The organism is Kribbella sp. NPDC056345, from assembly GCF_042262745.1.
In the GTDB taxonomy this organism is placed as follows: domain Bacteria; phylum Actinomycetota; class Actinomycetes; order Propionibacteriales; family Kribbellaceae; genus Kribbella.
In genome coordinates this window covers 1-55298 of record NZ_JBHJQQ010000002.1, presented here as the reverse complement: position 1 = coordinate 55298, position 55298 = coordinate 1, and the positions used below count along the sequence as shown (strand labels likewise).

Here is a 55298-nt window from a genome sequence, read left to right as displayed (position 1 = left end):
GTCCGGCAGGCCCACCTTGTACGCCGTCTGACCGGTGGCGAGGTCGTAGCCGATCAACTCGTTCGGCATCGAACGGACCAGGTACTTGCCGGTCCACCAGCGCGCCGTCAGACGGTCGCTGCCCTCCTTCGGAATGTAGTTCGACGCGAACCGCTCCTGCAGCACGTACTGGAGTTCGCGGTCGACATCGAGTCTCGAACCACCGAACAGCCCGAGCGGGATCCGGAAGTAGTACAGCCCGCCTCCGACGACGCCGATCAGAGCGACGACCAGCACCAGCGCGAGCGCGACGAGGCCGCCCTTCTTCCTCGGCTTCCGATGATTGGGCCCGAGCTGCGGCGGCCACGGCGGCTGCTGGCCAGGAGCGGGGTGCTGGGACCACTGTCCCGCCGGCGGCCCGTACGGCGTGGGCTGCGGTCCGTACCCAGGCGGTTGCCCATACGGACCGGGCGGAGGAGGCGGTTGAATGGAGGACACACACGGAAGTGAACCGCCGCACAGCGGCCATCTGCTGCGCGCGGAAAGCAACCAGAAAGCGGGCCGAAAGCAGCTTCTCAGATGCCGGTCACATGCCCAGCAGTTGCCGCACCTCGATCGCCTCGGGTGACCCGTAGGCCTCGAACATGTTCAGCGCTTCCCGCAGATGCTCGCGCCCCGCCCCGCCCTCACCCAGAAGCCGAAGCGCCCGAGCCTGTCCCAGGAAATGTCCCGTCCGCCGATGGATCGCCAGCGCCTCCTGCCCACGCCCAACCGCATCCCCTGGCCGCGCCAACGCCAACTCGACCCGCCCCAGCGTGACCACCGCGCCAGCCAGCTGAACCGGCGCCCACCGCCAACCGCGAGCGGCCTCGACCGCGTTGACGGCATGGACTTCGGCGTCCGCCGGCCTACCCGCCGCCAGTTCGGCCTCGGCCAGCCCGCGGATTGCCGGAATGCGGTATTGCGGCAAACGTCCCACGTCGGCGAACTCGATGGCGCGCTCGAACTCCGCGCGCGCCAGGTCGACCTCGCCGCGCAGGAGCCGGCTGCGGCCGAGGTAGTAATGAGCATCGCTGCAAGCCCACGGCTGATCCATGTGCTGCGCATAGCGGACGGCCGCCGACGCCTCGTCGAAAGCTTCGAGGTGGCGTCCTGTGTCGCAGTACCAGGCACACCGACAGATGCGAAACTTGTGTGCGTTGATCCAACGGCCGACGCGTGTGACCGCCTCGTCGGCTTGTTCGATCAGTTCGTCGATGCCGTCCAGGCGTCCGAGCATGGCGCGTACCCTGATCAGCCAGGGCAACGCGAGCGCGTTAAGCCGGTAGTTGTCACGGCCCGCGAGGTCGGCGATCTGTCCGAACCACTGCTCAGCCCGGCCAAGATCCCCACGCAGGGTGGCGATCATCCCGAGGTTGCTCAACGTCCTTGCGTGTCCTTCCTCTTCAGCATCTTCGATGTCGAGTGCGCGGACGAGGTACTGCTCAGCGACATCGAAAACACCTCTGCCCTGGCACACGATCGCGGCCAGGTTGAGGCAGTACACGAGCAGGGGTGGGTGATTCACCTGCTCGGCATGCTGCAGCGCTTCCTCGAGCAAGTCGGTGTTCACGGGAAGATCGAACTGGTACCGCAGCGCAAGGAGCTCGGCGAGCAGGTTCGCGAGTGCGTGCTGGTCACCCGCGGTCCTGGCGGCAGCTATGCCGCTGTCCGCCATCGTGTGGATGTCGACGATGTAGCCCTGCTCGGCCATCGGAAGCAGCGCCCCGGCTGCGAGGTGCCACGTCCAGTGCAGGTGCTCCTCGTGGTCCGCGGCTGCGCGGACGGCAGCAGCGATGTTGCGCATCTCGGCGCGCAACCAGTGGTTCGCGTCCTGCGGATCGTCGAACGCGATCGCTGGGGTTGCGTCAGGCATGGCGGGCGCCGGCGGCAGACGACGGATCCTGGCGACCATCGAGGCCGCCGCGAGCTTGGTTTGGTAGTACCAGGCGTAGAGGCGCTCCAGAGCTTCGTCGCGGGCTTCTGGGGAGTCCTCGGATTCGGCTCGGTGGCGGCTGTCGTCGCGGAGGAGGTCGTGGAAGCGGTAGCGACCGGGGGCATGCTCCTCGAGGAGATGTGCCGCGGTGAGTTTGCGGATGGCGTGGCGCGCGGCGGATGGCGTCGTACCGTTGAGGGCCGCGACCGCGTCGACGGTGAAGTCGAGGCCGGGGACGAGACCGAGGCGGCGGAACAGCTGGCGAGTTGCGGGATCAAGGCGCTGGTAAGAGAGGTCGAAGGCGGCGATGACGGCTGAGTGTTCGTCGTCGGGCAAGGCGAGTGCGGCCGCGCCGCGTTCCTCGAGCTCGGTCAGGTAGTCGGCCAGGGTGCGGTGGGGTTCGTCGGCGAGTTGGGCGGCGGCGATGCGCAGCGCCAGGGGGAGGCCGGCGCAGGCTTGGATGAGGGCGGCTGCGCCGTCTGCCTCGGCGGCCAGGCGGTCCGCGCCGACCAGGCGGGTGAGCAGCGCATAGGCATCCTCCGACGGGAGTTCGCCGACGCCGATCCGGTGGGCGCCTTCACTGGCGATCAGGCCGGTCAGCTTGTTCCGGCTCGTCACCACGGTCAGGCAACCAGATGTTGCCGGAAGCAACGGACGGACCTGGTCGGCGGACGCCGCGTTGTCGAGCAGCACCAGCAGTTTGCGCCCGCTCAGCACGGAGCGGTACTCCGCGGTCGCGTCCGCCACCGACTCCCACGCCTGCTTCGAGTCGGCACCGAGCCCGCGAAGCAGTTGCCCGAGTGCGGTCATCGGATCGAGCGCCGGTCCGGTCGCATGGCCGCACAGGTCGATGTAGAGCTGGCCGTCGCCGAATCGATCAGCCACCTGATGGGCGTACTGCAGAGCCAGACCGGTCTTGCCGATCCCGGCCATCCCGGTCAGCAGCACCAGGCCATCGGCCTCGTCGAGCTCGTCGAGCTCGTCCTCACGCCCGAAGAACGCGCCGGGCGGCGGCGGTAGTTGACTGGGCCGCACGGCCGCAACTGCCGGAGCCCGTACGGCGGCCTGATCGAGCGACGGATCCTCGTTCTGGATCGCCTCGCCCAGCCTCCGCAGCTCCCGCCCCGGTTCAGCCCGCAGCTCGCGAGCCAGCCGCTGCCGCGCCGTGCGGTACGCGACCTCCGCTCGTGTCCGCCGTCCGGACCGGTACAGCGCAAGCATGTGCTGACCGATCAGTCGCTCCCGCAACGGATACTCCGCGACCAGTTCGGTCAGCTCGGGCACGATCTCCCGCGCCCGGCCGCGCGCCAGTTCGGCGTCGAACAGTTCCTCGTACGCGACCAGGCGCGTCTCCGCCAACCGCTGCGCTGCCGACGCGACCACCTCGGTGTCAGCGATACCGGCGTACGGCGCACCCCGCCACAACGCCAGGGCCTCACGAAGGATCGCAACAGCCTGCTCGAGGTCACCCGACCCCGCCGTACGACGTCCTTCGTCGTGCAAGCGGCCGAACTCGTCGGCGTCCAGCTCATCCGGGCGGACGCACAGCTGGTAGCCACCGGAGATGCTGACCAGCCGGTCCGGGCTGTCGAGAACCAGGCGCAATCGATGTATGTGCACCTGCAGGCTGTTGCCCGGACGTTGCGGTGCCGAAGCACCCCACAGGGCTTCAACCAGCACCTCCGTCGGCACCGGACGACCCGCTCGCACCAGCAGGACAGCCAGCAGCTTGCGCCGCAGTTCCGAGATCGGCCCGACCACCTGCCCGTCCTGGACGACTTGTACCGGCCCCAGCACCTGAAAGCGCATCCCGAACCCCCTGCCCCCAATCATCGGGCACGAGTGGTCCACTTTCGAGCGCTGTGTCCTACTGCTTGTCCGGACGCGAGGCGATCAGCAGAGCAATCCCGTCAAGAATCCGGCCCAACCCGAAGGCCAGGATGTGATCGGCGTCGAGGGCGGCCTGGAAATGTTCGCCGACCGACGTGCCGACGCGGCCGGCGACGGGGAAGGCGACGCTGGAGCCGGACATGACGTGGGTGAGGGTGGGCGAGATCTGCCGCCACCACTCCTCGTCGGACAGGCCGGAGTCGCGTTGAGTGCGGAGCTGCTCGGCGCCTGCTCGGGCGGTGCCGCCGACGTGGGTCAGGATGAGAGAAAGCGCGGAGTCCATCTCGACGTCGGTCAGGCCGAGACCGTCGAGCGGGCGTAGCTCCGCCTCGTACTTGAGGGTGATGTTCGGGCCCAGTGCCGTCCGCATCGTGTGGACCTCGTGGATCCACGGATGCCGGACCAGTACGTCGAAGTTCCGGTGCGCGATGAACTCCAGGGCCGCACGCCAATCGGACTGACGGGCAGGTTCGTCGACGTCGGCGTACAGGTCGCCGTACACGTGGTCGAACATCAGGTCCGTGAGCTCGGCCTTGCCGGGCACGTGCGTGTACAGCGACATCGTGCCGGCCTTGAGCCGCTCGGCCACGACCCGCATCGACACCGCGTCGAGACCCTCCGCGTCGGCCACCTCGATGGCGGCGTCGACGATCGCGCGCACGGTCAGACCGGAGCGGCCGGGTTTGGTGTGACTACCCCACAACAGCGCCAGACTGCGCGCCGGATCGGCGGCCGCCACTTTTTTTCCAGCCAACGGAACAAACTCCCAGCGCTCGTCGTTGCACCGATCGTACCCGAGTCGTACGGTGTACGGTACACTCTACGATTCAACACCGAACGAGAGGCGGGAAGTGACGAAGCAACAGGTGATCGAGGCTGCCGATGTGCGGAAGAACTATCGCGGCGGCACCGAGGGGGCAGGCCTGAACGGCTTCGATCTCGAAGTCACCGCCGGAACCGTGACGGGCCTGCTCGGCCCCAACGGCGCCGGCAAGACCACCGCGGTGCGGATCCTGTCCACACTGCTGCAACTGGATTCCGGTACGGCGTCCGTCGCCGGGTACGACGTTCGCCGCCAGGGGGCCGAGGTCCGGCGCCGGATCGGGCTCGTCGGGCAGTACGCGGCGATCGACGAGGTACTGACCGGCCGGCAGAACCTGGTCATGTTCGGCCGGCTCAACCATCTCGGCCATGCGAAGGCGGTACGGCGGGCCGACGAACTGCTCGACCAGTTCAGCCTGACCGCGGCGGCCGGGCAGTCCGTCGGGAAGTACTCCGGCGGGATGCGCCGCCGTCTCGATCTGGCAGCCAGCCTGATCGTGGCACCAGCCGTCCTGTTCGTCGACGAACCGACCACGGGCCTGGACCCGGCCGGCCGGCTCGAGGTGTGGACGGCCATCCGGCAACTCGTCGACAACGGCACGACCGTGCTGCTCACCACGCAGTACCTGGAGGAGGCGGATCAGCTGGCGAACCGGATCTCGATGTTGAAGGACGGCAAGGTGGTCGCGGAAGGTACGCCGGACCAGCTGAAGACTCAGCTCGGTTCGGACTGGCTCGACCTGGTCCTCGTCGACCCCGCGCAGGTCGAGCAGGTACGGCGCCTGGCCGAACCGCTCGCGGACGGCGAGATCCGGGTCGAGGGCACCCGGATCAGCGTTCCGGTGAAGGACCGCACCCGAGCCCTCACCGTGATGGCGAACTCGTTGCATGAGGCAAGAATCGAACCGGAGGACATCACGTTACGCAGACCGACATTGGACGAAGTGTTCCTGCACCTGACCGGAGCATCGGTATGAACGCCCTCGGCTGGGCCATCGCGGATGGCTGGACGATCACCCGCCGGACGTTGACGCACTGGCGGATGCAGCCCGGGCTGATGATCTTCTCCTGGTTCTTCCCGGTGCTGATGCTGCTGGTGTTCGGCAGCCTGCTCGGGGGCGCGATCGAGATGCCCGAGGGCCAGGCGTACTACGAACTCCTGGTGCCGGGGATCTTCGCGCTGACCATGCTGTTCGGGCTCGAAGGCACGATGACCGCGGTCACCCAGGACAAGGACAAGGGCGTGACGGACCGGTTCCGCTCGCTCCCGATGAGCTCCGCCGCGGTCGTCCTCGGCCGCTGTATGGCGGACATGCTCGACACCCTGGTCGCACTCGCCGTACTGGTCGCCACCGGGCTCGCGCTCGGCTGGCGCTGGCACGAGGGCCTGCCGTCGGCGCTGGCAGCCTTCGGCCTCCTCCTGCTGCTGCGATTCGCCTTGCTGTGGGTAGGAATCTTCATCGGCCTGTCGGCGAAGAACGCGGAGAGCCTGACCGTCGTCCAGGTCCTGATCTGGCCGATCGGCTTCCTGTCCAGCACCTTCGTCGCCACCTCCACGATGCCGGACTGGCTGGGCACCATCGCCCAATGGAGTCCGCTCTCCGCCACCGCCACCGCATCCCGAACCCTCTTCGGCAACCCCGACGCCTCGACCACCACCACCTGGATCGGCAGCCACTCCGTCCTGATGGCAGTCATCGCACCCCTAGTCCTGACCGCGATCTTCCTACCGCTCTCCGCCCACCGCTACCGCACCCTGTCCCGCTAGAAGGTGCGGCTACCTTTGCGGAGGTAGCCGCACCCGCTGACCGGGCTCTGGCGGCAGCCACTCAGCCGCCAGAGCCCGTTGCCGATCCACATCCGCAAGCGCCGCTGCCTTGTTCCGGTAGCGGACCTTCTCGAAGCGCCCCCTGTGCCAGATGTGCAGCGTCCATCCGAGCCGGAAGACGAGCAGGTGGGTGAGCCGGTTCAGTACGAAGACGACCGGAAGCGTCAGCACGGCAAACGGAGCGGCCAGGGTCATCTCGCCCGCGATTTCGTACGGCCAGTCCGCACAACCGGAGCGGCGTACCTCGATCTGCACATCCCCCATCCGGTCAGCCTACGAGTTGGCCGCCGTTGATCTCGATGATCTGGCCGGTGACGTAGGAGGACATGCGGTCGGAGGCGAGGTAGAGGACGCTCCCGACGCATTCGTGCGGGGTGCCGGTCCGGCCCAGCGGGATCGTGCTGACCATCGTCTGCATCTGGTCCGAGCCGGTATGACGGTCGTGGAAGGGGGTGCTGATGACACCTGGGGAGATGGCGTTGACGCGGATGTTGTCCGGAGCGAGCTCCTTGGCGAGGCCTCGGGTGAAGGTGCTGACGGCACCCTTGCTGGTCGCGTAGACGACCGAACCACCGGCGCCGCCGGTCCGGGCCGCGATCGAGGTGACGTTGACGATCGACCCACCGCCCTGCGCGCGGAACACCGGAACCACCCGGCGGCTGAGCGCGAACACCGAGGTCAGGTTCACCTCCAGGATCCGCTGGAACTCCTCGTCCGGTACGTCGACGATCGGCGACCGGTTCACCAGATCACCGGCGTTGTTCACCAGTACGTCGATCCGCCCGTGCTTGGCGAGAACCGCGTCCACCAGCGCCCCCGCCGACGCCGGATCCGCGAGATCGGCCTGGTGCAGAGACGCCGTACCACCGGCCGTCTGAACCGCGGCCACGGTATGCCGCGCCCCATCCTCGTTCCGGTGGTAGTGCACCGCAACGGTGGCCCCCGTCTCGGCGAACCCCACGGCAACCGCCGCCCCGATCCCGCTGCTGGCCCCCGTCACCACCACAACCTGGTCCGTGAAATCCAGATATCCCATCCCTCCATCCTGCCAAACCCCACGACCATGGTTGGTGGGTGCACAAGGTGGAGGTACGGCGCGCCGGAGGATGTTTCGGGGAAGTAACGCGGCGGTAGATTCGATGGATGGGATACGCGCTGGGGCGGCTCGATCTTCGGCGGTGGCGGACGGCAGATGCGCTCCGTCTGGTTCAGGCGCACTCCGATCCCGACATGGTCTATCAGGGCGGGATCGTGGACCGGGCGACCGCGCTGGACTGGATCGGCCGGGTGGCCGACCTCGACAACGGTCATGTGTACGCCGTGGCCGACGCCGACGACCACCCGGTGGGTTGTGTGGGCGTGACCAACATCGACCGCCACCAGGTCGGCTGGACCTGGTACTGGACGCTCGCCGAGATCCGCGGCCAGGGCGTCGCCCGGGATGCCCTGCGTGCGCTCGCCGACTGGGCCCACCACGACGCCGGCCTGTACCGGCTCGAGCTCGGCCACCGCCTCGGCAACCCGGCCTCCTGCGGTGTCGCGGGCAGCGCCGGCTTCCTCGCCGAGGGCGTCGAGCGGCACCGCCTCGCCTACGACGGCACCCGGTACGACGTCGAGCGGCACGCCCGCCTGGCCTCGGATCCCCTGACCCCGCCGAGCCGCCCGGTCACGATCAGCGTTTAGAGCTGGTACGACCGCCAACGCTCGTCGACGACGTACCCGAGGGCCTCGTTCGCGCCCAGGCTGCCGTCGTTGATCGCGGCCCCGCCGGTGCTGAACCGGGTGATGCCGACATCCAGGAAGGCGAGGATCGACGCGGCCTTCACCGCCTGCCCGACCCCACGACGCCGGTACGGCGCGAGCACGGACGTGAACCGGGTGTCGCCCGAGCCCTCGTGCCGGCGGATCACCGTGGCACCCACCAGCCGTGATCGGTCGAACGCCCCGAAGACCCGGTGTTCCGGCCACAGCGCCCGGATGTCGGCGAGTTCACCGACGACGCGATGGGTGGCCGGCGTGAAAGGGTAGTCCGACTCGTTGGCCTTCTCCAGCTTGTGCAGCGCCTCGGCCGACTCGGCGCCGAGCTCACGCAGCGTCAGCCCGGAGGCGGTCGCCCGGCTGACCGCGGTCTCCAGCAGATCCCGGTCGGGGTCGACCAGGTGCGCGGCCCAGGACTCACCCACGACCCGGTACCCGGCTGCCTCCAGCTCGGTGCAGCGCGGGTCGGTGTCCTGGACTATCTGAGTGTCGGGCACAGCTCGATTGTGTGGTGCCCGACCCCAGACCTCAACCCTCGAGTTTGCGTAGCAGCGGCAGAACGTCCTCGGTGAACTGGGTCAGGAACCGCTCCTGGTCATGCCCCGGACCGTGGACGACGAAGTGGTTGAACCCCGCCTCCAGGTACGGCAGGAACTGCTTCACGACCTCTTCCGGGTCCGATGCGACGATCCAGCGCTTCGCGACCTGCTCGATCGGCAGCTCGTCGGCCAGCCGCTCCATCTCGGTCGCACTCGTCACGCTGTGCTTCTGCTCCGGCGTCAGCGACAACGGCGCCCAGAACCGGGTGTTCTCCAGCGCCAGGGCCGGGTCGCGGTCGTAGGAGACCTTCACCTCGAGCATCCGGTCGATGTCCTCGAACTTCTTCCCGGCCGCCTCGGCACCTTCCTTGACCGCCGGAATCAGCTTCTCGGTGTACAGCTCCATGCCCTTACCCGAGGTGGCGATGAACCCGTCACCCGCGCGACCGGCGTACTTGGCGACCAGCGGTCCACCGGCGGCGACGTACACCTTCAAAGGCACCTCGGGACGGTCGTAGATGAACGCGTCGACGGTCTTGTAGTACGGACCCTCGGAGCTGACACCCTCCTTCGTCCACAGGTCGCGGATCAGCTGAACGGCCTCCCGCAACCGCGCGTACCGCTCCTTGAACTCGGGCCACTCCCGACCGGACACGGCGATCTCGTTCAGCGCCTCACCCGTCCCGACGCCGAGCATCACGCGGCCCGGGTACAGCACACCCATCGTGGCGAACGCCTGCGCGATCACCGCCGGGTTGTACCGGAAGGTCGGCGTCAGCACCGACGTACCGAGCAGCACCCGGTTCGTCCGCTCGCCCACCGCCGCCAGCCAAGCCAGCGCGAACGGCGCATGCCCGCCCTCGTGCCGCCACGGCAGGAAGTGGTCCGACACCGTGACGCTGTCGAGCCCGAGCTCCTCGGCCCGAACGGCGTACTCCACCAGATCCCGCGGCCCGAACTGCTCCGCCGACGCCTTGTACCCGACCCGAATGCTCACCCTTGACTCCCAACAGTTTTTAGCCGACCCCGACACCAACCACGTCCAGGTCCGACTTTATGCCGCCGCGGGGCGGTGCTTGACCCGGCACCGCGGGATCGGCCAGGATTGAGCCCGGCGCGGCCCGCGCCTCACCTCCGTTGACCGGCTCCGGCCCGGTCTCGTCGCAGGGGGCAAAGGGACTTCTGGTCTCGGGCCGCTCGTCCTGGTCAACTGCTGCGGACGGGATCGCCGGAGGATCGAGTCTGCGCATGCGGAAGGCCAGATGACAGCGCACAGGAACCTCAAACGGCGGGTTCGCGCCCGCGCCGCCAAGACGGGCGAGTCCTACACGTCTGCCCTCCGGCACTTCCGCCCGACTCCCAGCGGAGAAGACATGTCGGAGAAATCCCTACGCATCGCCGTCGCCCAGTCGACGGTGGACCGAGACCCAGGTAACCCGGAGCTGCTGCGCGCCAGCGGCGCCGAGGTCCGTTCACTGCTGAGGCAGGCGGCCGCAGCCGGCGCCCGCCTGGTGCACTTCACCGAAGGCGCCTTCAGCTTCCCCAGCAAGTTCGTCATGTCCTCGCTCGGACCGGACGAGGTCGGTCCGAGCGACTGGACCAAGGCCGACTGGACAGTTCTGCAGGAAGAGCTGGACAGCGTCGTGGCGCTGTCCGGCGAGTTGGGCGTCTGGACCGTCATCCCGTCGATCCACCCACTCCCCGACGCCCGGCCGCACAACAGCATGTACGTCGTCTCCGGCCAGGGAAAGGTGGTGGCCCGGTACGACGAACGCGCGTTGTCGACGACCAAGGTCACCTGGATGTACACGCCGGGCACGCGGCCGGTGACCTTCGACCTGGAAGGGTTTCGGTTCGGTCTGGCAGCCGGGCTCGACGTGATGTTCCCGGAGTTCTTCACCGAGTACGACCAGCTCGGCGCCGATGCCGTCCTGGTCTCGTACTCCACGTCCGGGGTCACGCACCACGAGCACATCGCAGTCCAGGCCGCCGGCTGTGCGGTCAACAACACGGCCTGGATCAGTCTCTCGGTCCCGGTCAACGCCGAGGGCGGTCTCAACTCGGGTGTGGTCGACCCGCAGGGTGCATGGGTGGCTCGGACGGCCGCCGACGACGTACCGGGGATCGCGGTCGCCGAGCTGCAGCACAAGGACTGGTCCAAGGTCGGCCGGGCCTTCCGGCAGCGGACCCGCGAGCGCATCGGATCCTGACCCTCACACCTTCGGGTGCTGACGCGTTCCATGGGCATGAACAGGCACATGATCGTCAGCACCCGGCTGGGTGAGCTCACGCTGGTCGCCTCGGACAACGCGCTGGCCGGTGTCTACTTCCCCCATCACTGGGTGAAGCCGATGCCGCTCGGCGAGCGGGTCACCTCCGACCCAGTGCTGTCCGAGGCGTCCCGCCAGCTCGACGAGTACCTGAGCGGCGAGCGCACCTCCTTCGACCTCCCGACCACCCTCACCGGCGACGACTTCCAGCAGCGCGTCTGGTCCCGCCTCAACGACATCCCGTACGGCGCCACCACGACGTACGGCGAGATTGCGGCCGAAGTCGGTGATCACGCCCAGCGCGTCGGCAAGGTGGTCGGCCAGAACCCGCTGTCGATCGTCATCCCGTGCCACCGGGTCGTCGGCAAGAACGGTTCGCTGACCGGCTACGCGGGCGGGCTCAAGCGCAAGCAGCTCCTCCTCGATCTGGAGGAGCCGGCCGAGGTCAGGCTGTTCTGAGCCCGAGCCGTTGAGACAGGGCCTCGGCGTCGAACGGCGAGCGGACCTTCACGTCGTTGTCGAAGTAGACGTAGACATCACGCCGATGCCGAGGCGGCCGGTCCGGCGACACCGTCTTGCCGCCGGTCGGCGTGCGACCCTGATGCCAGGTCCGCGCGCGAGCAGCCCAATGGTCGAGCCCTGCCGAGTCGTACCCGCTGACGTAGAGCTCGTCGGCCCCGTGCAGCCGCACGTAAACGAAGTCCGCGGTCACGTCATCGAGCATCGGCCATTTGCCCGCGGTGTCCGCGCACACCAGCGCGATGTCGTGCTCACGCAACAGGTCGATGAACTCGGCCTTCTCGAAACTGTCGTGCCGGACCTCCAACGCATACCGGATCGGCTGCTCGGTCCGCGCCTCCAGGAACACCCGATCCTGCATCCGGTCCTCGTGCTGCTTGGCGATCTCCACCGCCGCCACGGTTGTCCGCGGCAACGATTCGAAGAACGCTGCCAGCCGGGGCCCGTCGTACCGGAAGTTTCCCGGCAGCTGCCACAGCACCGGACCGAGTTTGTTGCCCAACGCAAGCAGTCCGGAGGCGAAGAAGTTGGCCAGCGGCGCGCCGGTGTCCGCGAGCCGCTTCATGTGCGTGATGAACCGCGGGCCCTTGACCGCGAAGACGAAGTCGTCCGGCGTCTCGTGGTACCAGCGCTGGTACGACGACGGTCGCTGGAGCGAGTAGAACGAGCCGTTCAGCTCGACCGAGTTGAGCCGCCGCGACACGTACTCCAGCTCGGCCCGCTGCGGCAGACCCTCGGGGTAGTAGACCGAGCGCCAGGGCTTGTATCGCCAGCCGGAAATGCCCACGCGATAGACCACAACTCTGATTATCTATCCCGATGCAGGTCGATCGTGGGAGCTATCCCGACGCGCGCACGCCGTGGGACCACGCGGCGTGGCGCCGCGAGGCGATGGGCTGGCTGGTGGAGCAACTCGACCGGTTCGAGATCCGGGAGACCGGGGCGATGCGGGTGCGGGTGCGCCCGTGGTCGGTGATCGTGCGGGTCGAGGCAGCGGAACCCGTGTGGTTCAAGGCGAATCCGCCTGGCAGCGCCTTCGAGCCCGCGCTCACCCGGCGGCTCGCCGAACTCGTCCCGGAGCATGTGCTCACGCCGTACGCCGTCGATGTCGAGCGCGGGTGGTCCCTGCTCCCGCACGGTGGGCAGGTGCTGAAGGAGGTTGAGCGGGAGCCGCGGCACTGGGAGGAACTGCTCAGCCAGTACGCCGAATTCCAGCGCGCGCTGGTTGACCGGGTCGGCGAGTTCGACCAGCTCGGCGTACCGAACGGGCGGCTCGCGGTCCTGCCGGAGATTTTCGACCAGCTTGCCGATGAGGGGCTCCGCAAGCTGCGCCCGGAACTGGTCGACTGGTGTGCCGAACTCGCGTCGTACGGCATCCCCGACACGCTCGACCACGCCGATCTGCACGAGAACCAGATCTTCTACGGTTCCCGGTACACGTTCTTCGACTGGGGCGACGCAGCCGTCTCGCACCCGTTCTGCAGCCTGACCGTCCCGCTCGACCGCGTCGCAGACCAGCTCGGCCCTGACCACGTCCCCCGCCTCCGCGACGCCTACCTCGAACACTGGCCCGGCGACGGCCCCACCCTGCGCCGCGCCGCCGACCTCGCCTGCCGCCTCGGCACCTTCGGCCGCGCCACCTCCTGGCAACGTCTGTTCCCCGGCAACACCTCCATCGGCGACGCCGGCATCGCCGAGGCCCTCGATCGCCTACGGTAATCACATGGCGTTGTTCCCGAAGAGTGGCAAGGTCGAGTCGTTCCTGACGATCGTGGTCGGTGGCGGGTCCGCGTTCGGCCTCGTCGTGCTGACGTCGCGGTCGTGGAAGGCGTGCAACGTGGACGTCGCCGGGCCGATGCCCAACGGCCTGACCCTGCTGTTCCTGGGCCTCCCGCTGGCCCTGATCGTCAACCTGATCCTCTTCACCATCGCCTACCGCTACGCCGGCAAGACCCTGTTCATGGGCCTGGTCGCCGCCGCCATCGCGATCACCATCGCCGACCTGGCCCTCTACTCCTGGCAAGGTACCCCTGCCGCCTCCCCCGGCACCTGCCCCGGCAACGTCCCGCCCTTCTGGCCGGTCTGGATCCCGACCTGACAGCGGCTTGAAAGGGCCTTGCCGTTCGCTGGACACCAACCAACCTGCGAGGTGACCCATGATCCGGCTCTACATGTCGATGTCCCTGGACGGTTTCATCACCGGCCCGGACGACCGCCCGGGCCAGGAACTCGGCCGGCACGGCTTCCGCCTGTTCAACTGGCTGGACGACCGGTTGGAGCCCGGCATCAACGGCGAGGTGTACGGCGAGGCGATGGCGACCGGCGCGATCATCGCGGGACGCAGGACCTTCGAGCTGGCCGGCCGCTGGGGCGGTGACCACCACAACGGCGTACCGATCAACATCCTCACCCACCACATCGACCCGGACGACGTACCGCCGGGCACCGCGAAGTTCTACACCGACGTGGCAGCGTGCGCAGCTGACGCTCGCGCAGCCGCAGGCGACCGCGACGTCATGGTCCACGGCGCCGGTGCCGCCACAGCGCTCCTGGCCGCGGGTGAACTCGACGAGCTGGAGCTACACGTCGTTCCGGTCCTGCTGGGCTCCGGACGCCCACTCTTCGACTTCGACAACACCCCCGTCGAGCTGGAACTGCTCCGCCGCCTAGAAGGCCGTGGCGTCACCCACCACCGCTACCGCGTCCTCAGTAGCTGAGCGCCGCCCCCACAACCGCACAGGTCGTGGGACCTCCGAATGCCGCCGCAGCCTCAGCTGTGGCCTGCTGGGGGTCGAGCAGCGGACCCACGTGAGTGACGACGAGGTGCTTGGCCCCGGTACGGCGAGCTAGCGCGCCCGCCTGCACCGGAGTGTGGTGAACCGGGGTCGGCTGCGGGTCGTTGGCCTCACACAGCAGCAGGTCAGCCCTGGCTGCCACCTCATCCAGAGCGTCGCACGGCGCGCAGTCCCCTGAGTAGGCGAGCACATGCCCGCCGGACTCGGCCCGGAGCGCGTAAGCGTCACACCCGTGCTCCACAGCCCGGCTAATCAGTCGCAGGTCGCCCAGCTCAACCACATGCCCGTCTGACAGCGGCCGGAGGTCCAGTACGTCGGTCAGTCCGCCGAAGAACCCGACCAGACGCTCCTCCAGTGCAGCAGGCGCGTACACCGGCAACGGCGCTCGGGCGGGGAGTTCGCCGTACGACAAGGCGTAGTACGCGTTCAGCAAATCACCCATGTGGTCGAGGTGCAGGTGCGACAGCCACACGGCGTCCAGTGCCGACAACGTGGTGTGCCGGAGCAGCTCGGCGAGTGACCCCGGACCGGCGTCCACCCAGACCTCAGCGCCGCCGGCACGCAGCAGGTAGCCCGAACACGGGCGGTCCGGCTGCGGGTACGGTGCGGCGACGCCAAGGACTGTCAGTGAGCTCAGAGCTTGGCTCCGATGAGCTGGTAGATGTCGTCGTGCGCGCCGGGCAGATCGTCGTGACCGAAGTCGGGGTAGGCGCGGAGCTCCTTGGTCGAGGTGATCCGGTTGTACGCGGCGAACTGGGTCGAGGGCGGGCAGACCTGGTCCTCGAGGCCGACGAAGAGGGTGACCTCGGCGCGGATCCGCGGGGCGAGGTGCTGGACGTCGATGTACCCGAGGGTGGTGAACACCTCGTCCTGCCGCAAGTGCCGCGGGTCCCGCTTCTTGAACCAGGTGACGATCTCGTCGTACGGGCCCGTGTCCAGGTTCAGGTCCCAGGTGCGCTGGTAGTCGCACAGGAACGGGAACACGCTGGCGACGTACTTGATGCCCGGCGTCAGCGCGGCCGCGACCAGGCTGAGGCCGCCGCCCTGGCTCCAGCCGGTCGTCGCGATCCGGGTCTCGTCGACCTCGGGGAGCGCGCCGATGATGTCCGCGAGCCGCCTGGTGTCCAGGAAGACGTGCTTGTAGAGCAGCCCGTCCGGTCCGGCGTCCAGACCGTGCACGAGGTGGTTGTGCAGGTTGAAGTCGTTCCCGGTCTGGGAGACCGTCCGGAACCCGACCTGCTCCCGGACGTCCAGCGCGGCCACGGTGTACCCGCGCGCGGCATACGCCAGCAGGTCGACCCACTTCGGCTGCTCACCGCCGTACCCGTGGAACACCAGTACGGCGGGGCCGGTCGGCTCGTTCGGCCGGATCACCTTGGCGTGAACGCGGTAGCCGCCGGTGCCGGTGAAGTACAGGTGCTGGGCCGTTGCCGTGCTCAACGGAAAGTCGGTGGCGTCGGCGAACTCGGTCTCCGGGTCCGTCCCGTCCAGCTCGAGCAGCGCCTTCTCCCAGAACTGGTCGAAGTCGGCCGGCCGCGGATTCGTGCCCTGGTAGGTCAGCAGTTCGTCGTACGACAGCTCGAAGGACAGCACAGACGCTCCTCAGGTCTTGGGTCGTCCTTATTCTGCGGGAGGTTCGGTGTCCGGGGCAGTGCCGTCCCAGATGGTGTAACCGTGGGCTGCGTTCAGCTTGTCGCGCAGCGTGGTCTCCAGCACCGGCACGTGCTTGGGCGCCAGCCACGCCAGCGGCAGCAGGACGGTGTCGTCCGGTCGCTTGGTCCGCAGCGCGAGTGCCGCACCGTGCGTCGTCTCGACCCGGCCGACCTCGGTGACATCGGTCCACACCGTCTTCACACCGCGTACGTCGATCGCGTCGTCCCGCAGCCGCAGTACGACGGGCGGCCGGGCCACGATCCACAGCCCGGCCAGCGCGACCAGACCGCCGAGCACCAGGAACACCCCGATCACGGCTCCGGGCGCTGCGAGGGCCCAGGTGATCGCGGCCACCCCGAGCAGGATCAGGCCGGTCGCCAGTACTCCGAGGAATCGCCCTGCCCGCATCCGGTACGTCGTACGCATCCGGCCATGATCCCATCGGTTCAGAACGGGTCTACATCCGAGGTGGACGCGTTCCCGCCGATCACCGGTGACAGCGTGACCGTCCAGTCGAACTTGCCGTCGAAGCGGTCGTCGTACTTGGAGAAGGAGCAGCCCTCGGTGAACTGCCGGCTGACGCCGTCCCAGGCGCTGCCGGACTTGAAGAACACCCAGTAGCTGCCGCGGATACCGCGCAGGGTGGCGTCGGAGTTGTGCCGGACGTAGATCGAGACCTGCGGCTGCCGCGGCACGCTGTTCGCGACGACGACCACGACATCGGCCGAACCGTTGTTCTTGATCTGCAGCGTCCCGGCACCGCGGGGCCCGGACCGCTGGATGATCTGGCCGTTCGTGCCGCGGCCGGTCATCTGCGGCGGCGGCTTCAGCGCCGGCGGCGTCATCCGGAGGCCGAAGTTGATGCCCCTGCCGAGGCTCTTGTTGACCGCCTGCGACAGCTCGACGATCGACGTACGGATGCCGGTCTTCGCCTCGTACAGCCGGACTGCGCTCGCCTTCGGCAACCCGCAGCCGGTCTTGGTCTCACCGGACTTGGCCAGGTTCGTCGTCACGCTCTGGGCGTACCCGTCGAAGGCGCGGAGGGCCTCGGAGTGTCCGGTGCGGGCTGTCTGCGGGGGCTGGAGCTTGCCCAGGTCCTGCCGCTGGCGGGCGATCGCGGCCGCGAGCTGCGCCCGGGCCTGGTCGAAGGCAGCCAGCGTCGGCGCGTTCATCACCCGCTGCACCCCGCGGACGAGGTTCGTCTCGGAGGTGGCCAGTGCCTTCTTGTAGCCCACCGGACTCAGCGTCGTCTGCGTCGGCGTGGTCGACGACGGCGGTGGCGTCGGTGCCGGCGCCGGGGTGGTCGGTTGATCTGTCGGGGCGCTGATCGTCGTCGAAGGCAGCGGCTTGCTGCTCTCCGGTTCGCTACTGCACCCAGCCACGACCAACGCCGTACCGACCGCTACTGCCAACCATCGCCGCATCTGTCCGCCCCCAGCTTCTTCGGTGCGTGCATCCTTCCCCAAAGAAGCTGAGCCAGTCCAGATTGACCTGTTCTTGTCAGTTCGTCCCGGTCTGGGTCGGGTCGTAGGCGCAGGCGTCGTTCAGGTCCTGGGCCGCACCCGGTGTCGAGGTCGTCTTCACCGGCTTCTTCGTCGTCCCGGTGGTCGGCTTCTTGGTGGCGGTCGTCGACGGGGTCGAGGCGATCGGCTTGGTCTTCGGCGCGATCGCCTTCGCGACGAGCTCCTGCATGGCCGAGTAGTCCGGGTTCTTGCCGGTCGGGAAGTTCTTCCGCTTGTCGAGGTCCACGTTCGAGACCTTCGCCGACTTGACCTTCAGACCGAGCTCGATGAACGCCGGCAGGATCTCCTGCGGGATGTCGGTCCGCAGCAGGTCCTTGCTGGCCGAGGCGATCTGCTGGTACTTCGTCACGAGGGTGGCCGGGTTCACGCTGTTCACCAGCGCGTGGATCGTGCAGCGCTGCCGCTCCTGCCGCGACGGGTCGCTCAGGCCGTAGCGGCCGCGGGCGAACCAGAGCGCGTGGTAACCGTCGAGCTTCTGGTTCGGGCCGGGCTGGATGTAGCCGGACGGCTTCTTCTCGCCACGGGTCCCCGGGCCGGCGCCGTAGTCGCCACCGATCGGCACCTTGTAGTTGACGTTGACCGTGATGCCACCGATCGCGTCGATGATCTTGCGGAACCCGGCCAGGTTGATCTGCATGTAGTAGTCGATGTCGAGCCCGAGCGCGGCCCCCGCGGCCAGCTTGACCACGTCCGCGCCCATGTTGTCGGTCGCGCCGAGAATGCCCTGATGCTTCTTCGGGACGTTGTCGTACATCGAGTCCAGGTAGTACTCCGGCTGCTCGACGTTGCCGAGGCTCGGATCCCAGTAGCCGTCCGGATACTCCTTGTGCAGCGGGGAGTCCTCCGGGAACGGCATCCGCATCCAGTTCCGGCTGAGGGAGATCAGGGCGGTGTCACCGGTCTTGGTGTCGATACTGGCCACCATCACCGTGTCGGTCCGGACGCCCTTCCGGTCGGCGCCGTCGTCCGCACCGAGGAGCAGCAGGTTGAGCCGCGGGGTCTTCGCCCACGGGTCCTCCTTGTCCACCTTCGGCCGGGTCGCGCTCTTGGAGTTGCCCTCGGACTGGAAGACGCTGCCGACCAGGTCGCGCTGCGCCATCACCGTCTGCGCCGCCACCGTCGTCGGGACGGCGATCGCGAAGCACAGCAGGCCGACGAACATCGAGCCGGCCAGCCGGCCTGTGTACGTCATGCTCACCGGCCGGAGCAGCTTGTGCGAGGCCACCACGACCCAGATCCACAGCACCCCGAGCACCACCACTGCCGCGGTCGCGATCAGCAGCTGGCGCGGGGAGACGAGCAGCTCGAGAACCGAGTTCCGCTGGGTCAGGCCGACGTACGCGGCGACCAGCAGCAGCCCCACGGCGAGCGTCAGGACGAACGCCCCGAGCTTCGTCCGGCCGCCTTTGATCAGGCCGAGACCCGGAACCAGTGCGCTGAGCAGGGTGAGACCGATGGCCTTGGAGGTCGTCCGAGCGCGCTGCGAGCGGTGCTTGGACCGGCTGGCGCGAGGCGCGGACCTCCGTCCGGCGGCACGAGTACTCCGCGACATGGCTCCGTTTCCCTGATCGACGATGTGGCGACCCACCGTGGAACGCTTGAAGCGTTCCACGATACCTATGACGCCCACGTCCGCCGTTCGGTTGACGTGTGCTGGCGACCCCCGTCGGTGCACGCCAGGTTACACACGGGTCAGCCGACACTCCCAAACCGCCGCCCCCGACCCACTTTGCCGCCAGACCTACTGAGCAGATAGTCTTGGTCGTCGTCGGCTCGCTCAGAACCTTGAGCGAGTACGTCGGAGGAGGCGTCGCCTAGTCCGGTCGATGGCGCCCGCCTGCTAAGCGGGTTGAGGGTAATCCCCTCTCGCGAGTTCAAATCTCGCCGCCTCCGCGCCTGCAGCGCCCTTGCCCACGAAAGCGTGGACGGGGGCGCTTCGGCATTTTCCGGGGGGGGTGCACCCCCCGGCCCCCGCCCGGCGAGCTTCACCCCCGCCCCCCGCCGCAGCCACCTCAGCCATGGAACCCGGGCCTCTCGATCACAACCCACGGCCGGAGCGGCGGGGACCAAAGGCAACCGGGTCGGCCGCATTCGTGACGGCAACAACCAAGACCGGTTGGCCTCTCGAAGGATGTCTGCCTCGGCGCAACGCTCAGCGGTTCGGCGCCGACGGCAACCGACTACCCCTCGAGCAGACGTTTGGCTTCGGCCAGGCGTTCGGCGGCTCGGGGAGTGACGGGCTCAGTGGCCACGATCAGGTGGTCCACACCAAGCTCCTGATACGCCCCGAACACCTCGGCCAGCTCCGGCACAGTACCGGCGAAGGCAGTCGGATCACCCTCGTTCGGAGTCTGCTCCGGGTCGCGGACGACAAGGCCGACGGTAGCTGCGACCGGCTTGCCGACCTCCGCGGTGACGGCACGGAACCCTTCGAGACGCTCAACCGCCTTCTCGCCAGGAGCGCCGTACCAGGCCATGTTCCAGGCGTCGGCCCACTCGGCGGTGAGCCGGAGCATCCGCGGCCGCGAGCCGGCGACCAGGATCGGGATCCGGCGCGCCGGTGCCGGGGTGAGATTAGCGTTGACTGTTTTGTAATACGTGCCGTCGAAGCTGACCGTCTCGCCGCGCACCATCCGCGCCACGATCTCGAGCCACTCCTCGAACCGCCCGAACCGATGATCCGTCGGCAACCCGAACGCCTCGTACTCCGGATCGTGCCACCCCGCGCCCACCCCGAGAGTGAGCCGCCCACCTGACACCTCGTCCAGCGTCGCGGCCATCTTCGCGGTCAGCCCCGGGTCCCGGAACGTCGAGCAGAGCACCATGTTCCCGAGCTCGACCCGCTCGGTCACCGCCGCGACCGCACTCAGCAACGTCCACGACTCATGCATCCCATGCACAGCCCCGTCCGCTGCCCGGTAGAAGAAGTGGTCCGCGATCCACACCGAATCCAGCCCGCTGGACTCAGCCGTCAGAGCCATCGCCTTGACGTCGTCCCACCGCGGCATCCCACCGGTCGGCCCGTCGGACCCACCCACTGGCAACATCAACCCGATCTTCATCCCGCCAACCTACGCACCCACTGCCCCCCAAGCGACCGGGTTTGCGTACAGAAGAACTGTTAGTACGTCACCCACCGACAGCATCCGAGCGCCGCCCCACGCCTGAGACACCCCCTGGGCCGCCGCCTACTACCCGTCCGTCTGTACAAACAGCGCGGCGCCCTGGTCATGGTGGGACCAGGGCGCCGCGTGCTTCCCGCTGCCGGCTTCCGACTCGGCAGCGGAGTCTCAGCCCAGCCGGGCCTTGAGGTGGTCGAGCTCGACCTTCAGCTCGGCCGGAACGGTGTCACCGAGCTTGGCGAACCACTCCTCGATCAGCGGGATCTCGGCCTTCCACTCCTCGGCGTCGACGTTCAGCGCGATCTGCAGCTCCTTCTCGCTGAGCTCCAGCCCGCTGACATCCAGCCCGTCGGCCGTCGGCACGTACCCGACCGGCGTCTCGACCGCGTCGGCCTGGCCCTCGATCCGCTCGATCATCCACTTCAGCACGCGGCCGTTCTCACCGAACCCCGGCCAGACGAACTTGCCGTTCTCGTCCTTGCGGAACCAGTTCACGTAGAAGATCTTCGGCAGCTTGCTCGCGTCGTTCTCCTTGCCGACGGTCAGCCAGTGGTCGAAGTACTGGCCCGCGTCGTACCCGAGGAACGGCAGCATCGCCATCGGGTCCCGCCGTACGACGCCCACCTGGCCGACGGCCGCCGCGGTCGTCTCCGAGGACAGCGTGGCGCCCATGAACACCCCGTGCGCCCAGTCGCGCGACTCGGTCACCAGCGGCACCGTCGTCGCCCGGCGACCACCGAAGATGATGGCCGAGATCGGTACGCCGTTCGGGTCGTCGTACTCGTCGGCGAGGATCGGGCACTGCTCGATCGGGGTGCAGAACCGGCTGTTCGGGTGGCTGGACAGCTCGCCCGAGGCCGGCGTCCACTCGCGGCCCTTCCAGTCGGTCAGGTGGTCCGGCGGGGTCGGCGAGTAGCCCTCCCACCAGACGTCACCGTCGTCGGTCAGGGCGACGTTCGTGAAGACCGAGTTGCCCTTCTCGATCGTGCGCATCGCGTTCGGGTTCGTCTTCCACCCGGTACCGGGGGCGACGCCGAACAGACCGAACTCCGGGTTGACGGCGTACAGGCGCCCGTCCTTGCCGAACCGCATCCAGGCGATGTCGTCGCCGAGCGTCTCGACCTCCCAGCCCTCGAGCGTCGGGTCGAGCATCGCCAGGTTGGTCTTGCCGCACGCGCTCGGGAACGCGGCCGCGATGTAGTGGACCTTCTTCTCCGGCGAGATCAGTTTCAGGATCAGCATGTGCTCGGCCAGCCAGCCCTCGTCGCGCGCCATCGCGCTGGCGATCCGCAGCGAGTAGCACTTCTTGCCGAGCAGCGAGTTGCCGCCGTACCCGGAGCCGTAGGACCAGATCGTCCGCTCCTCAGGGAACTGGACGATGTACTTCTCGTCGTTGCACGGCCACGGGACGTCCTTCTGCCCGGGGGCAAGCGGGGCGCCGACAGAGTGCAGGCAGGGCACGTACTTCGCGTCGGTGCCCATCTTCGCCAGTACGTCGGACCCGGTCCGGGCCATGATCCGCATCGAGCCGACGACGTACGCCGAGTCGGTGATCTCGACCCCGAACATCGGCTGCTCGGCGGTCAACGGGCCCATGCAGAACGGAACGACGTACATCGTGCGGCCGCGCATCGAGCCGCGGTACAGGTCCGTCATCAGGACCTTCATCTCGGCCGGGTCCATCCAGTTGTTGGTCGGACCGGCGTCCTTCTCGTCCACGGAGCAGATGAACGTGCGCTGCTCGACGCGGGCAACGTCACTGGGGTCGGTGCGGACCCAGAACGAGTTCGGCTTCTTCGCCTCGTTGAGGCGGACCATCGTGCCGGCGTCGATCAGCCCCTGGGTCAGTACGCCGTACTCCTCGTCGGAGCCGGTGACCCAGTGGATCGCGTCCGGCTGCGTCAGCTCGGCGACCTCGGCCACCCATGCCAGCAGGCCCGCGTGCTTCGTCGGTGCGCCGGACAGGTCGTACGCCGTGGTGGTCGTGGCGGACGCGGTCCCGGTCGGCGCGTTCTCGGTGAGATCGGCGGTGTGGGTCGGGCTGGCGGTGGTCGTCATCGGCGGCTCATTCCCTCTCAGCTGTCGGTCCGGCTGCTGCTCCGGCTCCTCGACGCTGAGGAAACGGGTACGGCACCGGCCGCCGGGGTCTCCAGCGGTTCGATCCAGCGGACTGGCGGTGTGATCTGTCGCATACCAGTGATTGCAGTGGACGCATACCAGTGTGCAAGTGGTACTAACGGTACGCGACGGAAACGGGTGCTGTGAACCCGTCGAACGTGAACCCGGTCACAAAGTTTTTCCGACAACCGCTTTCCGGCCGACCTTGTGAAAATGAGAACGGCCCGCGTCGGGACGCGGGCCGTTCGGTGAAGATTTTTCGATGAATCAGCTGGTCTGCCGCCAGATGTCGTTCAGGATCCGCTGGACGTCAGGCTCCTCGCCGGGCTTGCCGGTGACCGTCACCCCGACGATCCACCACTGACCACCGCTCTGGAACGCGCGCGTCATCGTCAGCACGTACGGCTTGTCCTGAGTCGTCAACCAGGTCCGCCCATCCTTCGCGACCGACGGCACCGGCACCTGGAAGACCTTCGTCCACTCCTGATCGAACGCCGCCCGGCCTTTGACGCAGTCCGCCAGGTTCGAGCAGGCGCTCAGCGCGACCCGCAGGTCCGGCGGGACCTTCCGCCCGGTCGACTGCTCGTCGGTCTGGATCCGCCGATACGCGATCGTCGACGACTCGCCCAGGAACGACACCGCCGGCGGCCGCGGCCACCCGAGCGCAAACGGCAAGTCCGCATTGGTGACCACCTGTACGTCGGCACCCGCGGGGTACGTCGCTCCCACCAGCCCGGCACTGCCATCCGGCCGCTTGTACGGCGCGGTGGTGATCTTCGGCAGGCCGGGCAGCAACACCGTCGAGGGGAGTGCCGCCGGACTGACCGCCGCCGGCGGCGGCGCCGCGTCGGGCGCCTCCTTCACCGCACTGCCGACCGTCGCCCCGGCCGAATACACCAGGGTGAACACGATCAGCACAACAACCACGGCGACTGCATAAACCCAGCCACCCAGCCGGTCCACCACCCCGGCCACTGCCGCACCGTTGCCTCCGGACCCAGCCACGGCGGGGCCAGGCGCCCCGGGGGCAGGCACGCCGGGGGCAGCCTGCCCACCTGGTCCGGCCGGATCCGGCCCACCGACGTACGAGGGGAAGCCCGGTCCGGCAGTCGGCGCGATCCCGCCGTACTGGCTGAGCAGTGAGCGCACCGCCTGCAGCGACGCGTCGTCGTTCCCGACAATCCCGTCGAGCGGATCAACCAGCCGCTCCGCACCCGTCTGCCCGGGAACGAGCTGCGTGATCGCATACGGCCGCGCGGCACTGAAGTTCGCCGCCCACAACGGCGTCTCCGCCTGCCCCGGCTCGAGCGCTGCCTGCCGCCCGGCCTGCACCAGCCGCTCCTGCACCACCTGCTCCCGCGCGCCCGCCTCGGTCAGTACGAGCGCGACAACCTCCATCCCCGTGAAGGCCCGTCCGCGCCACACCTCCGCCAGCGGATGCGCGAGCAGCAACTGCTCGAACCGGTACCCGGCAATCTCCGGCGCGTTCACTTCGTCTCCCAGATCGCCCGGTCCGCCAACACAGTCGCCGCCTGCCGCGCTGTCTCCGCCTGCACCGGACTGGCCGTGTACTCCACCAGTACGACGACATCCGCCCGCTGCACGAGCACCCGCGTCGTGAACGACTCACCCGCCAGCCCGACCGCCGTCTGATCACCCTTCGTCGGATAAGGCCGGTCCGGCACCGCATCGAACGGCGACCGGTCGAACGCCTTCTTCGCCATCGCCGCCGGCGTGAACGGCGCCTCACCGGCCCCGGCCAGCTTCCCGCCGTACGGCGTGATCGTCACCTTCACCGAAGCCGCCGAGAACGTACTGGCCTGCTGCCGCCCGACCACCGCCGAACACGTCACCGCACCCGACCCCGACTGCGCCAACCGCCCACTCGATGCCTTGGGCAACAGCACCGACACGTCCCCGAGCCGCGCACACAAGTCCGCGGCCAGCTTCCGCGCCGGCACCACATCCTCGTCCTGCACCGGCTGCCCCAACGCAAACCCGACGCCGCCCCCCACCACCGCAGCCACCCCGGCCGCGATCGCCGTACCCCGAACCACCCGACTAGCCATACCCGAGACCTTAGTCAGTCCCAGGGCCGCAACCCCCCTCAGTCGAGCAGCTTCTGCACCGACCCACCCGACTCACTCAACTTCGTCCCCAGCCCCTTCAACGCCTCCCCGACATCCGCCAGAATCCCCGACAGATCCTGCAGGTTCCCGGCCAGGCTCTCGATCTCCGTCGCCACCCCGCCGATCTGCCCACTCCCGTCGTTCAGCTTCTTGGCCGCCGCATCCCCGATCCCCGGGATCTTGTCCAGCTCACCCGCCAGCCCTGCCAGCATCCCCGCCGCATCATGCAACCGGTCCTTGGCCGTATGCATCGTCGTAGCACTCCCACTGAGCGCCCGCCGAGCCCCACCCTCCCCGTCGTCCCCCACCAAGGCCCCCGCAGCCTTCCCAGCCTGCTCCCCCGCCTCAGCCAGCCCAGACCCGATCGTCTTCAGCAACTCAGGCAACTTCCCGATAAACCCCACCGCCCCATCCGGCAGCCCCCGCACCAACTCCAGCACCTTCTGGAAGTCGTCCGAGTTCTCCATCACGAACCCGACCGCCTTCTTCACATCCCCCAGATCCCGCCCACCCAACAGCTCCTCAATGCCCATCCCCGGATGCTAAGTCCCCACCCCCGACCCCGATTGGCATCCACACACCCTCTCCCTGTATCGTTACTCGACGTTGCCCGGCGCTCGTAGCTCAACGGATAGAGCATCTGACTACGGATCAGAAGGTTGGGGGTTCGAATCCCTCCGAGCGCGCCAGCAAAACCCCAGGTCACCAGATAGATGACCTGGGGTTTTCGCCTTTTCAGGGGCCGATCTTGCTAACGCCTTGCTAACGCGGTGCCAGCGCTGACGGGTCCGGGCCGTCTTCCTCGTCCGCCTGGTTCTCTTCGATCTGGGCCGCCGCGGCGGCGAACACGTCGGCGATTCCGGCGGCGCGACGACGGATCACATGGGCGTAGACCCGGAGCGTCACCGAGGGGGTCCGCGTGCCCCAGCCGGTCGGCGCCACCAGGAGCAAGGTGGCGTGAACGTGCCTCAGATCGTGAAGCCGGGCATGCGGCAGCGGGAACTCGGGGGCCTCCGCGTTGTCGGCGGGCTCGTTGTAGGCCTTGATTGACTTCGCGATGAGCTGGCTGAGGGTGTCGGGGGAGATAGGCAGCCCGAACCCAGTGGTGAAGACGTGCCCGGTGTCGACCCACGAGTCTCCGGCAACACGCAAGTCCTCCAGTCGGCGGCGACGGTGGGCCTTGAGGATCTCGACGGTTCCGGCGTCAAGGCGCGCCTCCGGCGGGGGCCTCACGACTCCGGGATGACGGATCCGAATCGGCCGGCACTGTGGTCGGGGGTGCGTCTTAGCTTTGCGAGGCGGGCGCAGATGCGGCCCACCAGCTCACCCGTTGCGTACGAAGCCCAACTCGTTGCCGTCTGGGTCGGCGATTGTGAACTTGCGCGTTCCGTAGGGCGTATCAAACAGCGGCTCGACGACCACGGCCAGCTCGCGCACCTCGTGCCAGAGGGTGTCCGGGTCATCAACGGTGAAGTTGAACCGCCCGCCTCGGCCTTCGGCCTCCATCACTGCGAACGTCGCACCACCTTGTGTCTTGAAGTGCGCGTAGTTCGGCGCCTCCGGCGGCCAGTACGCCTCGACCTCGAAACCTAGAACCGTTGTGTACCACTCGACGGCAGCGTTCAGGTTAGCCACGTTCGCGCGGACATGCTCAAGCCTCGTCCCAACCATGCTCCGAGCCTGCCACAGATCGAACCTTGGGGCTTCACCAGAGAATTGCTAACGGGCTTGCTAACAGCAGCCTCGGATTGGACCGGACGACCCTGGACATTTCGTCCGATCGACGCCTGCGTTCAGGCGCGCGGTGGTCAGCGATGGACGGTCTGAACTCGACTACGGATCAGAAGGTTGGGGGTTCGAATCCCTTCGAGCGCGCAAGAATGACCCAGTCAGAAGCTAACTGACCTGGGGATTTGCAGGTCCGGAGCCGGACTTTGCTGACGCTCTGGCCAACTCGGCACCAGGGCTGCGGCGGTCGGACCCTCGTCCGGATCTTCGTTGCTCCCAACGAGTTGAACCGGCGGGCTCGGCCTTCATCCGGGTGACAGCATCAGGCCATGTCCGCCAAGCGCGACTTGTCCCGCCGCTATCTTCGCGACATGGCGTTGTTCACCGAGGAAGAGACAGCCGCGCAGAAGCGAGTGGTCGAGTCCTATGTGAAATCGCATGGGCGACCTCCAGCCCAGGCTCAGGTGTTCGCCATCCTGGGGTGGGACTTCCAAGCCTTCAAGCGGGACTTCGAAGGCGCGAACAGTGATCCCGATCCACTGAAGTGGAGCTGGCGCCACCGAAGGCTCCGTTAGCCTGCCGACTCGTTCATGTGCGGGGCGTAGTAGCTGCTCGCAGCGGACCAGGTCGTCGGCATGTGCTGTGCAGACCCTCCGGCACCTAGCTGTTGGCTGAGGTTGCTGGTGTGGCGCCGGCGAGTGCGGCCCTAGTGGCGGAGCGCCCGGGGCGGCCGTTCTTGAGTAAGGGGATGAGAGGGGCGATGGTGATCACGGTCGCGATCGCGATCGTCAGCCCGAGCGGGATGGACAAGGTGTAGTCGCAGACGACCGCGACGCCGTACCCGATCGGCCAGCCCAGGGTGGCGAGTAGCTTTTCGGGGCGAGTCCAGCGGTCGGAGGTCCACAGCAGCCAGACGCCGGCCAGCCAGCCGATCAGCAGGGCGAAAGGCCCGAAGAGGAGCAGCGCCACCGCGCCGAAGTCCCGGGGGCGAAAGCGCGGCGGGACGTCGGTCTGGACCAGGCCGTCGGTCGATGCGGCGACGATTTCGTAGGGATCACCGAGTCGCTGCAACACTGCGCGCACGTCGTCGTCCGAGGTCGCCCCGTCGGCGCGCGCCTCTGCGATGTGCGTCGTCATGTCGGCGATGAGCTCGGTACGGCGCTCCGCCGGCAACCCCTCGGCGGCCGTGGCCAGCTCATTCAAGTACGCCTCGACCAGCCGGTCAGCGTTCATTTCGCGTCTCCGTCTCTCCGTCCTGAGTGAGGACCTTGTCGACTACCTTGCGACACAAGGTATCTGTCAACACATGAGAGTGCAACCGCGATCGCAGGATCGGAGGGCACGGTCCAGATGCGGCCTCGTCAGGAGCGTGTCGGACGGCGACAATGGCTGCGTAACCTCCGAACCGGCGGGTCGGCCCTCCTGATCGGTGAGGCGGCGGCGGGACCTGGTGGCCGGGGCGACCCAACGCCGCCCGTTAGCCGGGCACGTACGTCGTCAGGTCCTGCCAGGATTCCCTGCTGTCCTGGGAATCGGTGTGCGGTCGTCGGAACAGCTGCACGTAGGTGGCAATTTCGGCGAGCGACCACCAGACGCGGAACAGTTCTAGGGCCGCGGTGCGCGGGCTGATCGGGCCGGCCTGCGCCTGGTACGCCGGCAGGACGTCGGTGGGGCCGCCCAGAACCGCGGCCAGGTCGCGTTCGCGCGGAGCGAGCCGCACGGTGTCCCAGTCGATCAGCCGCATTCGGCCATCGTTGGTGCGTAGGACGTTGGCACTGTGTGGCTCGCCGTGGGTCACCACCCATGGATCATCTGACGCCTCGATCTCGCGAACCAGCGTGTCGTAGTGCGCGAGTCTGGCGCGCAGATAGTCGAGGGCTGCGGACAGCCTCAGCCGGGTGGGCTCGGCGTACGGTCCTGACGACCAAGGACGATCGAGGTCCGCAAGTGCCGTCAGCAGTACGTCTCGGCCCGGTACGGCGAAATCCCAGCGCTGCAACGTTCTTGGTGGCGTCGCGGCGTGTAGGCGGCCGAGGATGCCGGCGATCTGCTCCCGCTCCGCTGGATCGTCCCACGCACCGTCTGAAGTGCTCCACCCTTGCAGGTAAGGAAAAACGACGAGCATCCACCCCGCTGGGACTTCCCGAACGAGGTGGCCGGTGCGGTCGGGCAACGGTGCGACAACGAACTCGCAACCGCTGTCAGCCAACTCCTTTGCCGCCTGCACCGCCGACTCGATGGTGCCTTTCATCTGCTCAGCGGTCGAACCCATCCAGCTGCCACTCGGATCGAGACGATCTGCAGTCACGAACCACCGCGGACCGTCGACTCCGGCGGCGATCCAGTGATGACTTCCAGAGCCGACCGGGGCGTAGACCACCTCGCCGACCCGAAAACCCCAATGCTCACTGAGCATTCCGGCAACCAGGTCACACGAAATCTCGCCTGGCTCGTCCCTCATGCCCGTCACCCTAACCGCAGGCCCAGGAGAAGTTCAGCCCGTTTAGTCCCTGAGACCAGCGGCGCAGCCTGACCCGCCGTCTAGCCAACGGTAGGCCGGCTCGGGTTCTTGAGCTGCCCTTCCCCACGAGTACAAACCAGGCCGCCGAGCCATTTCGCGGGTCGGCAGTCACCCAAGGCCGCTATTGGAGAGTGGTCAATGACGATACGCCAACTCGGCTTGCCCGACCAGCCCGGCATACGTCGATTGCGGTGCGCATGCGGTGTTCGGACTTGCCCGGTCGAACACGGCGGAAATGAGCTAGCGTCGGCCGCGATTCCAAAGGTCGGCGTACCCGCCGTTCTGCCGTCATTGAAGAGTGGGGGTTGATCTTGCCGTATCTGCTGACCGCCAGCCGGACCGATTATTCGCAACGCAAAGCGAACTGGAAGACCCCGGACTACCGTTCACGTACGCGGAAGTTCGGAACCCTTGAACGGCCGCTCCAATTTCCAGGGGTGATGGCACTCGTCGACGACGACGGCGACATCCGCACGATGGAATCACTGTGGAGCCCTAAAGGGATGCACGTCCATGACCACGGAATTATGGTGGCGTGCTATTCGCAACTCCGCGAATATTCTCTTGACCTGACCTCCTCGCGGGTACTGATCGACGAACCGTGGTGCAACGACCTGCACTCCCTGCGGCCGGGACCGCAGGGCGTGCTGCTGGCGGTGTCAGGCCTCGATCTCGCGGTCGAGTTCGCTCCCGCCACCGGGCAGGACCTGTGGAAATGGTGGGCGGTCGATCACGGGTACGACGCCGACGTCGAGGGGCGGCCGTGGTCACTCGACCGCGACGCCGACCATCGGCGCTGGTCCTATCCGATCGAGTTGCAGAGCCTGCACATGAACGCGATCGCCATGCTGAACGAGGACACCCTCGTCGCGACCCTGCTGCACCGCAACGAACTGGTCGAGATCGATCGGGCCAGCGGAAAGACTCGCGTCCTCCTGGACGACCTGACGCGTCCGCATGCGGTGCGCGTCCTGCCGGACGGCCGGCTGACGCTCGCCGACACCTGCCGCGGCCGCGGGCTCGTGGTCGAGGTCGGCGCCGGTGGTGCACGAGTTGTGGATCACGTGCAGATCGAGACGCCCTGGCTGCACGACGCGGTGTTCGACGGCGACGGGTGGTGGCTCGCCGACGGAGCCAACGCGCGGGTGGTACGCACGGATTCCTCCGGGGCCGTGACGTCAATCCACCAGTTCGATCCCGAGTGGTGTCTGTACGAGGTGGTGCCGCTGGCCGACGACACCCCGGTGGGAAAGGCGCTCGGTTGAATCTACTGGGACTGCTGGCGAATCTGGCCGAAGCGTCGGCCAGCAATTCGGACGAGACATATCAACTCGCGTGCGCGTGCGAACAGATCTACAGTGACTTCTGCCTGGAGGCGCCGGCAGAATTCGCTGACGACCTTCAGTTCTACCGCGTGGCCTGGAGAAGTATCTCGGCCCGCGTTGCCGACCAAGCCTATTGGCCCGACGGGGCGAATTCTGCCGCTCTCGTTGACCACATCCGCAGCTCGGCGCGGCAGCAGCTGCGGCGTTGGAAACAACCGGACAGCCTGGAATGGATCACGGAATCGCCGACTGCCTGGGCAGTCATTCCTGAGGTCTTCAGCCGCGATCTGGCCAAACTCTGCGATTACGCGCGATTCGTCGACGGCTACCTCGCGGGGCACCGTCCGGCATCCTTGCTGGTCATCGGAATCCGTACTTCCGGAAGCTACCTGGCCCCGATCTGGGCCGCGGCGGCGGAACGGTGCGGCATCCCCCAGCTGGCCATCAGCGTGCGCAGTCCGCGAGACACCACCAGGCCGGACCGGCTGGCGGATCCGGTCAGCGAATCCATCCCTGTCATGCTCCCACTGAGGCCGGACCACGACGAGGTACAGATCTTCGTCGATCGTCACGGCTCGGCGGTCGCGGCCGCTGTCCTCGACGACCTTGCCTTCAGCGGCACCTCATTCCTTGCCGTGCGTCATTATCTCGACGCTCTGAAGGTAGGACCGGCGGTCTTCGCGCAGAATTCGACACTGATCGCCACAACGCTCGCTCCCGGACCACGCAAGAGTTTCGAGCGCACTCCGGTCCTGGTCGCACCTCGCGGCGAAGACGGCCCCGGCCGGGCAGGCGTGTCGCCGACGGTGTTCTTCGAAGGCATTCTCAACGAGAGCGCGGCCCCGCAGGAATCGGTGCGGGTTCTGCGGGTCGAACGCGGACCTTCGCCATACATGCATCGGTACTACGCGGCCAGGACCACCGTCCCGCTCGACGTCATCTCACATTTCGACCCCCGCGGACGTGACCGCCATTACCTGGTCGAGGTCGAGACCGACGGGCGACGTCGCTCACTCTTCGCCAAGGTCCTCGGGTCCGGGGTCGCCTCTGCCGCTGAATTCGACCGGCTGCGTGCATACGAGGTCATCGGACGCACCTGGTTCGGTCATGCCGCCGGGTTCATGTTCGAGCCGTGGAACGACGGGCAGGCGCGCGCATTCGGCGATGCGTCGCCAACCACCGCCGAAGTGGATCAGCTCGCCCACCACGCCGCCGTCCTCTTCGGCACGAATGCCTGCGGCAAGCTCGCCACCTCGCTGTACGTCGACGATGTCCGGCGCCGGGTCATGCGGGTAGCGACGACCCTCGGCAGCTCGGTCGAGCAGACGGCAGCACAGATCGACTGGAACGGCCTGCAGGCCCGAGCCGGGGCCCGGATTCCGTTGGTGCAAGCGCCAAGGAATCAAGGGCATTGGCACTATCTCTTCGGCGACACCAAGGTGACCCGAGTCCATCTCGAGCTCGGTGAGTGGTCGTGGCGGATCGATCCGGCTGAGGATCTCGCGTCGACTGTCATCGAGCTGGGACTCGATAGTGCGCAGGCCCGTCAGTTGCTGGCCGGAGCGCTGACCGGATCCGACCGGACCGAGGCGGCGAACCGTCTCCCTCTCGGCGCGCTGTCCTATCTCGCGCGCGCCTTGAACGCCTACGCGTACTGGGAGGACCAGCTTGCGCTGATACCTCGCCGATTCCTCCGGCCGGACAAGGAAGTCGCCGCGGCGGCCGAGCTGGTTCGTCAGCGGCAGCTCATTGCCGCCTTCACGAATCTCATCGAGGACCCCGAACGGTTCTGGCCTGAGGACGTGACGACGTGACACATCGCCAGCAGGACCTGTCGTCGTACGTCGGACTCGTGAGCCGGCTCGCTCCGCGATTCGGCCGACCGGCGCCCGGCCCGGACGAGGATCTCGGCTTCGGCGGCTACGGCCTGACGCTGCCCGAGTACCTGCAGGTGCTGGACGCCGTCCTGGCCGGCAGCGGAGCCGATCCCGGATCAGGTCCGGAAGCATGGCCGGACACGATCCGGACGCTCGATCGCGTGACGAGATCACAGGCATGAAGCTCGGGATGAGCGTGGAGCTCCAGGAGGACATGACCTGGGAGCGGCTGCAGGAACTACTTGCCTGGTGCGAGCACTACGGAATCGACTCGCTGTGGTTCTCCGATCATTTGCAGTCCCTCGATGCCGGTGCGCGGAAGTCCTCGATCGACTGCCTTGTTGCGATGACCCATGCTCTCTCGGTGACGGAGAAGCTGCACGTCGGATCGCTCGTCTGTCCGGTCACGTTCCGGCCGGCCTCGGTCATCCTGAAGACCGCGGCTGCCCTGGAGGCTCTGGCTCCAGGCCGCGTGACCCTGGGCTTGGGGCTTGGCTGGAATGCCGCCGAACATGAGAGTTTCGGGATCGACTTCCCTTCCGCGCAACGGCGTGCGGACATGCTCGACGAAGTCGTTGCTGCGCTGAGGTTCGCCCAGGACGCGCGACCGGTCAGCGTGGCCGGCCGGTATGTCCGGCTGCAGGGCGCAGTCATCAGTCCGGCTGTTCGGCTCCGTCTGCTGATCGGCGGTCTCGGACGGCCCCGCCTCGCACGGCTGGTCGCCCGCGGTGCGGACGAATGGAACACGCCTGCAACCGGCCCGGCCGGCTACCGAAGACGGTCCGACGCTCTGGCGCGTCATTGCGATCGGCTGCATCGCGATCCGGCCACTGTGTTCCGGTCGATCGCAGCCAACCAGGCCATTGGGCACACGACGCAGTTGGCCGATCAGGCGCAGGCGACTCTCCTGGCCGCCACACCGGCAGAGTTTCGGCCGAGTGATTCCGACGGCTCACCACAGTGGATCACCGGCACGGTGGCACAAGCCGCCGAGCAGGTCGGCGAGTTCGCGCAGCTGGGAGTCCAGCGCGTGATTCTTCAGTGGAGACACCCACCGGACGAACAGGACGTAGCACTGGTAGGACAGCTCGCCCGGACGGTCGGCTGAGACAGATCGGCGTGCTCAGACAAGAGAGGACAGAATTGTGGAGAAAGTCCGAATTGCGCTCACGGGTGTCGGCTCCTGTGCCTCCAGCCTGGTTCAACTCGTGGAGAGTGCGGCCTCGCCAGGGGTACAACCCGGTGTCGGCCGCCCCCGAATCGCCGGCATCGGAATCGACGACGTGACGTTCGTAGCGGCTTTCGACGTGGACGAACGCAAGGTCGGCGCTGATCTGGCGAAAGCCGTCCAGACCGGCAACGCCGCCACCACATTCCTGGACATCGGTCATCAGAACGTCACGGTGTCACCCGGCATGCTGCTCGACGGGCTGGAAGGCAATCTGAAGGGTCAGGTCACGCCGGACCCCGCCACCTACGATGTCGGTCCGGCGGAAGTCATCGAGGTGCTCCGTGAGTCGGAGGCCGAGGTTCTGGTCTGTTTCCTGCCGACCGGGGCCACCCACGCGGTCCGTAGCTATGCCGAGGCCGCGGCACGCGCGGGCGTCGCCTTCGTCAACGGCACGCCCGAGCAGGTCGCCAACGATCCCGGGTTCCAGGCGTTGTTCGCCGAGCACAACGCCCAGTTGGTCGGCGATGACACCCGCAGCATGGTCGGAGCGACCACCGTGCACACAGCGCTGATCGAGCTCCTGCGTGCCAAGGGTGTCACCACGACCGGCACGTACCAGATCAACGTCGGCGGCAACATGGACTTCCTCAACCTCGCCGACGCGGATCGTTCGGCCAGCAAAGTCGCGTCGAAGCGGAACGCGTTGTCGGCGGCCGGAATCGACGCGAGCACAGTCCTCGCGGGGCCGAACGGTTTCGTCGGCTACCTCGGGGACACGAAGATCTGCCACCTCAGTCTGGAAGGTGAGTCGATCCTCGGTTCCCGGATCAAGATCGATCTGCGATTGGAGGTCGAGGACAGCCCCAACGCCGCCGGCACCATGATCGACGCGGTCCGCGTCGTTGCCGGAGCCCGGCGGGCCGGTCAGGTCGGCCTGATCGCGCCACCCTGCGAGATGCTGTTCAAGTCACCGCCGACGCCGGCGGCACACAGCGAGGCGATGGCGAACTTCGACGCGTTCGTCGCCGACCTCGATCGGCAGTTGTCGCGACAGGTCGACCAGTAGTGAGGTCCGACTCGCTCTCGGGCCGGACCGCCGTGGTCTCGGGCGGCGCTCAGGGTATTGGTGCAGCGATCTGTCACGAGCTCGCCGACCGCGGAATGGCGGTGGTGATCGCCGACGTCGACGAGGCGGCCGGCGAGAAGACCGCCGGCCTCCTGTCGGATCAAGGCTTCCAGGTGCTCTTCCAGTCCACGGACATCGCCGACGAGCGGTCCGTTCGCGCTTCGATCGACCGGACCGCGGACCGCTACGGCTCGATCGACGTTCTGGTCAACTGCGCGGGCGCATTCATCATGCGAGGTGTCGACGCCGAGGTCGACGACTGGCGGACCATGTTCGACGTCAACGTGCTCGGCTACGCGTTGATGGCCAAGCACGCGGTGCCGTACCTACGGGCCGGCGGCAACGGCAGCATCGTCAACATCAGTTCGATCTCGGCCTTCATCGCGCAGCCCGGCCTGACGACCTACAGCACGATGAAGGCAGCGGTCACCCATCTGACGAGAATGCTCGCCCAAGAGCTCGCCCCTCAGATCCGGGTCAATGCCGTCTGCCCTGGAAACATCTACAGCGACAACAACGCCGCGGTTCTGCGCCGCACCATGAACCTGGATCGAGCAGCTGCCGACCAGCACCCTCAGGTCGGCGGCCGCGCCATGCTGCGGCGGGTAGGCGATCCGGTCGAGGTCGCCAGGGCCGTCGCCTTCCTTGCCTCCGACGACGCCAGCTTCATCACGGCCGAGAACCTGGTCGTCGACGGTGGGCACATGACTCAGTGAGGAGCCGAACTTGTCTGTCAGTATCGGTCAGGAATTGACCTGTGACGCCTTCAGCAGTGACTTCGAGCTCGTCGAGCGAAAGGGAGTAGGCCATCCCGACACCATCTGCGACGCAATCTCCGAGACGGTCTCACGCAGGTACTCGCAGTACTGTCTTGATCGCTTCGGGCGCGTCGCCCACCACTGGTTCGACAAGGTGCTGCTGGTCGGCGGCGAGGCGGATATCGCGTTCGGCCGCGGAACCATCGTGGTGCCGTACCACATTGTCGTGGCCGGCAAGTGTGCCTTCGCTGTCGGAGACGCGCAGATTCCGGTCCAGGAGATTGCCCACGCGGCTGCTGTCGAGGTTTTGAGCAGTGTTCTGACCGGATTCGATCCCGCCGCACATCTCACGCTGGAGCTGCGGGCCGTGGACTCCACCGGCCCGGGCCGAAGCTCGTCACGCTATCGCCCGTCCGGGCCCGAGGAACTGGCCGATCCGGACGACACCCCGCTGGTCTCGAACGACAGCAACATTCTGGCTGCCTTCAGCCCGCTGACCGAGCTCGAGCAGATGGTACTGGCGGCGGAGAGGTTCCTGAACGGAGCCGCCTTCAAGCAGCAGAACCCCGACGTCGGCTGGGACATCAAGGTCTTCGGCCGTCGGCACGGCCGGACGTTCGAACTGCTCGTCAACGTGCCCTTCCTCGCGGCTCATATCCCTGACCGTGCACACTACGACCGGCGCAAGAAGGAGCTACTGGACAAACTGGCGGTGGTTTTGACAGAGCGGTTCGATGCCGACATCACCATCCGCCTGAATGTGGCCGATGACCACGACAAGGTCTATCTGACCGCTCTCGGCTCGGTTGCCGACACTGGTGACGTCGGTGTCACGGGCCGTGGCAACAGGTCGAACGGCCTCATCACCCCGATGCGGCCGATGAGTATCGAGGCCCCCGCCGGAAAGAACCCGCTCGATCACACCGGCAAGCTCTACGGCCTGTCCGCGCAAGCCATCGCCGACGTCCTGGCCGCGGATCTGGACGCACGGATCGAGGTCTTCATCCACACCGCCAAAGGGAGCCCGACCTCCGAGCCGGACGATGTCGTCGTCAATGTCGATCGCGCCGTCGACCAGGACGAGGCGCGCCATATCCATGCGGTGATCGACCGCGAGATTCAGCGGCTGCCGGTTCGCTCGCGCGAGCTCATCACGAAGGGCATCGAACTGTGGTGACCGCCCCCAACCCTCAGACCGATCCGCAGGGCGGAGGCCAACGGCGAATGCGCAGAATTGTCATGATCACCGATTGCGTCGATGTCGCCTTCAACGAGATGTGCGGCGCGGTCCATGCCGAGGCGGACCGGATCGGCAGCGTCGCCACCGTGGAGCCGCTGGTCGCGGTCGAGTCGTTCTCCGAGACGAACGCCGCGTTCCTGACCCGGCTGGTGGCCGAGACCTATCCGGCCGGAACGATCCTGTTCACCCTGGTCTCCAAATCCAAGGATCTCGAGGCGACCCATCGCGTCATCTGGGGCGAGACGAAGTCCGGCCATCTCTTCGTGGGGTCCAACTTCGGGTACTACGGCTGGCTCGCCCGGGATCTAGGTGTCGAGCGTGTGTACGAACTCCCGGACGTGCCGCGGAGCAGTTTCTCCGGGAAGACATTCATCGCACCGATGGCCGCTCGCCTCGCCGCGGGCTGGGATGCCGCGCTGGCCGGCTATCCCGTGGATCCCACCGAGATCCACGACATCCCGATGAGGGCCGGAACGACCGTCCACGTCGACAGCTTCGGGAACGTCAAGGTGCTACGGGACACCGCCGACCTGCGGCCCGGATCCCGCCTCGAGATCCTCCGCAACGGCCATCCACTGTGCCAGGCGACGTTCATCGACAGCCAGATCTATCTCCAGCCCGACGACGGGCAGGTGATGGTGTACCAGTCGACCTCGTTCCCCGACATGGCGGACATCGCCGCCGTACGGGGTGATTTCGCGACGCGGTTCGGGGTTGCGGTCGGCGATGAGATCGACTGGCGGCCGGTACCGACGCACACCGGACCGGGAGGCCGATGATCGTGCTCGCCCATCAGGCTGTCCATCGAGTCGCGGCCGAAGCGCCCGATCGCGTCGCGATCATCGCCGATTCGACCACGATGACCTACCAGGATCTGAGTGCCGCGGTGCGCACAGCCGGCGGCTCGCTGCACGACGCCGGTGTGCGGCCCGGAGATCGGGTCGCGGTCGCTGTCGCCGACCGGCCGGGGGCGATCGTCTGCATACTGGCTGTTCTCGCGATCGGCGCCACCTGCGTACCGGTCGATCCCAGCTACCCGGCGGCGCGCCGCCTCATGATGCTGGAAGACGCGAAGGTTTCGTACGTCGTCGCGGACGGCGAACCGGCCGGACCGCCGGCACCTGGTGCGCCGCACATCCTGGAACCGAACCGTCTGCTCGACGGATCGGCCGATGGATCCGCCCGCGGCGTTGAGCCGGCACCAGACGGCCTGGCCTATATCTTGTTCACCTCGGGATCGAGTGGACGTCCAAAGGGCGTTCTGATCGACCACGAGGCCCTGTACGACGTCGCCCGCAAGACCGCCGAGCTCTTTCAGCTGACCCCGTCCGACCGGCTGCTGCAGTTCGCGTCCGTGTCGTTCGCGGCCTCCATGGGCCAGATCTTCGGGCCACTGACAGCCGGAGCAACGCTCGTCCTCCGGACTCGCCAGTACAGCGCGAAGCAGATCATCCGATACGCCGCTGAGCACCAGGTGACAGTGCTGTGGGTGACACCGACCGTGCTGAGCTATCTGGTCCGCAGCGAGGAGCCTTCGGCGGCCGATCTCACCAGTCTTCGCTTGGTCCGTAGCGGCGGCGAGGCGCTGACAGCTGAGCTGTTGACCAAGTGGTTCGCCAAATCGTCGGTGCCGGTGATGAACGTCTACGGTCCGACGGAGGCTGTCCAGGACATCACGGCTCGGACTTTCGTCGACGCGTCCGCACAGGTCACCATCGGAACGCCGCTCTTCGACGCCCAGATCGCGATTCTGGACTCTGATCAGAAACCGGCCGCTGCGGGCGCCGATGGCGAGCTGTACTTCGCAACGCCCGGCATGGCCCGTGGCTACCTCGACGACCCGGTGCTGACGGCGCAAAGATTTCCCCAGCTGACGGTGGGGGGCGATTCGCTCAGGTACTACCGGACCGGCGATGTCGTCCGGCGGCTCGACAACGGCGAGCTGGAGTACCGCGGACGCTGGGACAACCAGGTCAAGATCCAGGGATACCGGATCGAGCTGGAAGAGGTCGAAGCCTGTCTGCTGACGCATCCGGAGATCGACACCGCGGCAGTTGTGATCGTCCAGAACGAGGCGGGGGTCGCGCGGCTGATCGCCTTCTACGTTGCGGCGCATGCCGATCCGGTGGCCGGCAGCAGCCTGTTGAGCTGGTGCACCGAACGGCTGCCGATCCAGTCGGTACCGGCGCAGTACATCGAGGTTCCTCGACTTCCCCTGAGCCCGAACGGGAAGCTCGATCGAAAGGCCTTGGCCAGGGACTTCGGAGAAGGTCGCGCTTCCTACTCTCGTGGGTAGCCGACGACCCGTCAAGAAACACCGCTGCACAGCTGCGAAAGGCGTCGTGCGACTGCGAATTTTCTGCAGTCGCACGGCTCAGCTCGGCGTCGGCCGCGGCCCGGGCGACAGGGCAGCGACCCATACAGTTTCGGGTTGTACGGGTTGTACCTGTTGAGCGTTTGAACACGGACCTATGCTCGTCTGAATCTGAGCTGGACCGGTTGCTTTCTGTCATATCGAGAGGGCTTCTGGGGAAAACCGTGAGAGCTTCGATGGGGGTAATTGACTTGTCTTTTTCAGTGCCCGGCTCGTCGTGTGACCATCGCGCGGACGAGGAGCAGAAACAGCTGACAGTTCCGGTGGACAGCGTGCGCCCAGGAGTAGTGCTACGGCTGTCGGGACTCGATGAGCAGTACGCGCTCCAACTTGCGGAGTCCGGTGGAGAGCTCCCGCCGATCATCGTCCGGCGACATTCCTGGCAGATCATCGACGGCCTGCATCGTTGGCGCGCCACGCAGCTCCGCGGGCTGCGGGAGATCGCGGTCGAGGTGGTCGACGACGATGACGACGAGGCGTTCCTCCGAGCTCTCCGGGCCAACGCCGGACACGGCCTGCCACTCACACTCGACGACCGCCGAGCCGCGGCCGAACGCATCCTCTCGATCAAGCCGGAGTGGTCCGACCGGGCCATCGGCCGCGAGACCGGCCTGTCCGGAAAAACGGTCGCCGTCATCAGGCGCGCCGACGGTGCCTTCTCCGAGGGTGGGGCCAGGCACGGCCTCGACGGGCGGGTCCGGCCGATCGACCCCGCAGCGGGCCGCCGACTGGCCGGCGAGTTCCTGAAACGGCGACCGGAAGCATCGTTGCGCGAGGTCGCGAAGTTCGCCGGGATCTCCGCCTCGACCGTGCGTGATGTGAAGCAGCGCCTCAGACGTGGCGAAGGTCCGGTCCTGTCGCCCCGGGCAGCGTCGACGCCTTCTGCTCCCTACGAGGAAGAGCCTGCCGAGCACGAAAGGGCTGAGATCGGGACGGTCCTGCGCAGCGTGATGCGCGATCCGTCCCTGCGCTACAGCCAGGCCGGTCGAACGGTTCTGAGCTGGTTACGCCTGCAGGTCGAACTGACCCAGGAAGAAGAGATTGCGCAGGCACTTCCCCCGCACTGCCTCGAACGCATCGCGGACCTCAGTCGGCGGACCACCGCACGCTGGGAGCACCTCGCCCACCTGGCCGCCGCGCAGAAGCGGCCACGCGACGGCAGCCGCACCGGCACGCGATCGGCCAGCTGATCATGTTCCAGGGTTCAGTTACTGCCGCGGGGCGAGCCGTGCGCCGGGTCGACTCCGTCGAACAGACTGCTGACCGACTCTCCGTTGTGGACGCGGCGAATTGCCTCCGCGAAGAGGCCGGCCACCGAGCGAACCTTCACCTCCGGCCAGTCCTTCGGACTGGGAACCGAGTCCGTGGTGATGACCTCACGCACCATGTGATGATCGCGCAGCCGGGCGACGGCCTTCCCGGTGAACAGACCATGAGTGGTCGCCAGGATCGCTTCGACGCAGCCCAGCTCCTCGAGCCGGTCGAGGAGCTCGACGATCGAGCCGCCGTTCGCGATCTCGTCGTCGAGCACGATCGCCTTCTTACCGGCGACATCACCGACGATGGCATCGATGACCACCTTGTCGTCGCTCAACCGCCGCTTGCTACCCGCGGCGACCGGGATGCCGAGCAGCCGCGCGAACTGGGAGGCAGTTTTCGCGTTACCGAGGTCGGGCGAGACGACCACGGTGTCGGTGAGATCCCGGCCCTGGAAGTGGTCCGACAGCACGCCGAGCGCTGTGAGGTGGTCGACCGGAATGGAGAAGAAGCCGTGCACCTGCGGGGAGTGCAGTGTCATCGTCAAGACACGATCGGCTCCAGCCGTCACCAGCAGGTCCGCGACCAGGCGCCCACCGATCGAGATCCGCGAGGCGTCCTTCTTGTCGGATCGCGCGTAGGCATAGTGGGGGATCACCGCAGTGATCTGGGCCGCGGACGCCCCGCGTGCCGCGTCGAGCATCAGCAGCATCTCCATCAGCGCGTCCTGTGTCGGCGGGACGAACGGCTGCACGATATAGACGTCCCGCTGCCGGCAGTTCGCCTGGAGCTGCACCTGAAGACAATCATTGCTGAATCGCGAGATATGTACCCCCGAGAGCTCGACACCTAGTGCCTTGCAGATCTCGGCGGACAATTCGGGATGGACACTCCCGCTGAATACGACGATTTCCCGCACAATATCTCCAGAGACTTAGCTATCGACGGTCCGGCGAGTCTATCGACAAGGGCAGCCGGTCGCCAATCTGCCCTGCGCCGAGGCGGCCGGCCTCAGCTACCGTTACTCCCGGAACACGCCGACGAAGACCTGCCCGACCAGAACCCTCCGTAAGGACGGCTATGTCACGTTCACGGCCACTGATGAGTTGCTTCAGCGTCCCCAGGAACACCTCCGAGTTCGCCGACCGGTGGGCCACGCGGACCGGCGCCAAGTCACAGGACTACGAACGGCTTCACTTCGCGTCGGACGAGATCGGGATCGTGGTTCCCGACGATGTCGGCGCCACTGCGACCATCTTTGTGGGCATCGGTGCTTCGCCGGCTGAGATCGTCGTGGAGGTACTCCTGCTCGCGGACGCGCTGTCCCGTCAGGGCGTACAGGACATCACCTGTGTTTTCCGGTATCTGCCGTACAGCCGCAGCAACCGACTCGACCGCCAAGGAATAGCCTTGGGAGCCAAGGCGATCATCGCGGCGCTCGAGTCGTCACCGATCAGCCGATTCATCGTCTTCGACCTCCACTCTCGCGAAGTTCTCGGCTTCTTCTCCAAGCCCGTTCAGTGGCTGCCGACCCTGCATCGGCTGAGCGATCTGACCCCGCGGCTGCCCGGCGAGATCGTCGTGAGCCCGGACCGGGGCCGGTACGACGACTGCGTGACACTGGCCAACCGCCGGTCGAGCGACCTCGACCTGCTGATCAAGATCCGCCGGGACGACAGTGGCTCGAGCGAACTCGTGGCCGGAGCACGGACGGATGTCCGTGGGCGATCGGTGCTGTTGTTCGACGACGAGATCTGGTCGGGCCAGACCATCACCCATGCCGCGGAGGCGCTGCTCGCGGCCGGCGCCGCGAATCTGCACTACGTCACGGTGTACGACTTCTCCACGGACGAGACCAAGAGACGACTGCTCGACGAGGTGGGTTTCTCCACGTTCACCTCGACAGACCTCGTCAACACCTCCGACGCCGACTTCGGTGACCGTTATCAGGTCGTCGACGTGACGTCGATACTGGCCGACTACGTCGATCGCGAATGAGGACAGCGTTCGAACGGGTCCACAACTTTCGCGACATCGCTGACACCATCGGCACGCTCGCGACCGGTGAGCGGATCGCTCCCGGCCGGATCTTCCGGTCCGCGGTGCTGGCACAGGCCAGCGCGGCTGACCGGAAGGTCTTGCGTGATCTCGGCGTCCGAACCGTGATCGATCTGCGATCGCAGGAAGAGCTCGACGCCTTCGGCAGGTTCTCAGCGCCGGATATCCGGACCCTGCACATGAGCCTGCTGGACCAGCAGAGCCGCGACAAGCTGGCTGCCGCGTCGTCGCTGGCCGATTGCTATATCTCGTTCCTGAACGGGCCGTCGCTACCGACCGCACTCGTCCAGGTTCTCGAAACACTCGCCGACCCACAGATCTCCCCGGTCGTCGTGTCCTGCAGTGCGGGCAAGGACCGGACGGGCATTGTGATTGCGGTACTCGGACTGCTGCTCGGCGCGAAGGTCGATGCCGTCGTCGCCGACTACGCCGCGACCGGGGCGAATCTCGATGGGCTGTATCGCCAATGGGCAGAACATCCGCGATCCAGCATCGTCGCGGATCTCGCCGCCGGCAGACCAAACCTATTGGCCCCGCCTGAGGCGATGCTCGGGCTCTGCCAAACCCTGGGAGCCGAAGACCTGGCCAGGCTCATCGCCCGGTACGGGGCTCTGCCGGACCTGACCGCCCGACTCCGGCACGCCTTCCTCGTCGGTCCGGCGACTCCTACTGCAGTGCCTTGACGTTCCATGCATAGATGCACCGCTGACCGTGATGGTCCTTGATCACACTCAGCGCGGATGTCGCGGACGCGAAGATCCTCCCGGCCGATGCCTCGAGGCCGAGCGCGCGGGCGGCGAGAATCCTCGAGATGTGCCCATGCGACACCACAGCAACAGGCCCGGCGCCGTCTTCGATGTTCTTCAGCAGCCGGTCGGCTCGTGCGGAGGCTGCGTCGATGCTCTCACCTCGCGGGCAGCCATGGTCCCAGATCGACCAGTCCGGGCGCTCCTGCTGGATATCGACCCGGCGCCTGCCTTCGTAGTCACCGTAGTCGAACTCGCGCAGCTCGTCGATGACCTCGACAGCCCGCCCCGGCAGGACGATCTCCGCCGTACGCCGGGCTCGGCTCATCGGGCTGACCAGAACCCGATCGATTTCGCGGCCGGAGAGGGCCGCCCGGACCACCTCGCGCAGCCGCTCGGCCTCGGCGATTCCGTGCGCGGTCAGTGGGAGATCGGTCCGGCCGGTATGCCGGCCGATCTCGCTCCACTCGGTCGCGCCGTGCCTGATCAGAAGCAGTTCCACGCGCATCTCCGATGATCGATTCAGCCGCTGTCGTTGCGTGACAGTCCACTCGCTGTACGCCGTTCGCCAGGGCCTGGATTCTGATTAGATGAGGTCATGCGAGTGAGGCAGAACTCTCCGTCCCCGCCGACCGCTCCGACACGTTACTCGTCCGCGGAACTGCTGACGACCCTGTCTGCACAGGGATACCGGTGGTTCACCGGCGTTCCGTGCTCGTTGTTCGGAGACCTCTTCACGACAGTTGCCGAGGACAACGATTGGACGACGGTTCCGGCCACCCGGGAGGATCTCGCGATCGGTACGGCCGCAGGCCTCGCACTGAGCGGGCAACGACCGGTGGTGGCGATGCAGAACTCGGCGGTCGGGATGATCGGCAATGCGGTCAGTTCGCTGCTGCGGATGTACGGCATCCATGTTCTGCTGCTGATCAGCTGGCGTGGCGAAGGGGCTGACGCGCCGGAGCACATCGAGTCGGGCCGGCAGATGATCGAGATGCTCGACCTCATGGGCATCCGGCACGAGTTCGCAGCCGATGCGTCCCTGCTTCGGCCGGACTTCTTCGGCGTCGGTGGTCCGGTGGCCTTGATCGTCCGTCGTGGAGAGATGAGTGACCATGCCTGAGCACCGCGCCGCCGCTCCGGTCGGCGGCAGAGCAACCGCCCTCGCAGCCGTTCTCGCGCAGCTACCCGACCACCTGCCGGTGGTGTACGCCAATGGCTATATCGCCAGAGAAGGGATGCGGGAACGTCCCGAAGGTGCCGCCTTCCCCATGCTCGGCAGTATGGGGCTCGCAGGCTCGATCGGCCTCGGTCTGGCGCTCGGCAGCCGACGACCGAGCGTTGTCGTCGATGGCGACGGCAACGCGTTGATGGGCGCTTCGGCCTTGCCAGTGATCGGAAAGGCTGCCGCCGACGCGCACTGCGATCTCCTGCACATCGTGCTCGACGACGGGGTGTACGCGTCGACCGGCAGACAGCAAACCCTTGCTGCACATGTCGATTGGCTCGGCCTGGCCACCGCATGTGGTTATCGCGCCTCGCAACCGCGCACCGTCGCCGAGCTCGAAGAAGCAACTCGGTCCTGGCTGGCCCGGGGTGGCCTCGGCTTCCTGCACATCGTCGTCGACAGTGCGGGTGAATCACCCGCACCGAGAGTGCCACGCACACCGCCGGAGATAGCGCGGCGGCTGACGGATCAGATTACTCGATCGACGCCTTGATCAGCAGTGCGGACCCAGCGGATTTCAGCTCCACACAACTCCGCGCGACTCGTGCCGACAGGCCGTCCTGAGCCTTGCGAAGATACTTTCGCGGATCGTAGGCCTTCTTCTCCCCGACCTCGCCGTCAATCATCAGCACACCGTTGTAGTTACGCATCATGTGATCCACCACGGGGCGGGTATAGCAATACTCTGCCTCGGTACTGATGTTCATCTTGACAACACCGTGGTCGATCGCCTCATGAATGCTGTCCAGACCTGACCCTGAGCCACCATGGAAAACCAGGTCGAAATCCTTGCCGCCGGTTCGCTGCCGAACCACTTCCTGACCCCGGCGTAGTACCTGCGGATCCAGCTTGACATTTCCCGGCTTGTAGATTCCGTGGACATTTCCGAAGGTCGCGGCGACCAGGTATCTACCCTGTGCTCCCGCACCCAGCCGGTCCACCACGGCGAGGAAGTCCTCCGGTGTCGAGTACAGCCGATCGGGATGGTCCGCGCTGAGCCCCTCACGTTCGCCGCCGATCACCCCCACCTCGATCTCGAGCAGGACATCAACGGCCGCGCAGCGAGCCAGCAGCGGCTGCGCGATGTCGAGATTATCCTGCAGGGACAGGGCGGAGCCGTCCCACATGTGTGAGTTGAACAGTGGGGGCAGCCCGCAGCGACGGCGCTCCTCGGTGATCGCCAGCAGCGGGACGACGAACCTGTCCAGATCATCCGCGCCGCAGTGATCCGTATGCAGGGCAACAAGCACCGGATAGCGGTCGGCCACCCGATGCGCGAACTCTGCGAAGGTCTGCGCACCCAGCACACAGTCGTTGACGGTCGGGCCGGAAAGAAAACGGCTGGCACTGACCGAAATTGCGATGATGCCGTCGGATTGGGCATCGGTCAGACCCTCGAGGACTGCCGTCAGCATCTCCAGTGAAGACACATTGTAGGCCGGCAGCGCATATCCTCCCCGCCGCGCCGAGTCCAGCATCTGCCGATATTGCTCCGGGCTTGCCAGTGGCATTCTGTCGCCTCCGCACTTGACCGCCGACTCTGCTGAGTCGACGCTCCGGCATACGCGTCATCGTGTCAACTCGATCGGACCGACGCAGGTCTCGGCTTTGGCCGGCATGCACGAGCTTCACTCGCGCACAGCGCACATTGTGCGTTTACATTGGCCACGATTCTGGCCGCGACGCGCAGAATCTGTGGCGGAGATCCCGCGTTGAAAGCCGATGAAGGGGGCTCGTTGTCAGACCACCAGGCCGCGGCACCGCTCGAGGAAGTTGCCGCGCGGTTACGCCGGCGGACGCTGGAAATGATCTCCGCGGCCGGCGCGGGGCATCCGGGCAGTTCATTGTCCGTGATCGAAATCCTGACCGCGCTGTACTACGACGTCCTGCGCTGGGATCCGGCGGCGCCGGACGCGCCGGACCGCGATCGGTTCGTCCTCAGCAAGGGCCATGCGGCGCCGGCCCTCTACGCCGTGTTGCTCGATACCGGCGTTGTGGATGCGGCCTGGGCCGACAGCTTGCGCACATTTCGCAGTCCGTTGCAGGGGCACCCGGATCCACGATTCACCCCGGGGATCGAGTTTCCCGCCGGATCGCTGGCGCAGGCACTCAGCGCGTCGGTAGGTCTTGCCCTCGGTCTGCACCGCGCAGGATCGCCGGCGAGAACGTTCGTGCTCGTCGGCGACGGCGAGTGCCAGGAAGGCCAGGTGTGGGAGGCCGCCGCCTTCGCCGCCCACCATCGGCTCGACGGCCTGACCGTCATCGTCGACGACAACCGGTTGCAGCATGACGCGCCGACGGCAGCGATCGCCGGCGCAGGTTCGCTCGTCGATCGCTGGAAAGCCTGCGGCTTCGAGACCGAGGTGGTGCCAGGACACGAGCTCGACCGCCTCACCACCTGTTTGCGCCGGCGCGGTGACCGGCGTCCCCGCGCCGTAGTCGCGCGGACAGTCAAGGGCAAGGGCGTGGACTTCATGGAGGATTCGGTGGACTGGCATTCGGTGTTCGACGCGGCACGTCTGCCCGAGGCCGTCGCCTCCCTTGCGGACCGCGCGCTATGAGGTCGGCCTTCGGAGCGCGGCTCCTGGCTGCGGGTCACGCGGATGAGCGGGTCTTCGTCCTCGATGCCGATTGCTCGACCTCCACGAAGACCTCGATCTTTGCCGACGAGTTTCCGCAGCGATTCGCCAACGCGGGTATCGCCGAGCAGAACATGGTCGGGATGGCCGCCGGCCTTGCGTGTCTGGGGTACCGCCCGGTGGCGAACTCGTTCGCCGCCATGTTCGTTCATCGAGCACACGAGCAGCTGATGCAGAGTATCGGCTTGGTTCACAGCGACGTCCTGCTGGTCGGCCACTACGCCGGGCTCTCCTCCGGGGTCGAAGGGGCGCCGCATCATGCCATCTCGGACGTCGCGCTGATGCGGGCGATCCCAGGGGTCGAGGTGTGGTGGCCGTACGACGACGAGGACGCGGCCCGGCTGACCACCCACTTGCTGTCCAGAAAATCGATCGGCCCGCGCTACCTGAGACTGGAGCGTAATCCTGTCGTCGCGCTTCCTGGCCCTGATCTGAGGACCGAGACGCTTTCGGCGTGGGGGTCTCCCGGAGAAGTCGCGGTCATCGCAGCGGGTAGCTGCGTGGGAGCAGCCCTCGCTGCAGTCGACCCGCAGCAGACCCGAGTGATCGCGGTGAGCCGCTTGAGTCCGCTCGAGACCGGCACGCTCGAGTTGTGGCTGGAGCCGTCGAGGCACGTCGTCGTGGTCGAAGAGCACGGGCGGACCGGTGGCTTGTGGACCGTCCTGGTCGAAGCCGGTGTGGTCTCGCCCCGTAACAGCACCCACTGCTGCATCCCAAGCTTCACCGAAACCGGGTCGCCCGCACAACTGCGGGCCTCCTACGGCATCGACGCCGACGGCATCCGATCCGCGCTCGCACAGGTCGGGCGCGACACACCCGTCCATTGAACGATCACGGAGGTAAGAGGTGCGCGGATATTTGAGCTGGCTGCAGGAACCGCGGAAGGTCGGTGTCGCGGAGTTCGACGTGCCACGACCCGCGCCGTCCGACCTGGTCGTCGAGGTGATCCGGGCGAACGTCTGCGGATCCGACGTCAGCATCTGGAAAGGCAACCACGCGCGACTCAAGCAGCCACCACTCGGACACGAATTCGTCGGCGTGGTCACCGCACTGGGAAGCGAGGTCTCGACCGATCGGGCCGGAAACCCGCTTGCGGTCGGCGATCGCGTCGTGTCGACCTACTTCCCCGTCTGCCACCACTGCGCGGCGTGCGCCCGGACGCAGTACGGGTCCTGCGAACGCGCCTACGCCTACCGTGGCGCGCCCGTCGACGTGGCTCCGTATTTCCACGGCGCGTTCGCTTCGCACTACTACATCCATCACGACCAGTACTTCTTCAAGGTGCCCGACCGGGTGTCCGACGCGGCCGCGGCCGGCGCCAACTGCGGCATCGCCACCGTCCTGGAAGGCTGCAACCGGTTGTCCCCGGTCGAAGGTGGCATCGCAGCCGTCATCGGGCTCGGCGGCCTCGGAGTCAGCGCCTCGGCGATCCTCGCCTTGCGTGGCTGGCGAGTGATCGGTGTCGACCTGCTGCCCCAGCGCCGAGAGACGGCGAAGAGTTTCGGTGCCGCCGAGGCTGTTGCCGAGAGCAAGGATGCACGCTCGTTGCTCGGACGACGCGGTGCGGACGTCGTCATCGACGTGTCCGGCGACCCGGCAGCCTTCGCAGAGGCCGTTCTGACGGTCGCGCCAGGCGGAACGATCCTCGAGATCGGCAACGTCGACCAAGGGCCGAACCTCGTCACGTCGCTGGCGCCTGCGGACCTGGTCAGGCGAAGTATCTCCGTCCACGGCGTGATCCGGTATCCACCGGACCGGCTCCTCGCCACTCTCGACTTCCTCGCTGCCGAGGGCAACGACATCCCGTTCGACGAACAGTGTGACCAGACGTTCCCGCTGTCGGCAGTGGACAAGGCGCTGCTGGCCGCGGAGCAGCGCACCTGCACTCGAGTCGCTCTCACCCCCGCCGACGCCTGAAGGGTCCGCCAATGACCATTCTCCCCCCGTTGTGCATTCTGGCCTTCGACCATCGCGCGACCTTTCGGGATCTGGTGCGCGACTTCCACTCCGGACGGGACGCCGACCAGGCCATCGCCCACTGCAAACGCATCATCTACGAGGGCTACCTCGAAGCTGTCGACGGTGGGCTGCCGGTAGAACGGACGGCGCTGATCATCGACGAGGAAGGCGGCAGCCGGCTGGCAACCGACGCGGCCGAGCGTGGCTTCGCGCTGGGAATGCCGGTCGAGAAGACCAGTCAGGAGATCTTCGCCTTCGAGTACGACGATGCGTGGCGTGAGCATGCCGCCGCATTTCCCGCGACTTTTCACAAGGGCCTCGTTCGCTGGAACCCGCACCAGGCAGCGACCAATGACCAGCAGATCGCCCGGCTGGCCGAACTGACAGGCTGGCTCTCGGAGCAGGGCCGTGGCTTTCTGCTGGAACTGCTCGTCCCACCGACCGATGAGCAGGTCGCGCGCTGCCCAGGTGGCTGGGCCGAGTGGGACGAGCAGGTACGCCCCGGCTTGACGGTGGCGGCGATGCAGCAGTTGCATTCCGGCGGTGTCACACCAGACATCTGGAAGATCGAGGGCGTCTCCGATCGCACAGCCTGCAAGGCAATCGGGGACGCTGCGAGCTCCCATCCGGACCGTCCCGACGCCTTCTGCATCGTCCTGGGGCGAGGCGCCGATGAGCCACAGATCAAGCAATGGCTGCAGGCGACCGCCGGAGTCCCTGGCTACGGTGGATTCGCCCTCGGTCGCAATCTCTTCGACGGTCCTTTGAAGTCCTGGCTGCGCGGCGAGATCGAAGCTGACAGTGCCGCAGTCCAGATCGGCACAGCCTATGTCGAGTTCGCTCGCTGGTATCTCGCCAACTGCGCCTCCGCAGGACCCGATCGCCAGACACCGTCCACCCTGGAGCACAAGTGAATGCCATCGATCATCAGACCTCTGTCCGTCCTGGCCGCCAGTTGCGGAGCCTGCTCGCCGGCGACGGCGCGGTGCGCGCGATCGGCGCCCACGACGCGTTGAGCGCTCGCATCGCGGCGCTCCAAGGATTCGAGTGTATTTGGGCGAGCGGACTCGGCATCTCCTCCGTGAGCGCGTTGCCCGACATCGGCCTGATCAGCTTGACCGAGACCGCCGACGCCGTCCGCCGGATGCGCTGGACGACACCGACACCGATCCTGGTCGATGCCGACTCGGGCTCGGAAGACCCCCAGGTCATGCGGCACATCGTTCGGAGCCTCGAAGACGCCGGAGCCGCCGGCCTCTGTATCGAGGACAAGCAGCACCCGAAGCGCAACAGCTTCCGCAACGGCAACGTACTGGTGCCGCAGAAGCTGTTCGCTCAGCGCATCGCTGTCGCGACCCGAGGCCGCGTCGATCCGTCCTTCATGATCGTGGCGAGGATCGAGTCGCTGATCGCGGGCACCGGCCTGGACGACGCGCTCGAGCGGGCAACCCTGTATGCCGAGGCCGGCGCGGATGCACTGCTGATCCACTCCAAGGCTGCCGACACCTCCGAGGTCGAGCGATTCGCGGCAGAGTTCGCGTCCACCGGTGTCGACGTCCCGCTGATCTGCATCCCCACCACCTATCCGCGGACCACGGTCGAGCTGCTGAACCGCGCCGGATATCAGATGATCATCTTCGCCAACCAGCTGCTGCGAGCCTCCGTGCGAGCGATGGTCGGCGCGGCCGAACATGTGAAGCAGGCAGGCAGTTCTTCCGCCCTCGAGGACGACATCACCACGCTCGGCGAACTGTTCGATCTCCTGGGATACGACGCCGCCGAAGCTGATGAGTCGCTCCGCAGTACGCCGATCTCCGGCTGAGGACGGGGCTGCCGGAGCAGCGGGGTCCCGGACTCAGATCGCGTCGAGCCAGGAGCGAACCTGCTGCTCCGGGACCCATGCAGAGCGGTGGATCACTTCCAGCTCGAGGCTTGTCCTGGTGTCGGTGACCCACAGACTGAAGTCGAAGAGTGGACTGCCCGAGTCGGCCTGCCGCCGGATCGGGCTGACACCGTTCAGCGCGAAGGTGAACGGCGTCATCCCGGCGATGAAGATCGACCGCCGACGGTTCGGGTAGGTGTCGGCGATGCTCTGCGTCGGGGTGGTCGCCGCGTGCAGTTGATCGAAGGGGTATGCCTGATGGGTGAGCGTCCACACCACGGCGGCCCGGACCGCTTCGAAGAAGCCGCCGGGTTTGGCCAGAAAGGGTTCGATCAGCACCGGCAGGAGGTTCACGAAGTTGCCGACCGCACCGGTGGCCGATGGCACGAAGCGGCCAGGCATCGGAGAGAAGAAGTACAGCTCGCCGCCGACCACAGCCGGCTGCAACGCCTCCATGACCTTGGCCGCGGCCAAGGCGAAGGACGTCATGCGGCGTCGACGCGCCTCCTCTTTGAAGGACTGGTAGCGCGGCCCGGTCTCCTGGACCGCGAAAGCGCCACCTTCGGGCGGAGCCTGCCCGAACGGCTCGTCGACGTTCAGCTTCAGCTCGGGAATGCCGTGCGGGAGCAACGCGTGCCACTCGGACCGGAGCTCGGCACGCTCCGCGGCCGCAAGATACTCCTGTTCCTCGGCCGCGATCTGCTGGAGCCGAGGCCTGACCTGATGCCGTGCCCACGCGGCCGGTTCCGTCTGGCTGTAGGCGTCGGCGACGTCCGCCAGAAAGGACTGGAGAGAAAGTCCGTCACACACGGTGTGATCCATCTTCATCACCAGAGCGAATGTTTCGCCGCCCGCCGCGGCGACGCAGGTGAACCTCACCACCGGATCGTGCCGAAGGTCGTTCTTGCGGCTCAGATACTGTTGAACGAGCTCTTCCGCGGCCTGTCGGACGGCCTCGAAGGTGTCACTGCCGAGGTGGACGACCTCAAGCAGCTGCCGGCCGTCGACCGGATACGTTTGATACCCCGGACCCTGCTGCGGGTGTAGCCGGTAGCGACTGTGCAGCGCGTCGTGAACAGACACAGCCGCGACCAGAGCCGCCCGCAGCCGGTCGACGTCGCACTGCAGTCCACGGAAGATGAAGTAGTCGCAGGTCAGCGTTTCGGAACCGATCGAACCGTCCGGCTTCGTCTGCCGAGTGATTCCCACCGCCATACGATTCGGCAGCGAAGACCAGACCGAATCCATCATGCGCACTTCCCGTCCTGTTGTATCCTGCCTGGGGCTCCGGCGGTACACAATAAGCCACAGGTGTCACAGATCGCCCATCTGAGCTCACAAGGAGCATTGCATGACCGGTCGCGGTGGCACTAGCCGGATGCTGTCCTGGCTGCCGCCTGCGGGGCTGCCCAGAAAGCTTTGCACGCAGACCCTGATCTCTGCTTTCGGCCTCGGATTCTTCTTACCCGGGAATGTCGTTTTCTTCACTCAGTACGTCGGCTTACCGGCCACTCTTGTCGGTCTCGGACTCGGCATATCCAGCGCCATCGCCATTCTGACCTCAGTACCGCTGGCACGGCTGGCTGATCACTTCGGCACCAAGCAGATCTGGGCCCTGTGCACATTCATCGACGCAGTTCTTTACCTTGCCTATCCGTTGGTCAAGAGCTTTCCGCTGTTCTTGATCGTCGTCAGCTGTCTGGCGGTCAGCGCCACCACCGGAGGAAATGCCCGGATGGCGTATTCATTCAATGTCGTGCCGCGCGACCAGCAGGTCTCGACGATGGCCTATGTCCGATCCGCACTCAACATCGGTCTGGCCGTCGGCGCGGCCGGAACCGGGCTCGCGCTGGCCCAGGACTCCAACACCCTCCTGGCCCTGCTGCCGATGACGACCGGTGCCGTCTTGCTGGCCAGCGCGCTCTTCACCGCGTATCTCCCGCCGGAATCGAGGGCGGGAAGCGAAGGCCGTCCGCGGCCGGCCCGAGCGAATCCATTCAAATCCCGCGCCTTGACCGACTGGGCTTTCGTCAAGCTGGCCGGCGTGAACGGGATCGTCGGAAGCTTCACGACGATTCTCAACGTCACGCTCCCGCTCTGGATCCTGGAAGCAACCGATGCGCCGAGATCACTCATCGCGATCCTGTTCCTGATGAACACCCTGTTGGTGATCACCTTGCAGGTCAGAGCAGCCAGAGGTGCGGGCACCCTGGAAGGCGCAATTCGGCTCAGCCGACGCGCGGGCATCCTGATCTGCGCGACCTGCTTGATCGCGCTGGCTTCCGGCATCGTCGACGGGCCGATCGCCGCCATCGTCTTGATGACGCTGGCCTATCTCGTCCTCACGGCGGGCGAGTTGTTCTTCGCCAGCAGCGATTGGGGCCTGTACGCGAAGTTCAGCCCCCGGGCGATGCGCGGTGAGTACCAGGCGGTCTGGCAACTGGGCGGCCAAGTGCGCAGTCTGGTCGCGCCGGCGCTCTTCACGTGGCTCGCCATCAGCCATCGGCCCTGGGGCTGGGCCGTCATCGGCGGCATGGTTCTCGGCGCCGGTCTCTTGATCCGGCCACTTGCGCAGGCCTGCAAGACCTACGACGACGAGCCGGAATCGTCGTCCGATCAGGTCGGCTGACCTAACCGGCGGCCACCTCCGCGAGGGCGGCTTCGACGACTCGAAGGTCGCCATCGGTCAGCAGCACCTCGAACGGCACCACCGCGCCGGACTCGGCCTCTACTCGCGCAGCCAGCTCCACCGCCGTCAACGAATCGCCGCCGAGCTCGAAGAAGTTCTGGGCCGGGTCAGCGCTCGGGACATCGAGCAGCAGGCACCAGTTCCTTCGCAACGAGATGACGGCGCCGGACTCACTGCCATCAGCGGCGCCCACTGCGCTTTTGTCCATGCTGAATTTTACCGAGAAACGAGCCGCTCGTACACCGCCCCCGGCCGTAGACTTCGACCTGTTGTCCATTTCCGCGCGGCACATCGGAGACCGCAGTGAGGCTTGACGATTCGGCTGGGAGTCAGGACAGTGTGCAAACCACCGAAGGTTGCACCGTCTGGCTGACCGGTTTACCCAGTGCCGGCAAGTCGACGTTGGCACGGGCCACCGCAGAGGTTCTTTCTGGTCGCGGCCGGCGGGTCGAGGTACTCGACGGTGATGAAATTCGGCGACACCTCGGCGGCGCCCTTGGATTCGACCGTGCAGGCCGGCAGGCAAATGTCCGTCGAATCGGCTGGCTGGCCGAAGTTCTCGCCCGCAACGGGGTGACGGTTTTAGTTGCCGCAATCGCCCCGTACGCCGAAGACCGGCGCGAAGTGCAGGAGTTGCACGAAAAGGCCGGAATCGCGTTCGCCGAGGTCTTCGTTTCCGCTCCGGTCGAATGTTGCGCGGCCCGCGATGTCAAAGGACTCTACGCAAGGCAGCGGGCGGGCGAGATTTCCGGTCTGACTGGCGTGGACGACCCGTACGAGGTACCGACCGACCCCGCCCTTCGCTTGGAGACCAGCCAGGCAGAGGTTCGCGAGACAGTCGCCCAGCTGGTCACCTACCTGACGTCGCAGGGCATGGCCTAGTCGGCATCGCCGTCCGAGAACCATGACAGACCGACGCGATCTGCTGGAGTGCGAATCGATCTTCGTTTTCCGTGAGGTGGCGGCGGAGTTCGAGCGGCCGGTGATCCTGTTCTCGGGTGGTAAGGACTCGATCGTGATGCTGCACCTGGCCCGTAAGGCGTTCGCGCCGGCCGGGGTGCCGTTCACGCTGCTGCACGTCGACACCGGGCACAACTTCCCCGAGGTCCTCGCCTACCGCGACAACACCGTCGAACAGCTCGGCCTGCGCCTCGAGGTCGCCAGTGTCGAGGACTACATCGCCGACGGCCGCCTGCGCGAACGCTCCGACGGCACCCGCAACCAGCTCCAGACCGTGCCACTACTGGACGCGATCAACCAGCACCGCTTCGACGCCGTCTTCGGTGGCGGCCGCCGCGACGAAGAACGCGCCCGGGCCAAGGAACGCATCTTCAGCCTGCGCGACGAGTTCGGCCAATGGGACCCACGCAACCAGCGCCCCGAACTCTGGTCGCTCTACAACGGCAAACACAAACCCGGCGAACACGTGCGAGTGTTCCCGCTGTCGAACTGGACCGAGCTCGACGTGTGGAACTACATCGAACGCGAACAGATCCCGCTCCCGTCGATCTACTACGCCCACGAACGCGACGTGTTCGAACGCGACGGCATGCTCCTGGCCGTCGGCCCCTACTCCCAGCCCCGCGACGGCGAAACCGTCACCCCACGCACCGTCCGCTACCGCACCGTCGGCGACATGTCCTGCACCGGCGCCGTCTCCTCGGACGCGACCACCGCCGCCGAGGTCGTCATCGAGGTCGCCGCCTCCACGATCACCGAACGCGGCGCGACCCGCGCCGACGACCGCGCCAGCGAAGCCGCCATGGAAGACCGCAAACGAGAGGGGTACTTCTGATGAGC

58 protein-coding genes and 2 tRNA genes (1 of these 60 running past the window's edge) are annotated in these 55298 nt (G+C 66.9%); 33 read left to right on the top strand and 27 right to left on the bottom strand.

What is annotated here, in order from left to right; translation table 11 throughout:
• From ACFCV3_RS06055 to ACFCV3_RS06045, 3 genes are all read right to left on the bottom strand, one after another.
• A protein-coding gene (locus ACFCV3_RS06055; RefSeq protein WP_376026562.1) for a PQQ-binding-like beta-propeller repeat protein crosses the window boundary here: on the bottom strand, positions 1-477 show its start. 1047 nt of this gene lie to the left of the window's left edge; only the first 477 of its 1524 coding nucleotides appear in the window; the start codon lies at positions 475-477; its stop codon lies off the left edge, out of view.
• A gap of 88 nt (positions 478-565) precedes the next feature.
• Complete coding sequence (locus tag ACFCV3_RS06050) at positions 566-3763, bottom strand: BTAD domain-containing putative transcriptional regulator (RefSeq protein WP_376026560.1); 3198 nt, start codon at positions 3761-3763, stop codon at positions 566-568.
• A gap of 58 nt (positions 3764-3821) precedes the next feature.
• A complete protein-coding gene (locus ACFCV3_RS06045) occupies positions 3822-4598 on the bottom strand; it encodes a TetR/AcrR family transcriptional regulator (RefSeq protein ID WP_376026558.1) in 777 nt (258 codons plus the stop codon).
• Between the two features lie 97 nt (positions 4599-4695).
• On the opposite strand from ACFCV3_RS06045, the gene ACFCV3_RS06040 reads away from it, so the two are divergent.
• Positions 4696-5643 (top strand): ATP-binding cassette domain-containing protein, encoded by a 948-nt coding sequence (locus ACFCV3_RS06040; RefSeq protein ID WP_376026556.1) that lies wholly within the window; start codon positions 4696-4698, stop codon positions 5641-5643.
• Entirely contained in the window at positions 5640-6434 is a 795-nt protein-coding gene (locus tag ACFCV3_RS06035) for an ABC transporter permease (RefSeq protein ID WP_376026555.1), read from the top strand. Before ACFCV3_RS06040 ends, ACFCV3_RS06035 begins: the two co-directional genes overlap by 4 nt.
• Before the next feature lie 9 nt (positions 6435-6443).
• Here ACFCV3_RS06035 and ACFCV3_RS06030 read toward each other — a convergent pair whose 3' ends face one another.
• Both ACFCV3_RS06030 and ACFCV3_RS06025 read right to left on the bottom strand, forming a co-directional pair.
• Entirely contained in the window at positions 6444-6758 is a 315-nt protein-coding gene (locus ACFCV3_RS06030; RefSeq protein WP_376026553.1) for a hypothetical protein, read from the bottom strand.
• Between the two features lie 4 nt (positions 6759-6762).
• Positions 6763-7530, bottom strand: coding sequence for an SDR family NAD(P)-dependent oxidoreductase (locus ACFCV3_RS06025; protein WP_376026552.1), 768 nt, complete (start codon positions 7528-7530; stop codon positions 6763-6765).
• Positions 7531-7637: 107 nt separating this feature from the next.
• Here ACFCV3_RS06025 and ACFCV3_RS06020 point away from each other — a divergent pair, with 107 nt between their 5' ends.
• Positions 7638-8177 carry a GNAT family N-acetyltransferase gene (locus ACFCV3_RS06020; RefSeq protein WP_376026550.1) on the top strand — a complete coding sequence of 180 codons (540 nt, stop codon included), beginning with the start codon at positions 7638-7640 and terminating at the stop codon, positions 8175-8177.
• On the opposite strand, the gene ACFCV3_RS06015 is transcribed toward ACFCV3_RS06020, so the two are convergent.
• Positions 8174-8749: a hypothetical protein gene (locus ACFCV3_RS06015; RefSeq protein ID WP_376026548.1), complete on the bottom strand. Its 576-nt coding sequence runs from the start codon at positions 8747-8749 to the stop codon at positions 8174-8176. The genes ACFCV3_RS06020 and ACFCV3_RS06015 overlap by 4 nt on opposite strands.
• A 31-nt stretch (positions 8750-8780) precedes the next feature.
• Entirely contained in the window at positions 8781-9788 is a 1008-nt protein-coding gene (fgd, locus tag ACFCV3_RS06010; RefSeq protein ID WP_376026546.1) for a glucose-6-phosphate dehydrogenase (coenzyme-F420), read from the bottom strand.
• Positions 9789-10053: 265 nt separating this feature from the next.
• On the opposite strand from fgd, the gene ACFCV3_RS06005 reads away from it, so the two are divergent.
• Both ACFCV3_RS06005 and ACFCV3_RS06000 read left to right on the top strand, forming a co-directional pair.
• Positions 10054-11001 carry a carbon-nitrogen hydrolase family protein gene (locus ACFCV3_RS06005; RefSeq protein WP_376026544.1) on the top strand — a complete coding sequence of 316 codons (948 nt, stop codon included), beginning with the start codon at positions 10054-10056 and terminating at the stop codon, positions 10999-11001.
• Positions 11002-11049: 48 nt separating this feature from the next.
• Positions 11050-11520: a methylated-DNA--[protein]-cysteine S-methyltransferase gene (locus ACFCV3_RS06000; protein WP_376026543.1), complete on the top strand. Its 471-nt coding sequence runs from the start codon at positions 11050-11052 to the stop codon at positions 11518-11520.
• On the opposite strand, the gene ACFCV3_RS05995 is transcribed toward ACFCV3_RS06000, so the two are convergent.
• Complete coding sequence (locus ACFCV3_RS05995) at positions 11507-12379, bottom strand: DUF72 domain-containing protein (RefSeq protein WP_376026542.1); 873 nt, start codon at positions 12377-12379, stop codon at positions 11507-11509. The two genes, ACFCV3_RS06000 and ACFCV3_RS05995, sit on opposite strands and share 14 nt — an antisense overlap.
• A gap of 20 nt (positions 12380-12399) precedes the next feature.
• Here ACFCV3_RS05995 and ACFCV3_RS05990 point away from each other — a divergent pair, with 20 nt between their 5' ends.
• The 3 genes from ACFCV3_RS05990 to ACFCV3_RS05980 are packed head-to-tail and all read left to right on the top strand — an operon-like array spanning position 12400 to position 14297.
• Positions 12400-13299, top strand: coding sequence for a hypothetical protein (locus ACFCV3_RS05990; RefSeq protein WP_376026540.1), 900 nt, complete (start codon positions 12400-12402; stop codon positions 13297-13299).
• Between the two features lie 4 nt (positions 13300-13303).
• Positions 13304-13678: a hypothetical protein gene (locus tag ACFCV3_RS05985; RefSeq protein WP_376026538.1), complete on the top strand. Its 375-nt coding sequence runs from the start codon at positions 13304-13306 to the stop codon at positions 13676-13678.
• Positions 13679-13736: 58 nt separating this feature from the next.
• Positions 13737-14297, top strand: coding sequence for a dihydrofolate reductase family protein (locus tag ACFCV3_RS05980; RefSeq protein ID WP_376026536.1), 561 nt, complete (start codon positions 13737-13739; stop codon positions 14295-14297).
• Here ACFCV3_RS05980 and ACFCV3_RS05975 read toward each other — a convergent pair.
• The 5 genes from ACFCV3_RS05975 to ACFCV3_RS05955 all read right to left on the bottom strand — a co-directional run bounded on the left by ACFCV3_RS05975 (position 14287) and on the right by ACFCV3_RS05955 (position 19103).
• Positions 14287-15003: an MBL fold metallo-hydrolase gene (locus ACFCV3_RS05975; protein ID WP_376028682.1), complete on the bottom strand. Its 717-nt coding sequence runs from the start codon at positions 15001-15003 to the stop codon at positions 14287-14289. The genes ACFCV3_RS05980 and ACFCV3_RS05975 overlap by 11 nt on opposite strands.
• Before the next feature lie 5 nt (positions 15004-15008).
• Entirely contained in the window at positions 15009-15968 is a 960-nt protein-coding gene (locus tag ACFCV3_RS05970) for an acetylxylan esterase (RefSeq protein WP_376026534.1), read from the bottom strand.
• Between the two features lie 27 nt (positions 15969-15995).
• A complete protein-coding gene (locus ACFCV3_RS05965; RefSeq protein ID WP_376026533.1) occupies positions 15996-16454 on the bottom strand; it encodes a hypothetical protein in 459 nt (152 codons plus the stop codon).
• Between the two features lie 20 nt (positions 16455-16474).
• A complete protein-coding gene (locus ACFCV3_RS05960) occupies positions 16475-17452 on the bottom strand; it encodes a hypothetical protein (RefSeq protein WP_376026531.1) in 978 nt (325 codons plus the stop codon).
• Between the two features lie 76 nt (positions 17453-17528).
• The gene (locus ACFCV3_RS05955) at positions 17529-19103 is read right to left on the bottom strand and encodes an LCP family protein (RefSeq protein ID WP_376026530.1); all 1575 of its coding nucleotides are present in this window, start codon (positions 19101-19103) and stop codon (positions 17529-17531) included.
• A gap of 251 nt (positions 19104-19354) precedes the next feature.
• Between ACFCV3_RS05955 and ACFCV3_RS05950 the strand changes: the two genes are divergently transcribed.
• Positions 19355-19444: transfer RNA gene (locus ACFCV3_RS05950), tRNA-Ser, on the top strand.
• Positions 19445-19731: 287 nt separating this feature from the next.
• On the opposite strand, the gene ACFCV3_RS05945 is transcribed toward ACFCV3_RS05950, so the two are convergent.
• The 5 genes from ACFCV3_RS05945 to ACFCV3_RS05925 form a co-directional block, all read right to left on the bottom strand.
• Positions 19732-20613 (bottom strand): LLM class flavin-dependent oxidoreductase, encoded by an 882-nt coding sequence (locus tag ACFCV3_RS05945; RefSeq protein WP_376026528.1) that lies wholly within the window; start codon positions 20611-20613, stop codon positions 19732-19734.
• A 228-nt stretch (positions 20614-20841) separates the two neighbouring features.
• Positions 20842-22731, bottom strand: coding sequence for a phosphoenolpyruvate carboxykinase (GTP) (locus ACFCV3_RS05940; protein ID WP_376026526.1), 1890 nt, complete (start codon positions 22729-22731; stop codon positions 20842-20844).
• Positions 22732-23058: 327 nt separating this feature from the next.
• On the bottom strand, positions 23059-24282 hold the full coding sequence (locus tag ACFCV3_RS05935) for a hypothetical protein (RefSeq protein WP_376026524.1): 1224 nt from the start codon (positions 24280-24282) through the stop codon (positions 23059-23061).
• Positions 24279-24860 carry a hypothetical protein gene (locus tag ACFCV3_RS05930; RefSeq protein WP_376026523.1) on the bottom strand — a complete coding sequence of 194 codons (582 nt, stop codon included), beginning with the start codon at positions 24858-24860 and terminating at the stop codon, positions 24279-24281. The genes ACFCV3_RS05935 and ACFCV3_RS05930 overlap by 4 nt, the downstream gene beginning before the upstream one ends.
• A gap of 38 nt (positions 24861-24898) precedes the next feature.
• Positions 24899-25453 (bottom strand): hypothetical protein, encoded by a 555-nt coding sequence (locus tag ACFCV3_RS05925; RefSeq protein WP_376026522.1) that lies wholly within the window; start codon positions 25451-25453, stop codon positions 24899-24901.
• A gap of 80 nt (positions 25454-25533) precedes the next feature.
• Here ACFCV3_RS05925 and ACFCV3_RS05920 point away from each other — a divergent pair.
• Positions 25534-25609, top strand: a tRNA-Arg gene (locus ACFCV3_RS05920).
• A gap of 73 nt (positions 25610-25682) precedes the next feature.
• Here ACFCV3_RS05920 and ACFCV3_RS05915 read toward each other — a convergent pair.
• Both ACFCV3_RS05915 and ACFCV3_RS05910 read right to left on the bottom strand, forming a co-directional pair.
• Positions 25683-26153, bottom strand: coding sequence for a hypothetical protein (locus ACFCV3_RS05915; protein ID WP_376026520.1), 471 nt, complete (start codon positions 26151-26153; stop codon positions 25683-25685).
• Positions 26154-26243: 90 nt separating this feature from the next.
• On the bottom strand, positions 26244-26591 hold the full coding sequence (locus ACFCV3_RS05910; RefSeq protein WP_376026519.1) for a VOC family protein: 348 nt from the start codon (positions 26589-26591) through the stop codon (positions 26244-26246).
• 386 nt (positions 26592-26977) lie between these two features.
• Here ACFCV3_RS05910 and ACFCV3_RS05905 point away from each other — a divergent pair, with 386 nt between their 5' ends.
• The gene (locus ACFCV3_RS05905; protein ID WP_376026517.1) at positions 26978-27223 is read left to right on the top strand and encodes a hypothetical protein; all 246 of its coding nucleotides are present in this window, start codon (positions 26978-26980) and stop codon (positions 27221-27223) included.
• Positions 27224-27308: 85 nt separating this feature from the next.
• Here ACFCV3_RS05905 and ACFCV3_RS05900 read toward each other — a convergent pair whose 3' ends face one another.
• Positions 27309-27881, bottom strand: coding sequence for a hypothetical protein (locus ACFCV3_RS05900; RefSeq protein ID WP_376026516.1), 573 nt, complete (start codon positions 27879-27881; stop codon positions 27309-27311).
• 244 nt (positions 27882-28125) lie between these two features.
• Complete coding sequence (locus tag ACFCV3_RS05895) at positions 28126-29109, bottom strand: phosphotransferase enzyme family protein (protein WP_376026514.1); 984 nt, start codon at positions 29107-29109, stop codon at positions 28126-28128.
• Between the two features lie 500 nt (positions 29110-29609).
• Between ACFCV3_RS05895 and ACFCV3_RS05890 the strand changes: the two genes are divergently transcribed.
• The 10 genes from ACFCV3_RS05890 to ACFCV3_RS05845 all read left to right on the top strand — a co-directional run bounded on the left by ACFCV3_RS05890 (position 29610) and on the right by ACFCV3_RS05845 (position 40230).
• Positions 29610-30434 (top strand): hypothetical protein, encoded by an 825-nt coding sequence (locus tag ACFCV3_RS05890; RefSeq protein WP_376026512.1) that lies wholly within the window; start codon positions 29610-29612, stop codon positions 30432-30434.
• Entirely contained in the window at positions 30431-32308 is a 1878-nt protein-coding gene (locus tag ACFCV3_RS05885; RefSeq protein WP_376026510.1) for a hypothetical protein, read from the top strand. Before ACFCV3_RS05890 ends, ACFCV3_RS05885 begins: the two co-directional genes overlap by 4 nt.
• Positions 32305-32553, top strand: a complete 249-nt coding sequence (locus tag ACFCV3_RS05880) for a hypothetical protein (RefSeq protein ID WP_376026509.1) — start codon at positions 32305-32307, stop codon at positions 32551-32553. The genes ACFCV3_RS05885 and ACFCV3_RS05880 overlap by 4 nt, the downstream gene beginning before the upstream one ends.
• Positions 32554-32561: 8 nt before the next feature.
• Positions 32562-33479, top strand: coding sequence for an LLM class flavin-dependent oxidoreductase (locus ACFCV3_RS05875; RefSeq protein ID WP_376026507.1), 918 nt, complete (start codon positions 32562-32564; stop codon positions 33477-33479).
• A gap of 175 nt (positions 33480-33654) precedes the next feature.
• A complete protein-coding gene (locus ACFCV3_RS05870) occupies positions 33655-34608 on the top strand; it encodes an inositol-3-phosphate synthase (protein ID WP_376026506.1) in 954 nt (317 codons plus the stop codon).
• Entirely contained in the window at positions 34608-35384 is a 777-nt protein-coding gene (locus ACFCV3_RS05865) for an SDR family NAD(P)-dependent oxidoreductase (protein ID WP_376026505.1), read from the top strand. Before ACFCV3_RS05870 ends, ACFCV3_RS05865 begins: the two co-directional genes overlap by 1 nt.
• 10 nt (positions 35385-35394) lie before the next feature.
• Positions 35395-36603: a methionine adenosyltransferase gene (locus tag ACFCV3_RS05860; protein WP_376026504.1), complete on the top strand. Its 1209-nt coding sequence runs from the start codon at positions 35395-35397 to the stop codon at positions 36601-36603.
• Between the two features lie 47 nt (positions 36604-36650).
• Positions 36651-37445: an SAM-dependent chlorinase/fluorinase gene (locus tag ACFCV3_RS05855; RefSeq protein WP_376026502.1), complete on the top strand. Its 795-nt coding sequence runs from the start codon at positions 36651-36653 to the stop codon at positions 37443-37445.
• Positions 37442-38962, top strand: coding sequence for an amino acid adenylation domain-containing protein (locus tag ACFCV3_RS05850; protein ID WP_376026500.1), 1521 nt, complete (start codon positions 37442-37444; stop codon positions 38960-38962). Before ACFCV3_RS05855 ends, ACFCV3_RS05850 begins: the two co-directional genes overlap by 4 nt.
• 365 nt (positions 38963-39327) lie before the next feature.
• On the top strand, positions 39328-40230 hold the full coding sequence (locus tag ACFCV3_RS05845; protein ID WP_376026499.1) for a ParB N-terminal domain-containing protein: 903 nt from the start codon (positions 39328-39330) through the stop codon (positions 40228-40230).
• A 14-nt stretch (positions 40231-40244) separates the two neighbouring features.
• Here ACFCV3_RS05845 and ACFCV3_RS05840 read toward each other — a convergent pair whose 3' ends face one another.
• On the bottom strand, positions 40245-41216 hold the full coding sequence (locus ACFCV3_RS05840; protein ID WP_376026497.1) for a ribose-phosphate diphosphokinase: 972 nt from the start codon (positions 41214-41216) through the stop codon (positions 40245-40247).
• Positions 41217-41377: 161 nt separating this feature from the next.
• On the opposite strand from ACFCV3_RS05840, the gene prs reads away from it, so the two are divergent.
• Together prs and ACFCV3_RS05830 are read left to right on the top strand one after the other, a co-directional pair.
• Positions 41378-42295 carry a ribose-phosphate diphosphokinase gene (gene prs / locus ACFCV3_RS05835; RefSeq protein WP_376026495.1) on the top strand — a complete coding sequence of 306 codons (918 nt, stop codon included), beginning with the start codon at positions 41378-41380 and terminating at the stop codon, positions 42293-42295.
• Positions 42292-43038, top strand: a complete 747-nt coding sequence (locus tag ACFCV3_RS05830) for a tyrosine-protein phosphatase (protein WP_376026493.1) — start codon at positions 42292-42294, stop codon at positions 43036-43038. Before prs ends, ACFCV3_RS05830 begins: the two co-directional genes overlap by 4 nt.
• Here the strand turns inward: ACFCV3_RS05830 and ACFCV3_RS05825 are convergent.
• Positions 43022-43603 carry a histidine phosphatase family protein gene (locus tag ACFCV3_RS05825; RefSeq protein ID WP_376026491.1) on the bottom strand — a complete coding sequence of 194 codons (582 nt, stop codon included), beginning with the start codon at positions 43601-43603 and terminating at the stop codon, positions 43022-43024. The genes ACFCV3_RS05830 and ACFCV3_RS05825 overlap by 17 nt on opposite strands.
• 102 nt (positions 43604-43705) lie before the next feature.
• Between ACFCV3_RS05825 and ACFCV3_RS05820 the strand changes: the two genes are divergently transcribed.
• Positions 43706-44224, top strand: coding sequence for a thiamine pyrophosphate-binding protein (locus ACFCV3_RS05820; protein ID WP_376026490.1), 519 nt, complete (start codon positions 43706-43708; stop codon positions 44222-44224).
• Entirely contained in the window at positions 44217-44822 is a 606-nt protein-coding gene (locus ACFCV3_RS05815; protein WP_376026488.1) for a thiamine pyrophosphate-dependent enzyme, read from the top strand. The genes ACFCV3_RS05820 and ACFCV3_RS05815 overlap by 8 nt, the downstream gene beginning before the upstream one ends.
• Here ACFCV3_RS05815 and fbaA read toward each other — a convergent pair.
• A complete protein-coding gene (fbaA, locus tag ACFCV3_RS05810) occupies positions 44803-45840 on the bottom strand; it encodes a class II fructose-bisphosphate aldolase (RefSeq protein WP_376026487.1) in 1038 nt (345 codons plus the stop codon). The genes ACFCV3_RS05815 and fbaA overlap by 20 nt on opposite strands.
• 150 nt (positions 45841-45990) lie before the next feature.
• On the opposite strand from fbaA, the gene ACFCV3_RS05805 reads away from it, so the two are divergent.
• The 5 genes from ACFCV3_RS05805 to ACFCV3_RS05785 are packed head-to-tail and all read left to right on the top strand — an operon-like array spanning position 45991 to position 50749.
• Entirely contained in the window at positions 45991-46890 is a 900-nt protein-coding gene (locus tag ACFCV3_RS05805) for a transketolase (protein ID WP_376026486.1), read from the top strand.
• Entirely contained in the window at positions 46887-47795 is a 909-nt protein-coding gene (locus tag ACFCV3_RS05800) for a transketolase family protein (RefSeq protein ID WP_376026484.1), read from the top strand. Before ACFCV3_RS05805 ends, ACFCV3_RS05800 begins: the two co-directional genes overlap by 4 nt.
• A 19-nt stretch (positions 47796-47814) precedes the next feature.
• Complete coding sequence (locus ACFCV3_RS05795; RefSeq protein ID WP_376026483.1) at positions 47815-48885, top strand: zinc-binding dehydrogenase; 1071 nt, start codon at positions 47815-47817, stop codon at positions 48883-48885.
• Between the two features lie 11 nt (positions 48886-48896).
• Complete coding sequence (locus ACFCV3_RS05790) at positions 48897-49841, top strand: 2-deoxy-5-keto-D-gluconate 6-phosphate aldolase domain-containing protein (RefSeq protein ID WP_376026481.1); 945 nt, start codon at positions 48897-48899, stop codon at positions 49839-49841.
• Positions 49838-50749, top strand: a complete 912-nt coding sequence (locus ACFCV3_RS05785; RefSeq protein ID WP_376026479.1) for an isocitrate lyase/phosphoenolpyruvate mutase family protein — start codon at positions 49838-49840, stop codon at positions 50747-50749. Before ACFCV3_RS05790 ends, ACFCV3_RS05785 begins: the two co-directional genes overlap by 4 nt.
• Before the next feature lie 33 nt (positions 50750-50782).
• Here ACFCV3_RS05785 and ACFCV3_RS05780 read toward each other — a convergent pair whose 3' ends face one another.
• Positions 50783-52018: a condensation domain-containing protein gene (locus ACFCV3_RS05780; protein ID WP_376026477.1), complete on the bottom strand. Its 1236-nt coding sequence runs from the start codon at positions 52016-52018 to the stop codon at positions 50783-50785.
• 142 nt (positions 52019-52160) lie between these two features.
• Between ACFCV3_RS05780 and ACFCV3_RS05775 the strand changes: the two genes are divergently transcribed.
• A complete protein-coding gene (locus ACFCV3_RS05775) occupies positions 52161-53438 on the top strand; it encodes an MFS transporter (protein WP_376026475.1) in 1278 nt (425 codons plus the stop codon).
• Position 53439: 1 nt separating this feature from the next.
• Here ACFCV3_RS05775 and ACFCV3_RS05770 read toward each other — a convergent pair whose 3' ends face one another.
• Positions 53440-53706, bottom strand: coding sequence for an acyl carrier protein (locus tag ACFCV3_RS05770; RefSeq protein ID WP_376026474.1), 267 nt, complete (start codon positions 53704-53706; stop codon positions 53440-53442).
• Between the two features lie 95 nt (positions 53707-53801).
• Here ACFCV3_RS05770 and cysC point away from each other — a divergent pair, with 95 nt between their 5' ends.
• Both cysC and cysD read left to right on the top strand, forming a co-directional pair.
• Positions 53802-54380 (top strand): adenylyl-sulfate kinase, encoded by a 579-nt coding sequence (gene cysC, locus ACFCV3_RS05765; RefSeq protein WP_376026472.1) that lies wholly within the window; start codon positions 53802-53804, stop codon positions 54378-54380.
• Between the two features lie 22 nt (positions 54381-54402).
• Positions 54403-55293 carry a sulfate adenylyltransferase subunit CysD gene (gene cysD, locus ACFCV3_RS05760; protein ID WP_376026470.1) on the top strand — a complete coding sequence of 297 codons (891 nt, stop codon included), beginning with the start codon at positions 54403-54405 and terminating at the stop codon, positions 55291-55293.
• Positions 55294-55298 lie beyond the last annotated feature (5 nt).

What these genes read in the sequence shown, in the direction of transcription:
- ACFCV3_RS05815 (WP_376026488.1), top strand. Translation starts at nt 44,217, where the DNA reads ATGCCTGAGCACCGCGCCGCCGCTCCGGTCGGCGGCAGAGCAACCGCC.
- ACFCV3_RS05890 (WP_376026512.1), top strand. Translation starts at nt 29,610, where the DNA reads ATGGCACTCGTCGACGACGACGGCGACATCCGCACGATGGAATCACTG.
- ACFCV3_RS05850 (WP_376026500.1), top strand. Translation starts at nt 37,442, where the DNA reads ATGATCGTGCTCGCCCATCAGGCTGTCCATCGAGTCGCGGCCGAAGCG.
- ACFCV3_RS05990 (WP_376026540.1), top strand. Translation starts at nt 12,400, where the DNA reads ATGCAGGTCGATCGTGGGAGCTATCCCGACGCGCGCACGCCGTGGGAC.
- ACFCV3_RS05960 (WP_376026531.1), bottom strand. Translation starts at nt 17,452, where the DNA reads ATGCGGCGATGGTTGGCAGTAGCGGTCGGTACGGCGTTGGTCGTGGCT.
- ACFCV3_RS05875 (WP_376026507.1), top strand. Translation starts at nt 32,562, where the DNA reads ATGAGCGTGGAGCTCCAGGAGGACATGACCTGGGAGCGGCTGCAGGAA.
- cysD (WP_376026470.1), top strand. Translation starts at nt 54,403, where the DNA reads ATGACAGACCGACGCGATCTGCTGGAGTGCGAATCGATCTTCGTTTTC.
- ACFCV3_RS05940 (WP_376026526.1), bottom strand. Translation starts at nt 22,731, where the DNA reads ATGACGACCACCGCCAGCCCGACCCACACCGCCGATCTCACCGAGAAC.
- ACFCV3_RS05930 (WP_376026523.1), bottom strand. Translation starts at nt 24,860, where the DNA reads ATGGCTAGTCGGGTGGTTCGGGGTACGGCGATCGCGGCCGGGGTGGCT.
- ACFCV3_RS05905 (WP_376026517.1), top strand. Translation starts at nt 26,978, where the DNA reads ATGTCCGCCAAGCGCGACTTGTCCCGCCGCTATCTTCGCGACATGGCG.
- ACFCV3_RS05800 (WP_376026484.1), top strand. Translation starts at nt 46,887, where the DNA reads ATGAGGTCGGCCTTCGGAGCGCGGCTCCTGGCTGCGGGTCACGCGGAT.
- ACFCV3_RS06050 (WP_376026560.1), bottom strand. Translation starts at nt 3,763, where the DNA reads ATGCGCTTTCAGGTGCTGGGGCCGGTACAAGTCGTCCAGGACGGGCAG.
- ACFCV3_RS05790 (WP_376026481.1), top strand. Translation starts at nt 48,897, where the DNA reads ATGACCATTCTCCCCCCGTTGTGCATTCTGGCCTTCGACCATCGCGCG.
- ACFCV3_RS06025 (WP_376026552.1), bottom strand. Translation starts at nt 7,530, where the DNA reads ATGGGATATCTGGATTTCACGGACCAGGTTGTGGTGGTGACGGGGGCC.
- ACFCV3_RS05895 (WP_376026514.1), bottom strand. Translation starts at nt 29,109, where the DNA reads ATGAGGGACGAGCCAGGCGAGATTTCGTGTGACCTGGTTGCCGGAATG.
- fbaA (WP_376026487.1), bottom strand. Translation starts at nt 45,840, where the DNA reads ATGCCACTGGCAAGCCCGGAGCAATATCGGCAGATGCTGGACTCGGCG.
- ACFCV3_RS05945 (WP_376026528.1), bottom strand. Translation starts at nt 20,613, where the DNA reads ATGAAGATCGGGTTGATGTTGCCAGTGGGTGGGTCCGACGGGCCGACC.
- ACFCV3_RS05985 (WP_376026538.1), top strand. Translation starts at nt 13,304, where the DNA reads ATGGCGTTGTTCCCGAAGAGTGGCAAGGTCGAGTCGTTCCTGACGATC.
- prs (WP_376026495.1), top strand. Translation starts at nt 41,378, where the DNA reads ATGTCACGTTCACGGCCACTGATGAGTTGCTTCAGCGTCCCCAGGAAC.
- ACFCV3_RS05775 (WP_376026475.1), top strand. Translation starts at nt 52,161, where the DNA reads ATGACCGGTCGCGGTGGCACTAGCCGGATGCTGTCCTGGCTGCCGCCT.
- ACFCV3_RS06000 (WP_376026543.1), top strand. Translation starts at nt 11,050, where the DNA reads ATGATCGTCAGCACCCGGCTGGGTGAGCTCACGCTGGTCGCCTCGGAC.
- ACFCV3_RS05925 (WP_376026522.1), bottom strand. Translation starts at nt 25,453, where the DNA reads ATGGGCATTGAGGAGCTGTTGGGTGGGCGGGATCTGGGGGATGTGAAG.
- ACFCV3_RS05980 (WP_376026536.1), top strand. Translation starts at nt 13,737, where the DNA reads ATGATCCGGCTCTACATGTCGATGTCCCTGGACGGTTTCATCACCGGC.
- ACFCV3_RS05830 (WP_376026493.1), top strand. Translation starts at nt 42,292, where the DNA reads ATGAGGACAGCGTTCGAACGGGTCCACAACTTTCGCGACATCGCTGAC.
- ACFCV3_RS05955 (WP_376026530.1), bottom strand. Translation starts at nt 19,103, where the DNA reads ATGTCGCGGAGTACTCGTGCCGCCGGACGGAGGTCCGCGCCTCGCGCC.
- ACFCV3_RS05900 (WP_376026516.1), bottom strand. Translation starts at nt 27,881, where the DNA reads ATGAACGCTGACCGGCTGGTCGAGGCGTACTTGAATGAGCTGGCCACG.
- ACFCV3_RS05855 (WP_376026502.1), top strand. Translation starts at nt 36,651, where the DNA reads ATGCGCAGAATTGTCATGATCACCGATTGCGTCGATGTCGCCTTCAAC.
- ACFCV3_RS06020 (WP_376026550.1), top strand. Translation starts at nt 7,638, where the DNA reads ATGGGATACGCGCTGGGGCGGCTCGATCTTCGGCGGTGGCGGACGGCA.
- ACFCV3_RS05910 (WP_376026519.1), bottom strand. Translation starts at nt 26,591, where the DNA reads ATGGTTGGGACGAGGCTTGAGCATGTCCGCGCGAACGTGGCTAACCTG.
- ACFCV3_RS06035 (WP_376026555.1), top strand. Translation starts at nt 5,640, where the DNA reads ATGAACGCCCTCGGCTGGGCCATCGCGGATGGCTGGACGATCACCCGC.
- ACFCV3_RS06030 (WP_376026553.1), bottom strand. Translation starts at nt 6,758, where the DNA reads ATGGGGGATGTGCAGATCGAGGTACGCCGCTCCGGTTGTGCGGACTGG.
- ACFCV3_RS05965 (WP_376026533.1), bottom strand. Translation starts at nt 16,454, where the DNA reads ATGCGTACGACGTACCGGATGCGGGCAGGGCGATTCCTCGGAGTACTG.
- ACFCV3_RS05770 (WP_376026474.1), bottom strand. Translation starts at nt 53,706, where the DNA reads ATGGACAAAAGCGCAGTGGGCGCCGCTGATGGCAGTGAGTCCGGCGCC.
- ACFCV3_RS06005 (WP_376026544.1), top strand. Translation starts at nt 10,054, where the DNA reads ATGACAGCGCACAGGAACCTCAAACGGCGGGTTCGCGCCCGCGCCGCC.